Origin of the sequence: Burkholderia sp. MS455 (assembly GCF_016899445.1) — a bacterium.
Taxonomy (GTDB): Bacteria; Pseudomonadota; Gammaproteobacteria; order Burkholderiales; family Burkholderiaceae; genus Burkholderia; species Burkholderia pyrrocinia_C.
Map to the genome: position 1 here is coordinate 281,598 of NZ_CP041778.1, position 56,732 is coordinate 338,329.

Consider the following 56,732-nt stretch of genomic DNA (forward strand, 5'->3'; position numbering starts at 1 on the left):
TCGCGCGCAGCCAGAACCCGCGCGCGCTGTTCATCTCGTGCTCGGACAGCCGGCTCGTGCCCGAGCTCGTCACGCAGCGCGAACCGGGCGATCTGTTCGTGATCCGAAACGCCGGAAATATCGTGCCGTCGTACGGCCCCGAGCCGGGCGGCGTGTCGGCCTCGGTCGAATACGCGGTGGCCGCGCTGCGCGTGACCGACGTCGTGATCTGCGGGCATTCCGATTGCGGTGCGATGACCGCGATCGCGACCTGCCAGTGCATGGACCACATGCCGGCCGTCGGTCACTGGCTGCGCTACGCCGATTCGGCGCGCGTCGTGAACGAGGCGCGCATGCATCGCAGCGAACGCGAGCGGATCGACTCGATGGTGCGCGAGAACGTCGTCGCGCAACTCGCGAACCTGAAGACACACCCTGCCGTGCGACTCGCGCTGGAAGAAGGGCGTCTTGCGCTGCACGGCTGGGTCTACGACATCGAATCCGGCTGCATCGACGCCCACGACGGCGCGACCGGCCGGTTCGTCTCCCTGGCGGACCATCCCGACGTCCGCGCCACACCCGCGACGCTTCCCGTCGCGGCCTGAACCGTTCCTACCCAACCACGAGGTATTGCCATGATTCAGTCACAGCACAGTCAGACCGCCCGCCACGCGCTTGCGGAGACCGTCGTTCTCGCGAAGGCGCGCAAGAACCTGTCGTTCGCGCAGCTCACCGAAGGCACGGGCCTCAGCGAAGCGTTCGTCACGGCCGCGCTGCTCGGCCAGCACGCGCTGCCGGCTGGCGCCGCGCGCGTCGTTGCCGACAAGCTCGGCCTCGACGACGACGCGGTGCTGTTGCTGCAGACGATCCCGCTGCGCGGCAGCATCGACGATCGCGTGCCGACCGACCCGACCATTTACCGCTTCTACGAAATGCTGCAGGTGTACGGCACGACGCTGAAGGCGCTCGTCCACGAGAAGTTCGGCGACGGCATCATCAGCGCGATCAATTTCCGGCTCGACGTGAAGAAGGTCGACGATCCCGAAGGCGGTTCGCGCGCGGTGATCACGCTCGACGGCAAGTACCTGCCGACCAAGCCGTTCTGACTGTTCAGACGCCGGCGCGGCGTCGCGGACCGGCGGCGCCGCGCAGGTTCGCCCGACGTGAGTTGGCCATCGGCCGGCGCACGTTCCCGCCATTCCGTTTCAATGAGGACACAGTCATGGATTTTGTGAAACGCACGATCGATCTCGCGATGAAGAACGTGGAAGAGGGCGGACGCCCGTTCGCGACGGTGATCGTCCGCGACGGCGAGATCGTCGCGGAGAGCCCGAACCTCGTCGCGCAGACCAGCGACCCGACCGCGCATGCCGAGATTCTCGCGGTGCGCGATGCGTGCCGCAAGCTCGGCACCGAACACCTGACCGACTGCGAGATCTACATCCTCGCGAGCCCGTGCCCGATGTGCCTCGGATCGCTGTACTACTGCAGCCCGAAGCGCGTGATCTACATCACGACGCGCGAGGACTACGCGCCGTTCTACCGCGACGACCGCAAGTACTTCGAGCTCGACACGTTTTATGCCGAATATGCGAAGCCGATCGGCGAGCGGCGGCTGCCGATGGTGCAGCAGAAGCACGGCGACGCGATCGGCGTCTACCGGCGCTGGCAGGAACTGAACGCGAAGTGACGTGATCCGCGCGACGCACAGGTCGCACGGCGTAGCCGCCTCGGCTGCGCGTTTTCCCCATCCTTCGGTTCGCCCGGCGGCTTTCGTGCCGCCGGGTATGTCGTGCGCGAGCGGCGCAGCGTGATCGACATGAAGGCGGCGTTCGCGGTGGCGTGCGCCGACGCAACGCGACAACGTGCAACAAAGCGGCGGGCGCGCGATGCGCCCGCCGTTTGTGCTTTTGCAGCGGCTGCGCCGGTTGCACTCGATTCGGCCGCATGCCGGCGCGCGGGCGACGCGCTATAGTCGTGCGACGCCCGCAGGGTGCTGCACGCCCGGCGGCCTTTTCACGCACGCGTTCGCCCGATGACAGCCCATTCCGACGTCACCCTTCAATTGACCGACACCGAGCAGCCGGCCGCACGAGACTTCATCAGCCGCAAGCTCGGCGAATTCAACCACGCGATGACGGGGCGCGCCGATGCGGCCGCGCTCGACGTCTACGTGACCGATCCCGCGACCGGCGAGGTATTGGGCGGCCTCACCGGCCGGACTTCGCTCGGCCTGTTCTTCATCGATCTGTTCTACCTGCCCGAATCGCTGCGCGGCGGTGGATTCGGCAGCCGGCTGCTGCGCGAGGCCGAAGCGGAAGCGAAACGGCGCGGGTGCGCACGCGCGGTGCTGTACACGATCTCGTTCCAGGCGCCGGACTTCTACCGGAAGCAGGGTTACGAGACCTTCGGCGAAGTGCCGTGCAAGCCGGAAGGGACCGCACGCGTGTTCATGGTCAAGACGCTTTGAGCGCATTGTCGCGGCCACCGGCCTGTTCCTGACATCCGCCGACATCGTGAGCGGGTGGCGGAAAGCGCAATGCCCATCCCGCTCTTTGCCAATTACTTCAGGCTGGTCATTTCTCGCTCTCACATGTGATCCAGCGGGAATCGCATTTCGAATCTCTTGGCAAGCGAGCATCTTGGCTGGCCAGTAACCGGAAACGAGGTTGAACGCTCCGGTCGATTTTCGGCGTACGGCTCAGGAGCAATCGTTTACGTGGTCGTAGGGGGCTGATCGCGTCGCCTCCCGGAGCAACCGTTCAACGAAGACGGTGGCCGACGAGGCTTGATCGACCGCTTCGGGGCGGTAAGCGACATCCACGGGAATTCGAGATGAACCAAAAAAATAGTACCGGATTGAATGGGTCTTGCGGCAGCCCCATGATAATCGTAACATGGCCGTGTGATTTATCATGTCCATGTGATTCTCGCGCCCAAGTGATTTCTCATGGCCACGTGAGTATGAGATGAAGCCACTTTCAAGCGAATTGCCCGAACACCTCGCGCTCAACGCCTTCCACAACCTGTTCGAGGAAGCCGATGGCTGGAGCGTAATGGAAACTACGGAGCCTGATCACGTCGGGGACATCATCGTTGCCAACGATCAAGGCCCGTCGTACCTCGCGGTTCTCAAGGCGTTCAATGAGGGGCGCGCCGATCGTGTCACGGCATTCTTTGCTCAGGCACTCCTCGAGGCACGCACGCACGCGGAGCGGCAGGGGATGCGGCCCGCCGTCCTGATCTGGGTCGGTAGCGTTTCGCCGTCTCTCATTAACCGCTTGGTGGAATTCCACACGGCGTACGGCAATCGTGAACCATTCGCCGTGCTCTCGCCGGACGGGACTCGATATGTCCAATTCCCCGGCTTGGATATTTCTGAGCGTTCGAACCAACGGAATCGCTCCTACAGCAGCGGTCATAGCACCCAGCCGCGCCTGACATTCTCGGACCTTACCCAGTGGATGCTCAAACTTCTGCTGGCGACAGATATCAAGGGCGAAGGCCTGATCGGTGCCGAGCGCAAGCATTACGCCACCGCGACCGATCTCGCGCGCACGGCCGGCACCTCGGTCATGACGGCCACGCGGCTGATCCACGCCTTGAAGCGGGAAGGGTTCATTGAAACCAAGCCGTTCCTGAAGATCGTGCAGCGGGGAAAGCTCGCGAAACGATGGAAGAGTGAATACCAGAGGCCGCCGTTGGCGCTGCCCATGAAGTTCCTTTTGCCGGGAGCGCCCGATACACAGCTGCATAAGCTGCTCAAGAATGACCGCGGTGTTCTAGGCCTTTTTGCCGCAGCCGACGCGCTTGGTTTCGGACATGTGAAAGGTGTACCGCCGACGATCTGGGTTCATGACCTGATGGAGGCGGAGCACTGGCGACCGCTGCGCCGAGCCAAGGAGGGGGAGCGCCCTGATCTTGTCTTGCAGCAGACCGGTTTTCCCCAATCGTTGGACCGTGGCGTTGTTTACCGCGACGGTCTGCGGGTCACGGACATCATTCAAACCTGGCTCGATGTTTCGGCTCATCCGGCGCGAGGTGCGGAACAGGCTGCCGAACTGGAGCATGGCGTTCTTGCCGGCGTGGTTGGAGAAAACGTGTGAGCGAACTCGTCGAATTCAGTCATCTCGCGATGACTTTGGAACCGTGGCGCTCGAAGATCGTATTCGTCGGGGGCTGGGCTTTTCGGCTCTATCGATATGAACCGCGAGCCTATGAGCCCGAACACGAGCCGGTCTTCACCCAGGACGCCGACGTGGCATACGCGGAACACGACGCGCTCGAGGGAAGTATCTTGGCGGCCCTGGAGGGCGCAGGCTTCAAGGCGGAACCGACTCGCGGAGGTGATTTCCGGCCTCCAGCGACGCGCTACACACTCGGCGGGAACGCCAACGGGTTCTACGCCGAATTCCTGACTCCGCAGACCGGCAGCCCGAGGCGGCGCATCAAGGGCACCACGGAAACCGAACCTGATGCGACCGAGGCCAAAGCAGGTGTGGTCGCACAAAAACTGCGGCATCTTGAGGTACTGCTGTACGAGCCGTGGTTAGTGACGATTCCCGCGGAGGAGTCGGGCCTCGGCGAAGCGGTGCCGGACCTGCGCATCCCGAACCCCGTGAGTTTCATGGTCCAGAAGCTTCTGATCCGTGGCGATCGAGCCGTAGAAAAGCGGCCTCAGGACGTGCTCTACATCTACGATGCCATGTACACCTTCAGTGGCGCGATTGAAGACGACTTGGTCCGAATATGGAAGAACCTCGAGGGTACTCTGTCGGATAAGCAACAAAGGTCTGTTCGTGCCGGGGTCGACGAGTTATTTGCCGACGTGAACGACACCATCCGCGCCGCGGCCGAGATCGCGAAACCTGGTCGGCACATCGAACCGCAAGATATGCTCCGGCTGTGTCAGGACGGATTCCAAGCGCTTTTCGGCGGCGCCGTCTAGGCCTACCACCGCCCTGATCGCCGTTCCCGGTTGTGCGCGGAGGACATGTTATCTACCCGACGACTTCAGCTGATGAAGGGGCAGTCGTCGCGAAGATCAAATGAGCGCATTGTCGCGGCCACCGGCCTGTTCCTGACATCCGCCGACATCGCAAGCGGGTGGCGGCAAGCGCAATGCCCATCCCGCTCGCGAATCACCGCCCAGGCGTCGCGCGTTCGACGATCATGTCGTAGAGCGCCCGCGCCGCGGGCGACAGTTGTGCGCTCTTGCGCGTCACGAGCACGAGCGTGCGCGATACCGACGGTTCGACGAGCTCGATCGTGCGGATCATCGGATACGCGTTCTTCTGGATTGCGAGCTTCGGCACCACGGCTGCACCGAGCCCTTCGGCGACGAGCCCGAGCGCGGTCGAGCTGCGCTGCACTTCGTAGAACGAATGCAGCGACACGCCGCTGGTCTTCAGCGCGCCTTCGAGCAGCCCGCGATTGCCGCTCACTTCACCGGCGAAGATCAGCGGATGCGGTTGCAGTGCCGCCCAGCGGATGCGCCGCCGCTTCGCGAGCGGATGATCGTCGCGGCAGACAAGCACATACGGGTCGTGCGTGAGCGGCACGCTGACGAGTTCGGGGTGCTGGTCGCCGGCGATGCTGATGCCGAATTCGGCTTCGCGCCGCAGCACGGCCTGCAGCACCGACGCCGATGCGTGATCGAGGATCTTCACGCGATCGTGCGGCCGGTGACCGGAGAACGCGCGCAGGATGCGCGGCAGGTATTGCACGCCGACCGTCGGCACGCACGCGATCGTGACGTCGCCGCGCTGGCTCAGGCCCGTCTCGCGGATTTCGGTCAGCGCATCGGAAAGTTCGTTCAGCAGCCGCCGCGCCTGCGGCAGGAAGCGCAGGCCGATCTCGGTCAGCGTGGTGCGGCGCGTCGTGCGTTCGACCAGCGCGACGCCGAGAAACGACTCGAGCTTGCGCAGCCGCTGCGTGATTGCCGTTTGCGTCACGTGCAGCGTGTCGGCCGCTTGCCTGAAGCTGCCGCCGTCGGCGATCGCGACGAAAGCCTGTACACCGAGCGTATCGATCTTCATCAGAAATTTGAATCAATAACGATATTAAATTCATTTTACTGAAGCGCTGCGCCAGTCGCAGAATGCGCTGCATCGGCGGCCGCATGCATCCCGCACCCGAATTCGGCGACGCCGACCATGCCGACAAGGAGAACCATCGTGACGACCCCACTCGATCAATACGCGAGCCAGTACGTGCAATTCGAGGACGAACGTACGCGGCCGGTGCGCGACCTGCTGGCCGCCGTGCCGCGCACGCCGATCCGCACGGCGATCGACATCGGCTGCGGGCCCGGCAATTCGACGGAAGCGCTGATCGCACGCGCACCCGACGCGACGATCCACGGGATCGACGCGTCGGCGGACATGATCGAAGCCGCACGCAAGCGCCTGCCGGCACTACGTTTCGATATCGCCGATGTAGCCGCGTGGGACGATCCGGGTGGCTATGACCTGATCCTGTCGAACGCGGTGCTGCAATGGGTGCCCGCGCACGACACGCTGTTTCCGATGCTCGTCCGCCGGCTCGCGCCGGGCGGCCATCTCGCGGTACAGATGCCCGACAATCTCGACGAACCCGCGCACCGACTGATGCGCGAGGTCGCCGCGGCCGGGCCGTGGGCCGACAAGCTGAAAGGCGCGGCGCGCACCGAACGGTTCGACGCGCGTTACTACTACGCGCTGCTGTCGCCGCTGTGTTCGCGCGTGGACGTGTGGCGCACGACCTACTACCACCCGCTGCGCGGGGGCGCGGACGCGGTCGTCGAATGGTTCAAGGGCAGTGCGCTGCGGCCGTTCCTCGCGGCGCTCGATGACGGCGAACAGCGGGCGTTCCTCGCGCGTTATCGCGAGGCGCTCGCCGGTCCGAGCGGCTATCCGGCACTTGCCGACGGCACGGTGCTGCTGCCGTTCCCGCGCCTGTTCATCGTGGCGACGCGCAAGTGATGCGGCAATGACGCTGGCGACGGGCCGGTGGCCGGCAAGATTCACGCGCATGTCGTCGTGGCGGCAGGATGGAGGCGTCCCGGATTGCTCATATCAAATCGGCGTCGCTCGATTGCTCGCCAACCCTAAGTGTGTCGTCCCGCGGTTCGACTATGCTGAATTGACGGCAGCCCGGGCTTTGCGCCTCGACGCTGCGAACGGCGATGACGGGAGGGCACGATGACCGAGCAAAGCAACGTTCAACTGGTGCAACAGGCGTACGCGGCGTTCGGCAGGGCCGATATCGACGGCATCCTGCAGACGCTCTCCGAAAGCGTCGACTGGTTCATACCGGGGCCGATCGGCATGATTCCGTTCGCCGGCAGAAGACATGGGCCTCAGGAGGTCGCGGCGTTCTTCGGGGTGCTTGCATCGACGCAGACCGCGGAACGGTTCGAGCCGCTCGAGTTCATCGCCAGCGGCAACCGGGTCGTCGTGCTCGGCACACAACGCTGGTATGTCCATTCGACCGGGCGCACGTACGAGGACGAGTGGGTGCATCTGTTCACGATCGAAAACGGAAAGATCACGGCGTTTGTCGAGTATCACGATACCGAGGCGGAAGCGGCGGCACATCGGCAGTGACGGCGTTGCTCGCGCGCCGGCTGCCCGGGAATCCGGTGCGAATATTCCAGCCGCCCGCGCGAAGATTTTGAAGTCGCACCGTTGACATCGACGGATCTCGATGCGAGTGGCGCCGGCACATCGACGCGGCGCAACCGAAGGCGGCCGCGCAGTCAGTGTGCGGTTGCGGGCGGCACGGCGCCGTCGTGCGATCCGGCGGAAGGGAATGCGGTGGTGGCCGAACCCCACGCGGCGAGCTCGCGTTTCGTGCGCACGCCGAGCTTCGCGAACGCGCGCTTCACGTACGACTCGGCCGACGCGACGCGCACGCCGAGAATCCCGGCGGTTTCCGGTACGGTCTTGCCGGAGATCAGGTGCTTGCAGGTTTCGTATTCGCGCTTCGACAGCTTCACGCCGTCGGCCGCGATCCGCGCATCGAACTGCGCGAGCGGATGGACTTCGGGCGTCGGATGCGCGACGCGCCGCACGGCGGTGGTCGACGCATGCAGTTCGAGCAGCGGGAACAGCACGTCGCTGATGCTGCGGAAGCGGTTCATCTCGGCGAGCGTGAACGGCGGCCGGTCGCGGCCGCGCTCCAGCGCGATCGAATGCTGCGAATAGCGCGTGCCGCGCGCAAGCACGCATTCGTGCCCGATATGCACGTCGTCGAACAGCCGCTGGCGGAATTCGCCGGGCGGGATCGCCGCGATGTCGCGCACGACGAGCATCGTGCCCGTCTTGCCGCGCAGCCCCGCGAACAGCGGGTCGCTGTCGAGAAAGCGCTCGTAGTAGAGCGTCATCACGTCCGAGATGTCCGACGTCGCGGTGCCGATGCCGCTGCTGCCGATCCATTCGCATCGGTAGCCGGTGGGCATCGTGCGGTCGACGCGCGAGCGTTCGACGTGCGCGACGTCGAGCGGCACCACGTCGTTCAGCAGTTGCGTGAGGCGCGGCACGAAATGCGGCGTGCCGACCGTCTCGATCAACTCGCCCAGCGCCTTGAACGACACGTTGAATCGGTCATTGTCGCGGTGGAAGGGGTTCACGTTCGGCAGCATGCGGTTCCCCGGTGAGAGGCGGCGGGATTGTAGCGATTGCGGTGAAAAACGTCATTAAGGGGAAACACCGGCGGGCGTCCTGTCGGCCTGCCCGTCTGCGTCAAACATCGCTTTTCCCCCTGGGGGAAGATATACCGGGGCAGTGTAAATGAGTCACTGCTGTCTCTGCTTTTTTCAATCGAGAGACGAAAGATTCAGATGGTCAACATACGAAGCCGTTCCCGTCCCGGCGCGGCCGGATCATTTCGACGTCGGTGATGCACGGGCTGCCGAACGCGGTGCGCCGACGATGCCGGCCGGCTGCTGCATGCGAATTACTTGCTCGACGTGGCCGGCAATCCGCACGACCTCGCGCTCGACGGGTTTCAGCCGTTCCGACACGCAGGGCGAATGGCGTTGTGGCGAACGTTAGAGCCGTGATGCGAAGTGCGTCGACATTCGAACAGGCATCCCTATTAATGGGACGTTGCGCGTTCAATATGTGGGAAAGCCGCGCGAGGCGGGCAGGCCGGATGCGGTGCGTGTCAGCCGCCCGCGGGCATGGCGTCCTTCGCGCTGATCCAGCCCGTCACGGCGCCTACGCGCGGATTGCGATAGACGACCTTCAGCCACTTGAAGTCGGCAGTCGCGTCGACCAGTTCGAGCGTATCGCCCGCGACGACGTAGCGCCGCGTCGGCGCATCGTTCATGGCCTCGTGCAGCGGCACGCGCGCCGCGCGCACCTTGAACGTGACCTTGCCACCGCCGTAGGCCTGCGGGCGGCGCGACACGCGCTTACCGTGCTCGTCGTAGGTCAGCAGCATCGACGACGGGCCCGAATCGCCGTCGAGCAGGTCGCGCAGGTCGTCCGGCGTCGCTTCGCTGGACTGGTACAGATACATCCTGCCGCCGGCGTCGAAGCGGTACGCGTCGGTGTACCAGTTCGGGCCGCCGCGGCACGAGCTGTAAAGCGTGCGTTCCTTCGGCTTCGCTTCGACGTTGATCAGGCCGTCGCAGTTGCCGTGAGGCATGTCGCTCGCCGGCATTTGCAGCGGCTCGAACTGCTGGCGCGCGGCGTCATACAGGTAGATGCCGTAGTTTTCGTTGACCATGCCGAGCAGCGCGTGCGCCGCGAGATCGCGGTGGCCGTCGAAGTTGTAGTCGTCCGATGCGAGGCGGTAGCGGCCTTCCTCGTCGGTGGCGGTGACGTCGAGCATCTGGGTTTTCCCGCCCGGCAGGAAGCGGACCGTGATGTGCGCGCTGTCGGCGCGCTCGACGCGCGCCGTGACGGTGTCGTCGACCTTGAACGCGAGCAGCGGTTTGGCCGCGTGTGCGGCGGCCGGCATCGTTGCGCACGCAACGAGCAGCAGAGCGGCGACGCGCGGAAACGGTCGGAATCGCAGGGATCGCGTCATGAGCGGGTGTCGGAAAGAAGGTCGAGAATGGGCGTGCATGCGACCGGTTAGCCGCCCGCGCTTTCGTCGCGATAACCGCTCTTGCCGACGAAGATCTCCTTCAGCGCCGCACGCAGCGCAACCGGATCATATTGGCCTGGCGCGAGATGGATCACGTAACGCGTTTGACCGTCGAGACGCGCGGCGATGCCCGGTTCGATCTCGACATCGACCGAGTCGTCCGTCAGGCGCACCGACAGATCCTTGACGCGCAGGTTGATCTGGTCGCGCACCATCACTTCGATCAGCGTGTCGTCCGGAAAGCGCGACAGCGCGAAGCAATAATCCTGCTCCGCGTCGTGACAGTAGATGCTGGCGAAGCTTTCGTCGTCGTCGAGGTCGGACGTTGCCGCGCCGACGGTAGCGTGAAGGTCCATGAACGTAGGTTCCTGCGTAATAGGTTATCGGGGGGAGCGGCTTGCAGTTTCGATCGCAGCCGCGGCTTCGGGCGTCGCGCCGGTATCGCACGACGCATCGGCATCGCGCGCCTTCAGCCACAGCCCGAATTCGCGCATCACTTCGACGACTGGCCGCAGCCGGTCGCCGTCCGCGGTCAGATCGTACTCGACGCGCACCGGCACTTCAGGATAGACGGTCCGCCGCACGAGGCCCGCGTCTTCGAGCGCGCGCAGGTCGAGCGTCAGCATGCGCTGCGAGATGCCAGGCATGTCGCGGCGCAGGTCGCTGAAGCGCCGCGGCCCGTCGAGCAGATACGACACCAGCAGCAGCCGCCAGCGGCCGCCGAGCAGGCGCATCGCTTCTTCAACGGAACATCCAGTCGCACTCGTTTTCATCCTGCTGAACCCTGGTCGGTAAATTTTTTGTGACTACGGCACAAACGACTGCCGTCTTCCCGGCCGTGCGTCGATGCGAGATATTAGCGTCCGCGTCGCGGCGAATCGATACACGGACAACGAAACGAAGGAAACGCATGAAGCTCTATCACGCTCCCGGAAGCTGTTCGCAGGCGATCCGCATCGTGCTGCACGAAGGCGACATCGACGCGCAGATCGTCAACGTCGACGCGCGCAAGCATGTCGTCGAAGGCGGACGCAACTACTATGACGTGACCGAACTCGGCTACGTGCCGCTGCTCGAACTCGACGACGGCACGATGCTGCGCGAAGGGCCGGTGATCGCGCAGTATCTCGCGGATCTGCGCCCGGAAGCCGCGCTCGCGCCCGCGTACGGCACGCTCGCGCGCTACCGGCTGATGGAATGGCTCAACTTCCTCGGCACCGAGATCCACAAGGGTTTCATCCCGCTGCTGTACGCGGTGCAGGCGGGGAAGTACGTAGAGCCGGCGCGGCAGAAGCTCGACAGCCGCTTTGCATGGATCGACCGTCAGCTCGACGGCAAGACGTTCGTTACGGGCGACACGTTCACCGTCGCCGATGCGTACCTGTTCGCGCTGACGGGCTGGGGCAAGGCCGACTGGATGCGTTCGGTGTACAACGCGGATATCGACCTGAGCCGGTATGCGCATCTGCGCGCGTGGTACGAGCGCGTTCGCGAGCGGCCGGCGGTGCAGGCCGTGCTGGCGGCGGACGGCCTGTCGCGGTAGCGCGCAGAGACGGTCGCGGATACGGTGCGTCATCCCGCCGCACCGCGACCGTTCCTTCATATCGACGCGCCGCCACGCAGCAAAAATGCCGCGCTATAATCGCCGCCATGAAACTGCTTCGGACCTTCATCCTGCTGCTGCTTTGCGCGGTGCTGCCCATCAGCGGGCTGGCAGCGAGCGGCCTGACCGGTGAATGTCCGATGCAGCACACGATGTCGATGGAAGCGGATACCGGCATGAAGATGTCCGCCGACATGAGCGATTGCGATTCGATGAAGTCGCCCGCCGCCGACAGCGCGAAAGCGAAGGCCAAAGCCAAGGGCATGGCCTGCAAGGTGACGGCCCAATGCCAGTTCGGCAGTCTCTATCACCCTGCCGCCCGCGTCGACGTCACCCGTCCCGCTGCATTCGCCAGCACGATCGTCTTCCACTACACGCAGTCCGTCCCGGTCCGCGACCCGAGCGGGTTGTGGCGCCCTCCACGCATTAGCTGATCCCGTCCGACCGGTTCACCGCCCAGGCGGTGAGGTTCGTCCTGTGCTCAGGACGTGGAATCCCTTTGGGTTCCGACGTTGGGGTTAGACCATGTCATTCGATTTCGGCACGCCGCGCATGCGGCGTGCGTGTCGGCGCGCGCCCGTGCTGTGGGCCGCGCTGCTGGCGGCGGGCGCCGTTCACGCGCAGCAGTCGCCTTTCACGCTGGACGCCGCGCTGCAGTCCGCCACCGATCATTCCGCTTCGATGCAGGCCGCGCAGGCCTCGGTGCACGCGAGTTCGGAAGCAGCCGCCAAGGCCGGCCAGTTGCCGGACCCGATGCTCAAGGCCGGCATCGACAACCTGCCGGTCAACGGCGGGCAACGCTTCACCGTCGGCCAGGACTTCATGACGATGCGTCGCATCGGCATCGAGCAGGAATGGGTGTCCGGCGACAAGCGGCGGCTGCGCTCGGCGCTGGCCGACGAGCAGGTCGGCCGCGAACGCGCGGGCTATCTCGTGCAGCTCGCCGCCGTGCGCCGGCAGACCGCGACGGCCTGGCTCGACGCCGTCTACGCAAAGCAGGCGCTCGCGCTTCAGCAGGCGCTGCTCGCGCACATGAACCATGAACTCGACGCGACGCAGGCGTCGTATCGTGGCGCGAAGGCGAGTGTGGGCGATGTCGTGCAGGCCCGCGCGATGCTCGCGCAAACGCAGGATCAGGTGCTCAAGGCGCAGCAGGCGTATCGCTCCGCACTCATCGCGCTTGCCCGCTGGACGGCCACGCCGGTTGCGGACGTGACGGGCACACCGCCCGCGCCCGAATCCTTCGTGTCTTCGCTGCCGCCTGACGAACTGCGTCTGTCGCAACCGGCGCTCGTCGCCGCCGCAGGCGACATCGCGGTCGCCGAAGCCGACACCGCGGTCGCGAACAGCGAGCGCAGCCCGAACTGGACGTGGGAGATCGCGTACCAGCAGCGCGGCGGCGCGTATTCGAACATGGTGTCGATCGGTGTCTCGATCCCACTGCCGCTCAACCGCAAGAACCGCCAGAACCGCGACGTCGCCGAGAAGGCCGCGCTCGCGACGAAGGCGCGGCTGATGTACGAGGACACGTTGCGTCAGGTGCAGGCCGATATCCGCACGCAGTCCGAAACGCTGGCGAGCGGCCGCGAACGCATCGCGAACCTGAGCGCGGCGCTACTGCCTGCCGCCGATCAGCGCGTGCAGCTCGCCAGCGCCGCCTACCGGGCCGGCACGGGTTCGCTTGCCGACACGTTCGCCGCGCGGCGCGCGCAACTGGAAGCGCAGTTGCAGGTGCTCGATCTCAGGCGCGACGTGTCGCAGACCTGGGCGCAGCTCGAATATCAGGTCGTGCCGGCGACGCTGGCCGCCGCGCAGTGAAGGAGAACCTCATGACGAAGCAATCACTGGCGCGCGCGGCGCTGTTGACGTTTGCCGCCGCGGCGCTGCTCGGCGCCGGCTATTTCGCGGGCGTCCGCCATGCGGCGGTCGGAACGGGGGCGGTCGCAGCGCCCGCTGTCGAACCAGCCGGCGAGACCGATCCAAAGGCGGGACGCAAGGTGCTGTACTGGCACGACCCGATGGTGCCGAACCAGCACTTCGACAAGCCGGGCAAATCGCCGTTCATGGACATGCAGTTGCAGCCCGTCTATGCGGACGAAGGCGGAGGTTCGTCGGGAATCCGGATCGATCCGGGACTGCAGCAGAACCTCGGCATTCGCTATGCGACCGTCCGACGCCAGCAGACAGCAGCCGGATTCGACGCGGTTGGCACCACGCAGTTCGACGAATCGCGCGCGGACGTTGTCCAGTCGCGCGTCACCGGCTACATCGACCGTCTCTATGCGCGCGCGCCGATGCAGCGCATCGCGAAGGGCGCGCCGGTCGCGTCGCTGTTCGTGCCGGACTGGCTCGCGCCGCAGGAGGAATATCTCGCGCTCAAGCGCGGCGGGATGGACGGCAGCCTGCTCGATGCGTCGCGTGCACGCATGCGGGCGCTGTCGATTCCCGACGGCATGATCGCGAACCTCGATCGCACCGGCCGCGCGCAGACGCACATCGTGCTGAGCGCGCCGGAAACCGGTGTCGTCAGCGAGTTGAACGTGCGGGACGGCGCGATGGTCGCGCCCGGGCAGACGCTCGCGAAGATCGCCGGGCTGTCGACGCTGTGGCTCATCGTCGAGGTGCCGGAAGCGCTCGCGCTGAACGTGCGGCCGGGGATGTCGGTCGACGCGACGTTCGCGGGCGATCCGGCGCGGCACTTCACCGGGCGCATCCGAGAAGTGCTGCCCGGCATCAGCACGGGCAGCCGCACGCTGCAGGCGCGCGTGGAGATCGACAACGCAGCGCTGAAGCTCACGCCAGGCATGCTGATGCGCGTGCGCGTCGCCGCGAAGGAGTCGGTGTCGCGCCTGCTCGTGCCGTCCGAAGCGGTGATCGCGACCGGCAAGCGTACGATCGTCATCGTGAAGAACGGCGACGGCAGGCTTCAGCCGGTGTCGGTGACGGTGGGCAACGACGCGGGCGGCGACACGGAAGTGCTCGACGGGTTGAACGAAGGCGATACGGTCGTCGCATCGGGGCAGTTCCTGATCGATTCCGAGGCCAGCCTGAAAAGCGTGCTGCCGAAGCTGGAGCGGGCCGCGGGAGCAAGCACGCCGGCATCGTCCGTAGCGGCAGCGGCGCCGATCTACGAAACCACCGGCAAGGTCGAGAAGGTCACGGCCGACGACATCACGTTCTCGCATCAGCCGGTTCCGGCGCTCGGCTGGGGCGCGATGACGATGGCGTTCGGCAAGCCGTCGGCACGGGCGTTCCCGGACGTGAAGCCGGGCCAGACCGTGCGCTTCGCGTTCACGCAGACCGACGGCGGCTACCGGCTGACGAAGGTCGAGCCGCAAGGAGGTGGGCAATGATCGCGCGCATCATTCGCTGGTCCGTCCGCAACCGATTTCTCGTGCTGCTGGCCACCATGTTGATCGCCGCATGGGGCGTTCATTCGCTGCGGCAGACGCCGCTCGATGCGTTGCCCGACCTGTCGGACACACAGGTGATCGTGAAGGCGTCGTATCCGGGCAAGGCGCCGCAGGTCGTCGAGGATCAGGTCACCTATCCGCTGACGACGACGCTGCTCGGCGTGCCCGGCGCGAAAACCGTCCGCGCGTACTCGTCGTTCGGCGACGCATTCGTCTACGTGCTGTTCGACGACCGCACCGATCCGTACTGGGCGCGTTCGCGCGTGCTCGAATACCTGAGCCAGGTGCAGAGCCGGCTGCCGGCGGGCGCGACCGTGTCGCTCGGGCCGGATGCGACCGGCGTCGGCTGGGTGTACGAGTACGCGCTCGTCGACCGCACCGGCCATCACGATCTCGGGCAACTGCGCGCGCTCAACGACTGGTTCCTGAAGTTCGAGCTGAAGGCGGTGCCGGACGTATCGGAAGTCGCGAGCATCGGCGGCATGGTGCGCCAGTATCAGGTCGTGCTCGATCCCGACAAGCTGCGCGCGTACGGGATCACGCAGGCGGCGGTGGCGGACGCGCTTCGCCAGGCCAATCAGGAGTCCGGCGGATCGGTCGTCGAGCTGGCCGAGTCGGAGTACATGGTGCGTTCGTCCGGCTACCTGCGCACGCTCGACGATTTCCGGCACGTCGTGCTGCGCACCGACGACGCGGGCACACCGGTGCTGCTCGGCGACGTCGCGCGGATCCAGGTCGGCCCGGCGATGCGGCGCGGGATCGCGGAGCTGAACGGGCAGGGCGAGGTGACGGGCGGCGTGATCGTGATGCGCTCGGGCAAGAACGCACTCACGACGATCGACGCGGTGAAGGCGAAGCTCGCCGACCTGAAGCGTTCGCTGCCGCCCGGCGTCGAGATCGTCACGACCTACGATCGCTCGCAACTGATCGAGCGTGCGGTGGGCAACCTGAAGGACAAGCTGATCGAGGAATTCGTGATCGTCGGCATCGTCTGCGCGGTGTTCCTGTTCCATCTGCGCAGCGCGTTCGTCGCGATCCTGTCGCTGCCGCTCGGCGTGCTGGCCGCGTTCATCGTGATGCGCTACCAGGGCGTGAACGCGAACCTGATGTCGCTCGGCGGGATCGCGATCGCGATCGGCGCGATGATCGATGCGGCGATCGTGATGATCGAGAACGCGCACAAGCATCTGGAAGCATACGACCACGCGCATCCCGGCGAGCCGATCACGACCGCGCGCCGTTGGGAACTCGTCGCGGCGTCGGCGGCGGAAGTCGGGCCGGCACTGTTCTTCTCGCTGCTGATCATCACGCTGTCGTTCATTCCGGTGTTTTCGCTGGAAGGGCAGGAGGGCAAGCTGTTCGCGCCGCTTGCGTTCACGAAGACCTACACGATCGCCGCGGCCGCCGGGCTGTCGGTCACGCTGGTGCCCGTGCTGATGGGCTATCTCGTGCGCGGCCGCATTCCGCACGAGCACGCGAACCCGATCAACCGCGTGCTGATCCGCCTCTACCGCCCGCTGCTCGAAGCGACGCTGCGGCGCCCGTGGTTCGCGATCGGCGTCGCCATCGTCGCGCTCGTGCTGACGGCCGTGCCGTTGTCGCGGCTCGGCGGCGAATTCATGCCGCCGCTCGACGAAGGCGACCTGCTGTACATGCCGACTGCGCTGCCGGGCATCTCGGCCGACAAGGCGAGCGAGCTGCTGCAGCAGACCGACCGGCTGATCAAGACCGTGCCCGAGGTCGACACCGTGTTCGGCAAATCGGGACGCGCGGATACCGCGACCGACCCGGCGCCGCTCGAGATGTTCGAGACGACGATCCGCTTCAAGCCGCGCAGCGCATGGCGGCCCGGCATGACGCCGGAGAAGCTCGTCGACGAACTCGATCGCACGGTGAAGGTGCCGGGCCTGTCGAACGTCTGGGTGCCGCCGATCCGCAACCGGCTCGACATGCTGTCCACCGGCATCAAGACGCCAGTCGGCGTGAAGATCTCCGGGCCGGACCTGACGGGGATCGACGCGATCGCGACGCAGGTCGAGGCAGCTGTGAAGCACGTGCCGGGCGTCACGTCCGCGCTCGCGGAGCGGCTGAACGGCGGCCGCTACATCGACGTCGACATCGACCGGCTCGCCGCCGCGCGCTACGGGCTGTCGGTCGCCGATATCCAGTCGGTCGTGTCGTCGGCGGTCGGCGGCGAGGACGTCGGCGAAGTGATCGCGGGGCGCGAGCGTTTCCCGATCAACATCCGCTATCCGCGCGAGATTCGCGATTCGCTCGAGAACCTGCGGCAACTGCCGGTCGTCACGGCACGCGGCGCGCAAATCCGCCTCGGCGACGTCGCGCGCATCGCGATCGCCGATGGTCCGCCGATGATCCGCAGCGAAAACGCGCGGCTGTCCGGCTACGTGTATGTCGACCTTCGCGGCACGGATCTGAGCACGGCGGTTCGCGCGATGCAGCAGGCCGTCGCGCAACAGGTCGCATTGCCGCCCGGCTATTCGATCGCGTGGTCCGGGCAGTTCGAGTATCTCGAACGCGCGGCGGCGACGCTGCGCACCGTCGTGCCGGTGACGCTCGTCGTGATCTTTCTGCTGCTGTTCCTCACGTTCGGCTCGGCGGCCGATGCGCTGCTGCTGATGTCGACGGTGCCGTTCGCGCTGGTCGGCGGCTTCTGGCTCGTGTGGGGGCTCGGCCATGCGGTGTCCGTTGCGACGTCGGTCGGTTTTATCGCGCTCGCGGGCGTGGCCGCCGAATTCGGCGTCGTGATGCTGCTGTACCTGAAAGGCGCGCTGACGCGCCGGCTCGACGCCGGCGAACCGCTGACCGATGCGCTGCTGCTCGATGCGATTCGCGAAGGCGCGGTGCTGCGCGTGCGGCCCAAGGCGATGACGGTTGCCGTCGTGCTCGCCGGCCTCGTGCCGATCATGGTCGGGCACGGCGCCGGCTCCGAAGTCATGCAGCGCATCGCCGCGCCGATGGTCGGCGGCATGGTCACCGCGCCGCTGCTGTCGATGTTCGTCATTCCCGCCGCGTGGCTTCTGCTTCAGCGCCGCCGTGTGCGACGCGCGAGCGATGCGCGGCATTCCGATGCAGTTCCTCACGGCATGAACGTGCCATCCACCCAAACCGGAGAATCACGATGAAGAAACTGATTGCTACCACCGCTGCCGTTCTCGCGATCGGCGCTCTTGCAACGCCGGCCTTTGCCGCCGGCGACATGTCGGGCATGGACATGTCCGGCATGAAGATGTCGTCCGATGGCTCGGCCGAGTCGAATGCCGCGCTGACCGATGCCGAAGTGAAGAAGGTCGATGCCGCGACCGGCAAGGTCACGCTGAAGCACGGCGCGCTCGACAACGTCGGGATGCCGCCGATGACGATGGCGTTCAAGGCGAAGGACGCGGCCATGCTCGCGCAGGTGCATGCGGGCGACAAGGTCAAGGTCCGGATCGAGAACGTCAACGGCACGATGACGATCGTCAAGCTGGTGAAGGCATCCTGATCGTCCGGATGCGGGTGTTGCTTTCGCCCGCATCCGTGCAACGATGCACACCGTGCCGGCGCGGCGGACGTTGCCGCGTCCGTGCGTGTGCGCGTATCGGGCAATGCGCCCGATTCCGGCGTCAGCGCGCCAGCGTCAGGAACAGATACACCACATAACCCGCGCCGTTCGCCAGCAACGCCCAGATCGCGAGCCCGCGCGGCCGGGCATTGACGCGCAGCCACGCCGCCGCCGCGAGCGTAATGATCACGCCGGTCAGCACTTCGAGGCGCGGCTCCCACGGCGTCAGCATGATGCCGATCGCCGGCAGCAACGTGCCCTGGAACACCATCGCGCCGGTGATGTTGCCGAACGCGAGCGTATCCTTCTTGCGGCGGATCCACAGCACGCTGTTGACCTTTTCCGGCAATTCCGTGGCAATCGGCACGATGATCAGCGACAGCAGCAGCGCCGATATGCCGAGCACGTGCGACACGCCCTCCACGCCGTGAATGAAGCCCTTCGCACCGCCGACCAGCAGCGCGACGCCGAGCAGCAACTGCAGCGCGATGGTCGCCAGGTTGGTCGGCAGGCCCGTGCGCGCCAGGAACATCGTGTGCGGCGCCTCGGTGCCGTGCCCGGCATCGACGAGCTGGTTCGACGCGCGGAACGTCATCACGACGTACATCGCGTAGATGCCGACCAGCATCGCGGAAAGCAGCGCGCGCACGGCCCAGTTGTGATGCGGGACGAACATCGCCGCGGTCGCCAGCGAGAACGCGGCCAGGAAGTAGTTCATGTCGCGCACGAAACCGGTGCGTTCGGGCGCGATCGTGCCGCGCAGCCCGCGCGAGCGGATCACGGCGAGCGTCATCAGGAAGGTAGTGAGCGTCGCGAGCATCAGCGGCGCGCCGAGAATCGCGCCGACGCCGATTTCCTCGTTCACCGCCTGGTTCGCCGTGCCGCCGGCCAGCGCGAGCAGCGGCACCATCGTTTCGGGCAGCGCGGTGCCGACGGCCGCGAACAGCGAACCGGTCACGCCTTCGGAAATCTTCAGGCGTTCGCCGAGATGTTCGAGCGCATTGGTGAAGAGTTCGGCGGCCACGAGGATCACGAGCAGCATGAATGCCAGTTCGACGAACATGAACGTCATGCGGCACCTCCGCAGGCTGGTGCGTAGCGGGCGATGGGGCGTGGGGGAACGGCTGGGAGGAACATGGGAACTCCGTGGTCGGACGCTGACGAACCATGGCACATCCGCCGACGTCCGACCAGGAACGACGCGATGCGCCCATGGTCTCGCCAAACCGAATCGGCTGAACGCGCCACGGCCGAAAGCCGAGTGTGTTGACGCGTTCGCTTTCCGGGGACGGAAAGCAGGCTACTCCCCAAAGACGGAGGGCAGTCTAGCGGAGCGGATTTCTTTCGACAAGCCTTCGTTTCGAAAAAATGCTTCTTCGCGGATTGCCGTGGATGTCGCTGTCCGACCTCGAGCCGCCCTTCATGCCAACTATCGTGTATGACCGTTACCTGATCGTGAACGGCCGTTGACACGCCTCCTGGTCCTTGGCGCATTGATTGGTCGCCCTGAATGTGCAGGAATCCACCAGGCGCTGATCGTCTCTTGTCCGCTCCCTCGCGCCCCCGTTCCGGCGTCCGGCGTTTTTCTTCGGTGACGCCCGCGCGTGCTTTCATCACATATCGGCAGCCAGCATTTTGGCAAGTTCTGCAAGGGACTGCTCCAGAATCGACTGCTAATCGCGATCGATCTCGGGCCGTTATCTGCAAGTATTCCGTCGAAGCTGCACTCTGCAGAGTGCAGCTTCGCACCTTCCCCTACCCGTTGGTCAATCTGCAAGGTCGGTAAGCACATGAAGCTGTCATTTGCGCAGAAACTCTGGTTGCCACTCATCCTGAGCCTGCTGTGTCTCGCCGGAATATCGATCTACAACGCTTACCAGACTCGAGAAATGCGGCTGGAGGAGCGCAAGGCAGACCTGAAACATGCAGCGGAGATCGCGCTGAGCGTGGTCAAGACCTTTGGCGATCAGGCTGCCGCCGGCGCCATGCCGGTAGCGGAAGCCCAGAAGCGGGCCTTGGACAGCGTCCGGAATATGCGGTACGGCGAAGACGGTTATTTCGTGATCCTCGATTCGCAGCCGACGGCACTGATGAACCCTGCAAAACCGGAACTGGAAGGCAAGGACGTCGGCGATTTCAAGGATCCGAACGGCGTCTACTTCTTCAGGGACACGGTCGCCGTCATCAAGCACGCCGGTCGGGGTTTTACCGCGTATTCCTTTCCGAAACTGGGGAGAACCGAAGCCTCTCCGAAAATCGTCTACAACGTGACCTATCAGCCGTGGGACTGGATTCTCATGACGGGACTTTATGTCGACGACCTCGATGCTGTGTTCCGCTCGACGCTGTACCAGAGCCTCGGGATTCTGGTGATACTGGCCGGCGCCCTGTCGGTTGTCGTGTTGCGGCTCAACCGCGGCATCTTGCGCTCACTGGGCGGTGAGCCGTCCTATGCCGCCGAGATTGCAAACCGTATCGCCGGCAACGATCTGACCGCCGTGGTGAAGACCGCGCCGGGCGACCACTCGAGCCTGCTTTTTTCGATGAAGTGCATGCAGGAGCAGCTCACGCAGACGATCGGTACGATCAAGGTTTCGGCCGACTCGATCGCTACCGCCACGCACCAGATTGCGGCGGGCAACCAGGACCTGTCGCAGCGCACCGAAGAGCAGGCCGCCTCGCTCGAGGAAACGGCGGCCAGCATGGAGCAATTGACCTCTACCGTCACCCGGAATGCCGACAATGCCAGTCAGGCCAGCCAACTCGCCGCGCAGGCTGCCCAGGTGGCGGAGCAGGGCGGCACCGTCGTGTCACGCGTGGTGGAAACCATGGATGGCATCAACGCCAGCTCGGACAAGATCGCCAACATTGTCGGTATCATCGAGAGCATCGCGTTCCAGACCAATATCCTCGCGCTGAATGCGGCTGTCGAAGCGGCGCGGGCGGGTGAGCAGGGACGGGGGTTCGCGGTGGTCGCCTCGGAAGTACGCTCGCTGGCACAACGCTCCTCGGCGGCGTCCAAGGAAATCAAGGAGCTGATCCACGATTCCGTGGAGCGCGTGCAGGCAGGTGCCGGCCATGTACGGGAAGCGGGGGCGAAGATGCGCGAGATTACGTACGAGATCAGGCGCGTGACGGACATCATGGGGGAAATCACAGCCGCATCGCAGGAACAGAGCAAGGGTATCGGCCAGGTCAACCAGGCCGTCACGCAGATGGACGAAGTCACGCAGCAGAACGCGGCGCTGGTCGAACAGGCGGCGGCCGCCGCCAGCTCGCTCGAGTCGCAGGCGGACGATCTGAAAGCGTCCGTTTCAATGTTCAGACTGAACGCCTCGCGCGACGCCGAAGTCAGCCGCCCCGTCACGCAAACGCACACGACTGCGGCTCCGACTCCGACTCCGACGCGCGCCCGGACCCCGGCAAGGTCAGCCCCGGATCGGCTCGCACCGCAGCCCGTTCTGGCAGCGCAAACCGCCGCGGCTGGAGAATGGGACAGCTTTTAGGCGGCCATCCGCGTCACGAGTGACTGACAGGCAGAGCAAACCGCGCGGGTCGGCGCCGGCTCGGACGGTTATCATGCGTCTTCGTGAGCGTTGAAGATGCCGGAGACGACGCCAGTCATCAGCGCAACGAACTCCCCGGATGCGACGGATACCCGCTTGGCATCCGCGAGACCTCAACTCAAAGGGAATCGTTCAAGATTGAATACAAGAGCACCGTTGCCCGGCCCCGCCGACGATCAACCGACGTCGGACAGCAAAGCCGCCACACCGGAATACGTCTACCTCGGGCGGCAGCCGATTCTGGACCGCAGCGGAGTATTGAACGCATTCGAACTGCTGTTCCGCTCCGGGACAGCCAATTTCGCCCGAATCACGGATGACGCTGCTGCCACTGCGCAGGTCATCGAGAGACTCATCGGCGATATCGGCCTCAACACTGCACTGGGCGATCGCACCGGCTATGTGAACGTCGACCGGACGGTGCTGATGTCCGACATCGTCCGGTTGTTGCCGCGTGAACGCTTCGTACTCGAAATCCTCGAAACCGTGACGTTCGACGAGGCGCTCTGCAGGCGCTGTAACGAACTGCGGCGCGCGGGCTACCGGCTCGCGCTGGATGACGTTTCTCGGGTTTCCCCGCGCCTGTTCGAGTTTCTGCCTTACGTCGATATCGTCAAGATCGATTTTCTCGCATGCCCGCGCGAACACCTTGCCGAGCTGATCGACGCCGTCAGGCAGCACGGGAAGGTTTCGATCGCCGAGAAAGTCGAGACACCGGAGGACCATGGTGCCGCCATGCGCGCCGGCTTCGAACTGTTTCAGGGCTACTACTTTGCGAAGCCGCAGGTGCTGACATCGCGGCGCATCAAGCCATCGCGCGACGCGCTGCTGCGGCTGCTCGTGCTTCTGGGCGGCGAACCGGAGATTGTCGAACTCGAAGCCGAACTCAAGCGGATTCCGAACCTCGTCATTCAACTTCTGATGCTGCTCAATTCGAGCGCGGTCGGGCTTAGCCAGGCAGTTTCATCGCTGCGTGAGGCGATCATGCTGGTCGGCACGCGGCAAATCGCGCGCTGGGCACAGTTGCTCCTGTTTGCGGATGAACGTCTGGACGCGCTGCGCTCCGATCCGCTGGCGCAGCTGTGCGGCACGCGTGCGCGATTCATGGAACTTGCCGCTGGCCGGCTGCGGCCCGATGACGATCGGTTTGCCGAGACCGCGTTCATTGCGGGCGTGTTCTCACTGGTTCATGTGCTGTTCGGCAGCACGATCGAGGACGTCGTGACTACGACGCCGATTCACGCCGATATCCGGCGGGCACTGCTCGAACGGCATGGCGAGCTGGGTCTGCTATTGAACGCCAGTGAGGCAGCCGAATCGGGGGAGTTCAACGCAATCCGCGCAGCGTGCAATGAATTGCCGATCTTCACCCCCAACGACCTGACCATGCTCTGGCTTGCTGCCGCTGCCTGGTACGACGATCAGGTGCGTGGGCTACCCGCACACCGCCCGTAGCGAGCCTCGCAATAAGGGGGGGCGATGGCCGCGCCGTCGATCTCACCCTGCCCGCAGCCGCTCGACTTGCCGCCGCGCAACCCGGATGTCGTCGTGGCACTCAACTCTTGTCCGAATCTGCCGTTAACTCAGGGCGGCTGCCCCTGAGAGGGCGGTGCGCCGGCATGTGGATTCGCCGGACAAGGGGGCGTCGACCGTGGTCTCGGGGCCAAAGTGCCGCGCGCGTCGCCGCGATGCCTCAAGCGATGGGTCAATTCCCCGTTTGCGAGTTCGATGAGTACGCAACCATTCGAGGCAAGTGAGATCGTATCTTGCCTGCCGCCGCGGGCGAGCCCGAAGGTTGCCGGATCGACGTGCGCCGGCGAGGATTTTTCGTCTTGGTTAGAGAATGTATCCGAACAGCTACGATGTTCCGATTGCGCGCCTCGTTGCGCGTCAGATTCTGTCCTGCGCGCCTGCCACGCCGGTGCGGGAGGTCGCGCGACGCATGTTCGCCGAACGTTGCAGCTCGATCGTCGTGATGCAGGATGAACAGGTCGTCGGGATCTGGACCGAGCATGATGCACTGTCGGCCGGCGACGATCCGCGCGAACTCGATAGGCCGGTCTGCGAGGTGATGAGTCGTCCGGTACTGACGCTCGAGGCCGATACGCCGCTGGGTGAAGCCGCGATGAAGTTCAAGCAGTCGGGCGTGCGGCACTTCGTGGTGGTCCGGGATGGCGCCGCGATCGGCGTGCTGACGCAGACCGACGTCGTCGTGAACCAGGGGCCGGAATTTTTCCTGCACCTGAAGCCGATCGAATCGATCTGCGTCCATCCGCCCGTTGTGGTGCCCGAGCAGGTCGCACTGCACGAAGTCATCGCGCGGATGCGCGCGCAACGGCTCGATGCGATCCTCGTCGGCTACGACGACGGCGAGCATGGCATCCTGACCGAACGGGACATCGTCCGGCTCCTGGCGGACGGCGGGGCCCAAGGTGTGGTCGGGGCCTATGCGAGCAAGCCGCTGCAGATGCTGACCGCCAAGCAGAGCCTGTATGCGGCGCAGCGCTTCATGACCGAGCACAATATGCGGCATGTCGGCATCCAGGACGAGGATGGCAGGCTGACCGGGCTGCTCTGTTTCGCGGACGTGCTGCAGAGCATCGAGCACGAATACGCGAACGAGCTGCGCAGCGCCTTGCGCGAGCGCGACGAAGCGCTGGGTCTCGCGCGCTTCAACCTGCGCATGGCGGACCGGGTGTTCGAATCGGCACTCGAAGGCATCATGGTGACCGACCGGCACGCGAAGATCGAGCGCGTCAACCAGGCCTTCACGCGCCTGACCGGGTACACCGAGGACGAAGTGATCGGGCGCAACCCGGGCCTGCTGAGTTCCGGGCGCCAGACGCCCGATTTCTACAAGCAGCTGTGGCATTCGCTGACGACCGATGGCCACTGGCAAGGCGAAATCTGGAATCGCCGCAAGACCGGCGAGCTGTTTCTCGAATACCTGACGATCACCAGCATTCGCGACAGCGAAGGCGAGATCTCCCACTACGCGGCGATCTTTTCCGACATCACGCAGCGGCGCCAGGCGGAGGAGCGGCTGGGCTATCTCGCCACGCACGACGTGCTCACCAATCTCGCGAACCGGATGCTGTTCGAGGAGCGGCTCGCGCACGCGATCGTCCACGCGAAGCGGCTCGGTCGCAAGGTCGCGGTGATGTACCTCGATCTCGACCGCTTCAAGCTGGTCAACGATACGCTCGGCCACAACGCCGGCGACGAGGTGCTGAAGATGGTCGCGGAGCGCATCGTCGCGAAAGTGCGCGCGAACGACACGGTGGCGCGCATGGGCGGTGACGAATTCGCGCTCGTGCTCGAGGAGGTCGACGATGTCCGCGACGTCGGGCGAGTTGCGCGCAAGCTGCTGGACGAAGTGGGGCGGGCGATCGATATCGGTGATCGCGAGATCTTCGTGACGCCGAGCATCGGCATCAGCATCTATCCGGACGACGGCACCGAGGCGGAAGACTTGATCCTGCTCGCGGACCAGGCGATGTACGGCGCGAAGAGCCGCGGCAGGAACGTGTTCCAGTTCTTCGAGAGCAAGATGACGTCGTCGGCGATCGAGCAGCTGGAGACGCTCGGCGAGTTGCACCGCGCGCTCGAGCAGAATGAATTCCGCCTGTTCTACCAGCCGCAATACGATCTGGCCAGCGGCCGGATCGTCGGCGTGGAGGCGCTGCTGCGCTGGTTGCATCCACGCAGGGGCCTGGTGCCGCCGGGCGATTTCATCGGGCTGGCGGAGCGGTCCGCGCTGATCGTCCCGATCGGCAGGTGGGTGCTGCACGAAGCCTGCCGGCAGGCGCGCCGCTGGCTCGACGAGGGCTTCGAGTTCGGGCGTGTGTCGGTGAACGTGTCGGCACGGCAGTGCTTTACCGACCACTTCCTCAGCGACCTGACGACCATTCTCAGCGAAACCGCATTGCCGGCCGAATGCCTGCAGCTCGAGTTGCTCGAAAGCATGGCGATGAACACTCGCGAGGAAATGGGCATCCTGCTGCGCGAACTGGCGACGCGGGGGATCAGCCTGGCGATCGACGATTTCGGTACGGGCTATTCGTCGCTGGTGTATCTGAAGGATCTGCCCGTCGATACGCTGAAGATCGATCAGTCGTTCCTCGCGGACTGCGGTTCGGGCAGCACGGACGACGCGATCGTGCGAGCGATCGTTGCGATGGGGCGCGCGCTGGGGCTCGATGTCGTGATGGAGGGCGTCGAGACGGCAAAGCAGCTGGCCTTCCTGCAGGAGATCGGTTGCCACCAGGGACAGGGCTTCCTGTTCGCACGGCCGCAGCCCGCCGACCAGCTGGCCGGCATCTCGTCGCGCCGCGGCGCTGAATTGCTGGCAGAGTGAGCCGGTCGCGGGGCGTGCCGCGGCGCGTAATCGATCGAAGTCGTTACCGCTCCAATGACACTTCAGCTGGTGGGTGACGGGCAAATGACGTTTTTCCGTCATTTCCGCCTGCATGGCACGATTTGAGGGATGTCCGTAAAATACGCCTTCTCAGGGTATTCGGCCAACGACTCCGTCATGCATCGAATCGGTTTTTTTGTTTGCAGTGGCTACGACGCTCTCGATCTTGGAGGGCCACTGTCGGCTTTTAATCAGGTGGCCACAGCCGCCGGCCATACTCCGTACGATCTTCATGTCATCTCGGAGTCTGGAGGCCCGGTACGTGGCAATACCGGCCTTTCGATCGAGACCAAGCCGGTCGGAAGGCGCATGTTTGACACCGTCGTTTTCGTGGGCGGCGATATCAGCCCGATGCAGACACCGGGGAACATCGCCGCTGCCAGGAAATTGTGCGCCAGGGCGTCGCGGGTGGCGAGCGTGTGTACGGGAGCGTTTCTGCTTGCGGAAACCGGCTTGCTGGACGGTTTGAGAGCAACCACGCACTGGCGGTACGCGGCGCTGTTGCAGTCCAGCTTCCCTCGCGCCCGGGTCGAGGGCGACAGCATCTATATCGTAGACGGCCGCATCTGGACGTCGGCAGGCATTGCCTCCGGAATTGACCTGGCGCTCGGCTTGATCGAAAGAGATATGGGTGCGGAAGTCGCGCGCGCTGTTTCCAGGCTTCTGGTTGTTCCGTACCGTCGACCGGGCGGGCAGTCCCAATTCTCCGCCATGTCGCAAATGGAGCCTGAATCGGATCGTATCCGCATCGCGCTGAACTTCGCGAGAGAGCATCTGGCCGAAGCGCTACCAGTGGAACGACTCGCCGATGCGGCAAGATTGAGTCCGAGGCAGTTCGGACGAGCGTTTCGTCGGGAAACCGGCGAAACCCCTGCCAAGGCGGTCGAACGTTTGCGCGTCGAAGCTGCGAGGCTGCGCCTGCAGGACGGTAGTGAACCCATCGAACAAATTGCTCTGGCCGTGGGATTCACTGATCCGGAACGCATGCGGAGGGCCTTTATCAAACTGTATGGCCACCCTCCGCAGGCGATCCGACGCGAGAGCAGATTGAACAGTGCGCGCTGATCGAGCGCCGGGCTATTGGCGCTCGCGGTACGTGACTGCCTGGATCGCGGGGCGCTCAATGGCCATCGGACTTCCGGGCAGCGTAATCATTCCAGATGTCGCGATGCAATTTCCAAGCGCCGCCCTCCTTCAGAAAGAGGAGGATCTGCTTACCGCGGTATTTGAGGTTTCCAACAGGGTCGCGGATTTCCGCATCCGAAACCTCCGTCACGGTCCGGTCGTTACCGTAGAACTCATAATTGCTGAACGATACGGTGTCGGGTTTTGCCCCGGCATACCCGTTGGCGAAGTGCGCGGCAATCGCGCTGCCCCCCGTCACCCTGTCGCCGCCGGGCGGCAGGAGTGCGCCGTCTTTCGTATACAGACGGCCTATCGCGTCATAGTCCCCTCGCGCAAAGGCATCCGCCCATCGCGCGTTCTCGGCTTTGATGGCCGCTTCGGTTTGAGGTTGCGGGCCGCCGGCAATGGCTGGCGCCGCAAACGCGAAAAAGGTGGAGCAGGCTGCAAGGGCTGCAGTAAAACGACGAATCTGTTGCATTTCAGGATTTCCGATCAGGGTTTGAATCGAAGGGCCTGCGCCAGCTTGGGCAGGTGAGGCAAGCGATGTCGGCCGCGGCTTCATCGAAACGCGTGCAAGTCCTCGCAGACATTGACCGCGTGCATCTCAGCGAACGCCAGGGATTCGTGCGAGCCCCCTGGATGCACCAGGCAGTTCCTTGTCGACCATCGCGATGAGTTCCGGCCGTGCGTCTCTGGGATGACCGGAATGGAACGGCGGAGCGGGATCGTATTCGATCACGAGTTGCGTGAATTCGGCGGCCTGCCGACCGCGCAGCTTCTCTGCGACGCGAAGTGCGAAATCGATGCCCGCCGTCACGCCGCCGCCGCTCATGAAGCGGCCGTTGTCGTCTTCCACGAACCGATCCGGCACGGGGATCGCGCCATATTCGGACAGCTTGTTGACGAAGGCCCAATGGCAGGCGCTTCGCTTGCCCTTGAGAATGCCCGTCGCAGCAAGCACCAGCGATCCGTTGCAAACCGACGTTACATGTTTGGCGCTTTCCGCCAGACGCCGGATCTGCGCTTGATACTCGGGCCGCATCGGCGCCGTCAAATCGGACCCGCCGGGCACCAGAATCAGGTCCGTCTTTTCGATATCGGCCAGTCGTTCGGTCTTGCCATACACGACCCCGAATTCGAGGGTCACGTTGCCCCCATTGAGGCTCGCATAGCGAACGTTCGTGTTCGGCAGCCGGTGGAAAATTTCGCTGGGGCCGGCGAAGTCGAGAAGCGTCCCGCCGTCGTAATTGACAATCAAAATGTTGAGCGGGTCATCCGGAGCAAGTTCTCCGTTGCTAGCGGCCCGCGCGAGAGCAGGCGTGGTGTGGCCAAGCAGGGCTCCGCCACCCAGCACGGCGCCCAGCGTGGCGATGCTGCCGAGCTTGAGAATATCGCGGCGCGAGCGGCCTGCTCCGGTGAGTGCCTTTCCGTAGGCATTCTTTTCGCTACTGTCGGTCAAGATCATTTCTCCTTGCGCTTCGGCCCCTCCGTGCGCAACAGGGTTGGAGCCGGATTGAAAACCACCACGACACGCATGCGGGTGGACGTGTGATCAAGGTGTGGACGAGCCGGAAGAACGTGCAGGGCTCTTGAATCGGAAAGCGCAGGCTTAAAGCTGCGAGGCGCCGCCATCGACAACCAGCTCGCTGCCGACAACGTAGGAGGATTCGTCGCTGGCGAGATAGAGCGCCGCGTAGGCAATGTCCTCTGCCTTTCCCAGATGGCCGACCGGTATGGTCTTCGCGAACTCGCTTTTGAAGTTGCGGACATCCTCGTCCGACATCCCCCACTTGCTGAGCAGGGGCGTGTCCGTGCCGCCAGGCGCGATCGCGTTGAACCGGATCTTGCGATCGAGAAACTCGTAGGACCAGCTACGGGCAAGCGATCGCACGGCGGCCTTCGCTGCCGCGGTCAACGAGATGCCATGCTTGCCGGTCTGGGCGACGAACGACGTGTTGAGGATGACTGAGGAACCCTCTCGCAAGTCCGGCAGCACCGCTTGAAGCGTGAACACCACGCCCTTGACGTTGATGTCCATGATCTCGCTGTAGAGGTGGTCGTCGATGTCGTTGACCGCGGACGGGAAAGTCCAACCAGCGTTGGCGAACACGACATCCAGCCCGCCGAACTGCTCTTTTACCTCTGCGGCAATCGCTCGCATGTCCTCGATCGAACGTACATCGCCCTTGAGAACCAACGCATTCTCGCCAAGCTCGGCCTTCACGCGCTCGAACACTGCATCGTCGCGACCGGTAACCGCAACTCGGGCGCCTTCTGCAATGAAAAGCCTGGCGGTCGCGAGACCGATGCCGCTGGTACCGCCCGTAATCAAAGCTGACTTGTCCTTGAGCCTCATCTTCGGTTCCTTTCTTTGCTCGAGATTGGTCAAACCGGACGCACAACGCGCAATCGCGCTTGTGCTCGTGTTCCGGCTTGATTCCTGTGCAAATTATGGAACCCGACTCGAATGGCTCAAAGGTCGTATAACCCTCAAAATGCGTCATTCAATTCAACCTGATGACGAACCCCCACCTTGGGGTGTTTACTGGCGGCCGTGCGCAACAATGCCGGGCCCGGCGGCTGATCCGAAAACCAAGCGAAGCCTCTGACTCTCTATTAACGTCGACGCGTCCGTGTGCCGTGCGTCACCGGCCCGCAGTAGTATCGGGGGTGTCCCGTGTCAGGATTCCCGAATCGAGAGCGACCCATGCAGACCGAATCGTCGACCGGCATTCTTCGTCAAATTCCGCGCAGCGTCTGGGTGCTGGGCTGCGTCAGCCTGTTGATGGACGTATCGTCGGAGATCATCCACAGCCTGTTGCCGATGTTCCTGATGGCGGGGCTCGGCGCGAGCGCGACCGCGATCGGTGTCATCGAGGGGATCGCCGAGGCGACGGCGCCGGTCGTCAAGGTGTTCTCCGGCACGTTGAGCGACTATCTGCGCAACCGCAAGTGGCTGGCGGTTGCCGGATACGGGCTCGGCGCGCTCAGCAAGCCGCTGTTCGCCATCGCGCCGACGATCGGCGTCGTGGTGACGGCGCGGATCGTCGACCGGATCGGCAAGGGAATCCGTGGTGCTCCGCGCGACGCGCTCGTGGCCGACGTCACGCCGGTCCACCTGCGTGGCGCCGCGTACGGACTGCGACAGGCGCTAGACACGGTGGGTGCATTTCTCGGGCCGCTGCTGGCCGTTGCCATCATGCTGATGTGGCGCGACGACTTCCGCCTAGCCTTCTGGCTGGCCGTGATCCCGGGCATGCTGGCCGTGGCGCTGCTCGCGTTCGGTATCGAGGAGCCGGCGCGCGCACCGGGCGACAAGCGCGTCAACCCGATCCGCCGCGACGTCGTGAAGCAGCTCGGCGCGCGCTACTGGTGGGTCGTCGCCGTCGGTGCCGTGTTCGCGCTGGCCCGCTTCAGCGAGGCTTTCCTGGTGCTGCGAGCGATGGGCAGCGGTGTACCCGTCGCGCTCGTTCCGCTCGTGATGGTGGCGATGAACGTCGTGTACGCGTTGTCGGCCTATCCGTTCGGCAAGCTCGCCGACACGACGAGCCACACGAAGCTGATGGTGGCCGGACTCGTCATGCTGATCGCAGCCGATCTCGTGCTCGCGCACGGCACGCACTGGGGAACCGTACTCGTCGGCGTGGCGCTGTGGGGGCTCCATATGGGGATGACGCAAGGGTTGCTCGCCACGATGGTCGCGCAAGCCGCGCCGTCCGAATTGAGAGGCACGGCGTTCGGCGTTTTCAATCTGCTCAGCGGCGTCGTGATGCTCGTATCGAGCGTCGTCGCCGGCATCCTGTGGGACAGCGTGGGCGCCGCGGCCACGTTCTACGCGGGGGCGGTGTTCAGCGCGGCGACCATCGTGCTGCTCGTGCGCCTGCGCGGATCGTTCGGCGCCGCGCAAGCGCGGTGATTGCGAGCCGGCAGCGAACGGCCAAACTAACTATCGCTGCCGCGCGGAAAGTAAAGCGCGAACGTCGTGCGTCCGTCGCTGCTTGCGACCTCGACCTTGCCGCGATGCAGTTCCATGATCGACTTGACGATCGCGAGCCCGAGCCCCGCGTTCCGCGCCGCACCGTGCCGCGACGAATCGATGCGGTAGAAGCGCTCGAAGATCCGGTCGACCTGTTCGGGCGGAATCGCGGCACCGCGATTCGTGACCTCGACGACCGCGTAACCGGCCTGCACGGAAACGGCCAGCTCGATCGTCGACGCGGCTTGCGCATGTTCGAGCGCGTTCGACGCGAGGTTGCTGACCGCACGCCGGAATAGCGTTGCGTCAGCAACGACCGGCGCATTGCCGCGCACGTCGATGCGCACGCCGGCCTCGTCGGCCAGTGCCTGGAAATACGACGCGAGCCTGCGCAGTTCGCTGCCCGCGTCGAGTTCTGCGGTTTTCAGGTGCTGCCGCGCATTGTCGGTGCGCGCGAGAAACAGCATGTTCTCGATCATCCGCTGCAGCCGTTCGCATTCCTCGATATTCGAATCGATCAGCGCTTCGTATTCTTCGGTCGTGCGTGCGCGCGACAGCGTGATCTGCGACGAGCTGATCACGTTGGCGAGCGGCGTGCGCATGTCGTGCGCGAGATCGGACGAGAACTGCGACAGCCGCACGAACGCGCGTTCGAGACGGTCGAGCATCCGGTTGACCGAGGTCGCGAGCTCGCGCAGCTCGACCGGGCCGCCGCGCGCGTCGAGGCGCGCGTTCAGGTTGTGCGCCTCGATGAGCGACGTCTGCCGGCCGAGGCTCTCGACCGGGCGCAGGCCGCGCGACGCGACCGCATAACCGAGCGCGCCGACCAGCAGCGCGCCGACGGCCGCCGCGAGCCAGATGTCGACGCGATAGCTTTCGAGCAGTGACTGGCGATCCGTCGCCGTGCGTGCGAGCGCGACCTGGATCGCCTCGCCGGACGGCAGCGTGGCGCGTGCATGGACGCAGCGCGACGCACCGATGCCGGGCGGCGAGCAGGTGAACGGGTCGCCGGGTTTACCGGTTCCGCTGGCCGCATGCGGCACCGCGATCACCGAGGCCAGCGTGTTGCCGGCTTCGTCGGTGTGCTCGACGAGCGGACGGTTCTGCCCGTCGTAGATGCCGAGATAGACGCCAGGATGCGACAGCAGCACCTCGTGGAACACGGCCGGATCGGCGCGCAGCGCGGCCGTCGAACCGCTCGCGTGCGCGAGCTGCAGGAACTGGTTGAGCTTGCCGGAGATCTCGATGTCGTCGCGCCGCGTCAGTTCGGCGGACAGCGAACGATAGAGGTACGCGCCGGTCAGCGCGAACACGAGCGCGGCGACGACGGCGAACGCGAGCGTCAGGCGCCGCAGCAGCGAATACGAAGCCGGGCTCGCGGTCACGAACGATCCTCGAGCACGTAACCCATGCCGCGGATCGTGTGGATCAGCTTCTTGTCGTAAGCATTGTCGATCTTCGCGCGCAGCCGCTTGATCGCCGCATCGACGACGTTCGTGTCGCTGTCGAAATTCATGTCCCAGATCTGCGACGTGATGAAGGTGCGTGTCAGGACTTCGCCCTCGCGTTCCGCGAGCAGTTGCAGCAGCGCGAATTCCTGCGCGGTCAGGTCGATGCGGTGGTCGGCGCGCCGCACGCGGCGCTTGATCAGGTCGACTTCGAGATCGGCCACATTCAGGATGTCGCGCACGTTGCGCGGCGCGCGGCGCAGCAGCGAGCGGATGCGTGCGAGGAACTCGGCATACGCGAACGGCTTGAGCAGGTAGTCGTCGGCGCCCAGTTCGAGGCCGGCGACCTTGTCCTCGATCGCCTCGCGGGCCGTGAGCAGCAGCACGGGCGTCTGCTTTTGCGCGCGCAGCCGCCGGAGCACTTCGAAGCCGTCCATCTCCGGCAGCATCACGTCGAGCACGACGAGATCGAAATCCTCGTGCAGCGCGAGGAACAGCCCGTCCTTGCCGTTCTCCGCGATGTCGACCGTGTAGCTCGCCTCCATCAGCCCTTTCCGGAGGTACGACGCCATCTTGGGTTCGTCTTCGACTATCAGTATCCGCATGGTGAGGCAGGCTGTCCGTGGTTCCAGCCGGTCAGTGTAACGCCTGAGCTTACGGCGCCGAGCGTGCGCGAAAGATGACCGCCGGATGACGGAAATTTCATGAAGTGCTTACTCGCCGCTTCGCCCGCGTTTCATGAAAATCCTGTCATGTTTCGACCATGTCGTCGTCACGGCGGCGGCGATAAGCTGCAGCCGTGTTGTCCCCGGAGCGCGCCGTCGCGGCGCTGCGCCGGCCGATCCGATCGTTGCCTGCCTGATTCCGTTTCCATGTCGTACTGGCGCAAATTCATCCTCGTCGTGCTGCTGGCGTTGAGCCTGCCGATCCAGTCGTTCGCGACCGTTTCGATGCAGTGCGCGGGCGCTGCGGTGCCGCATGCGGAAGAGGCGCCGCACACGATGTCGACCGAGCAGGGCGCGCGGGGGAACCACGGGGATCACGAAAGCCGCGCGGCGTCGTGTGCCGCCTGTGTGTCCTGCTGCTTCGGCACGGGCATGTCGGGTGTGCGAGCGGTGCCGGCTGCGGCGGACGCCAGCATCGCGATCGCGTCGTATCCGCCTTCGGCCGTCGTCGTGTCGTTCCTGACCGGCGGCATCGAGCGGCCGCCTCGCCGGACTCCCGTCTAGTCCCTGCCCGCGGCCGACCGGCCGCGACCCGCAATCCATTCCGCCGGCTGCACGCCAGCCGCCGGACGACTCACGACGAGACTCATTCATGCGATTGATCACTGCGGCGCTGTTGAGCGCGGCGGCCATCGTGCCGTCGCTCGCGCCTGCGCAACCCCCGCTTCCCGATCCGGCGGACGCCGCCGCGACGGTGCCGGACGTCACCGTGACGTCCGCGTTCGACGGCTACCGGCCGTATCGCGACGACGAAGGCCCGGGCTGGAAGCAGCTGAACCGGGACGTGATGGAGCGGCCCGCGAAGGGGCGCACGACCGGCGCCGCGAAGCCCGGCGACCCGGCGGGCAACGGCGGCGCCCATTCGATGCACGGAGGGGCCGCGCGATGAAGAACCTGTCGATATCGCCGCGAATCGTCGCGGCTGCGGTCGCGCTGGCATTCCTCGCGGGCTGCACGACGTTTTCGAAGGACGGCGGCTTCGGCGCCGTGTCGTCCACCGCGTCGGAACGGATCGGAAAAGACGCCGTCGTCGTCCGCACCGACGCCGACCGCGAAGCCGTCGACCAGCGGACCCGGGAATTGCTCGCGCAGCCGCTGTCGATGGACGATGCGGTGCAGGTCGCGCTGCTGAACAATCGCGGCCTGCAGGCGTCGTACGCGGAGCTCGGGTTGTCGGAGGCCGATCTCGTGCAGGCCGGCCGGCTGCCGAACCCGCGCTTCTCGTTCAGCCGCACGCGCGCCGGCGACGGCGAGCTGAGCCTCGGCCGCACGTTCTCGGCGAACGTGTTCGCGCTGCTGACGATGCCGCTCGCGACGAACATCGAGCGCCGCCGTTTCGAACAGACCAAGCTCGAAACGGCCGACGCGATGCTGAAGGCGGCGGCCGACGCGCGCCGCGCGTATGTCGAGGCCGTCGCCGCCGAGCAGGCCGCGAACTATGCGCAGCAGGTGCGCGATGCCGCGAGCGCGGCTGCCGAACTCGCACAGCGCATGCGGCAGGCCGGCAACTTCAGCCGGCTCGATTACGCGCGCGAACAGGCGTTCCATGCCGACGCGGTCGCGCAGCACGCGAAGGTGCGCCAGCAGGCCGTGGCCGCGCGTGAGAAGCTCACGCGTGCGATGGGGCTGTGGGGCGAGCGCGCGCAGTACGCGCTGCCCGACCGTTTGCCCGACCTGCCGAACGCGCGCCCGGACCTGCCAGATCTCGAACGCTTCGCGATGAGCAACCGCCTCGATATCCAGGCCGCGAAGCTGCAGACGCAGGGCGTCGCGTCGTCGCTCGGCCTCAGCAAGGCCACGCGCTTCGTCAACGCGGTCGATCTCGGCTACGTGAACAACTACGAGACTGGCAAGGGCCACGAGCACGGCTACGAGATCAGCGTCGAGATTCCGCTGTTCGACTGGGGCGGCGCGAAGGTCGCGCGGGCCGAGGCCGTCTACATGCAGTCGGCGAACCGGCTCGCGAAGACGGCCATCGACGCGCGCTCCGAAGTGCGCGAGTCGTACGCGGCATACGTGACGAGCTACGACGTCGCGAAGCACTATCGCGACGAAGTCGTGCCGCTGCGCAAGACGATCTCGGACGAGCTGCTGCTGCGCTACAACGGGATGCTCGCGAGCGTGTTCGAGCTGCTGGCCGATGCGCGCGAGCAGGTCGGCGCGGTGAACGGCTACATCGATTCGCTGAAGGACTACTGGCTTGCCGAAACCGATCTGCAGATGGCCGTCGGCGGCCGGCTGCCGACTTCGGGCCCCGCGCCGCGCGCGGCGGTTTCCGCCGAACCCGAACCCAACGCCGACGCTGCGCCGCAGCCGGCTTCCTCACCCGCGGCGCAACCGGCGCCCGCAATGCATCCTGAAGGTCATTGACATGGTGTCCCGTCGACAATTTCTCAGCGGCTCGGGCGCCGCGCTGCTGGGCGCCGCGATGGTCAGCAAGGCCGGCGCCGCGTCGCTGCCCGAAGCGCCCACGATGGCGAAAACCGCCACGCAGCCGCCGCTCGTGCCGCCCAACGGCCGCCCGTACACGCCCGTCGCGACGCTGAACGGCTGGACGCTGCCGTGGCGGATGAAGAACGGCTGGAAGGAATTCCACCTGACGGCCGAGCCCGTCGTGCGCGAGATGGCGCCCGACATGAACGCGAACCTGTGGGGCTACAACGGCCAGTCGCCGGGCCCGACGATCGAGGCCGTCGAAGGCGACAAGGTCCGCATCTTCGTGACCAACCGGCTGCCCGAGCACACGACGATCCACTGGCACGGGCTGCGGCTGCCGAACGGGATGGACGGCGTCGGCGGCCTCACGCAGCCGCATATCCCGCCAGGCAAGACCTTCGTCTACGAGTTCCAGCTCGAATCGCACGGCACGTTCATGTATCACCCGCACGCCGACGAGATGGTGCAGATGGCGATGGGGATGATGGGCATGTTCATCGTGCACCCGAAGGATCGCGGCACGATGCCGGTCGATCGCGACTTCGTGTTCCTGCTCGCCGCGTACGACATCGATCCCGGCAGCTACACGCCGCGCGTGAACGAGATGACGGATTTCAACATGTGGACCTTCAACTCGCGCGTGTTCCCGGGCATCGACCCGCTGCCGGTGCGCGCAGGCGACCGCGTGCGGATTCGTTTCGGCAACCTGACGATGACGAACCATCCGATCCACCTGCACGGCTACAGCTTCGAGGTCGCGGGCACCGACGGCGGCTGGATTCCGCAGGCGGCGCGCTGGCCGGAAGTGACGGCCGATGTCGCGGTGGGCCAGATGCGCGCGATCGAGTTCACCGCCGATCGCCCTGGCGACTGGGCGTTCCATTGCCACAAGTCGCATCACACGATGAATGCGATGGGCCACCAGGTGCCGAACCTGATCGGCGTGCCGCAGAAGGATCTCGCGAAAAAGATCGGCAAGCTCGTGCCCGACTACATGGCGATGGGCAGCACGGGCGGTGCGATGGGCAACATGGAGATGCCGCTGCCCGACAACACGCTGCCGATGATGACGGGCACGGGCCCGTTCGGGCCGCTGGAGATGGGCGGCATGTTCACGGTGCTCAAGGTGCGGCAGGGGCTCGGCCGCAATGACTATCGCGACCCGGGCTGGTTCCGGCATCCGAAGGGCACCGTCGCATACGAATACACCGGCGAATTGCCGGACGGCTGAGCAGCAGTAGCAGCACGCGGCGGCCGTGCCGATGCGGCCGCCGGTTTCGATTCACTCACTCGGGAGCAAGCATGATGAAGAAGGGACTGGTTTCGATTGCAATGGGTTGCGCGCTGGCGTTTTCCGCCGCGTCGTACGCGGCCGGCGACATGGCCGGCATGGACATGAGCGGCGGCGCGAAGCAGGGCGCCGACGCGAAGCACGGGATGTCGCACGGCGAGATCCGCAAGGTCGACACGGCCGCGGGCAGGCTGACGATCAAGCACGGCCCGCTGGACAACCTCGGGATGGACGCGATGACGATGGTGTTCAAGGTGAAGGACCCTGCAATGCTGTCGCAGGTGAAGGCGGGCGACAAGATCGACTTCGTCGCCGAGGACGTGGGCGGTGCGCTGACCGTCGTCGAGCTGAAGAAGCCGTGACGCCCGGCATGAACATGAAGATCACGACTATCACGCGGCTGGCCGCCTTCGCCGCGGCCGGCGCGATTCTCGCGGCCGCGCCGGTCGCGGCATCGGCACACGGCAAGCTCGAAAGCGCCGCGCCCGCGACGGGCAGCACGGTCGATACGGCGCCCGACGCGTTGCGGCTTACGTTCAACGAAGACCTCGAACCGACCTTCAGTTCGGTGAAGGTGTCGGACGCGAACGGCAACGCCGTTACGCAGGAAAAGGCGAAGGTCGATGCGTCGAACCCGCGCGTGATGACCGTCGCGATGCCGAAGCTCGCGCCGGGCGCGTACACGGTGCAGTGGGCGGTGATGACGGCCGACGCGCATCGCACCAAGGGCACCTATACGTTCAAGGTGAAAGGGTGAACGAGGGCTTCGTCGGCCTGCTGCGGCTCGTATCGGTGGCGATCCAGAATGCCGGGTTCGCGGTGATCGTCGGCGCGCTGCTCGGCAGTCACTGGCTCGCACGCGGCGCGTCGGCGTGGCAGCACGGCATCGGGCGGCGTCTCGTCGCGACGCTGCGCATTGCGTCGGTCGCGTCGCTGCTCGCGAGCATCACCGCATTCTGGGCGCACTGCGCGCTGATGAGCGAAGTGTCGATGCTCGACGCAGGGCCGGCCGTCCGCGCGATGCTCGTGGGCACCGGTTTCGGCCATGCGTGGCTGGCCGGCGCCGTGTTCATGGTTGTCGTCGTGCTGCTGTCGTTCATCAGACATGCGAACGACACGCGCTTTCCGTTCGCGATGTGGGCAGCGCTCGCATGCGTCGCGCTCGCGCGCAGCAACGGCGGTCATCCGGTCGACGCAGGGCTGTTCAGCGTGCCGGTGTGGGTCGACTGGCTGCATCTGCTGGCGATCAGCGCGTGGGTCGGGCTCGTGCTCGTGACGGCGTTCGGCGTGATGCCGCGGCTCGTTGGCATGCCCGCGGGCGAACGCGAGACCGGCGCGTCGTTCGTGCAGTCGCTTTCCGATGCGTCAACCTATGCGTTGATCGTGCTGTTCGCGACCGGCGCGTACAACGGATGGCGCGGCGTCGATACGCCCGCCAACCTGCTCGCATCGACATACGGGCAGATCCTGTTGCTGAAGCTCGCGCTCGTGCTGATCGCGGCGGCGCTCGGTGGACACAACCGCTTCTTCGGGATGCCGAAGCTGCTGGCCGCGCTGAAGGACCCGGCCGCCGCGATGCCGGCCGGCCCGTTGCGCCGGTTCGGCGCGGTGTTGCGGATCGAGGCGGTCGTGCTGGCCGGCGTGCTGATGGTGGCGGCCGTGCTCGTGTCGAGCGCGCTGCCGGGGACGGTCTAGCGCGACGGTGCGTTGACGAAGGTCACTCAGGGGAATCGTCGCGAGCACGGCAGATTTTTTGTCGGACGATTCCCCGCTTTTTATGCGAGATAGCGAAAATTACATCGGCCTGTCTGTCGATTACCAAAAACTGTCATTGAGCGCCGTTAAGCTTTCGCCACCCTCACAACCGGGATTCCCCGTCATGCGCTCGACAATCCGCCTGTTTGCCCCGTTATTGCTTCTGCCCACGCTCGCTGCGCCGGCGATCGCCGCCACCGCCGCGCCCGTCAGCCCGAACTGCGGCGGCAGCGCGACGCCGATTGCCGATATCCAGGGGCCGGGCGCGCCGTCGCCGCTCGCCGGCCAGAACGTGTCGATCGAAGCCGTCGTCACTGCCGATTTCGGCGGCACGGACGGCTTCGGCGGCTTCTTCGTCCAGCAGGCCGACGCGCAGCGCCGCAACCAGCCGGGCGTGTCCGAAGGCCTGTTCGTCTATGCGCCGAAAGTGCGTGCAAAGGCCGGCGATCTCGTGCACGTGACAGGCAAGGTCGAGGAGAAATACGGGCAGACGCAGCTCACGCAGTCGGGTGCGATCGCGGTGTGCGCGAACGGCCAGACTGTCACGCCCGCGACGCTCGCGCTGCCGGTCGACAGCCCGAACGCGTTCGCCGCGTATGAAGGGATGCTCGTGCGCCTGCCGCAGACGCTGAACGTCACCGACAACTACGAGCTCGGCCGCTACGGCAGCGTGTTGCTCAGCAACGGCCGCCTGCGCACGCCGACGAGCGTCGTGCCGCCGGCCCAGGCGCAGACGCAGATCGATGCGAACGCACGCAACCGGCTGGTCCTCGACGACGGTTCGAACAAGCAGAACCCCGCGACCGTGCCGTATCCGGCGCCGGGCCTGTCGGCCGCGAACACGCTGCGCGCCGGCTACACCGTGCGCGACGTCGAAGGCGTGCTCGAAGTGCGTTACGGCGCATGGCGCGTGCAGCCGCTGCCCGGCGCGGCCGTGCCGGCATTCGACGCGCGCACGAACCCTCGCACCAACGCGCCCGCGCGCGATCCGAAATCGAACCTGCGCGTCGCATCGTTCAACGTCCTCAACTACTTCAACGGCAACGGTCTCGGCGGCGGCTTCGACGATCCGAACAACCGCGGTGCGAAGAACTACCAGGAATTCCAGCGTCAGGAAGCGAAGATCGTCAGCGCGCTGAAGGCGCTCGACGCCGACGTGATCGGCCTGATGGAAATCCAGAACAACGGCTACGGCGAACTGAGCGCGGTGCGCCAGCTCGCGGCGAAGCTCGGCAACCACTGGCGCGTCGTCGATCCGGGCACGTCGCGCCTCGGCGGCGATGCGATCGCGGTCGCGATGATCTACGACAGCCGCAAGGTCGAACCGGTCGGCCGCGCGGCCACGCTCGCGATCGACGACAAGAACCGCCAGCCGCTCGCGCAGTCGTTCCGCCGCATCGGCGGCAAGCAGGCGTTGACGATCGCCGTGAACCACCTGAAGTCGAAGAATTGCCCGGACGCCGCGAACGACGATCTCGACCAGGGCGACGGCCAGGGCTGCTGGAACCCGACGCGCACGCGTGCGGCGGCGAAGGTCGCCGACTGGCTCGCCGGCACGCCGACGGGTGTCGCGGGCCAGGGCGTGCTGCTGATCGGCGACTTCAACAGCTACACGCATGAAGATCCGATCCGCACGCTCGAATCGCGCGGCTACCGCAACCTCGTCGCGCGCTGGATCGGCGCGAATGCGTACAGCTACGTGTACAACGGCGAAGCCGGCTATCTCGATCACGCGCTCGCGACGCTGCCGCTCGCGTCGCACGTGAAGGCCGTGCACGAATGGCACATCAACGCAGACGAGCCGCTCGCGCTGCAATACACGATGGCGTACAAGTCGGCCGAGCAGCAGAAGACGTACTACGCACCGGATGCATATCGTTCGTCGGATCACGATCCGGTGCTGATCGATATCGCGCTGCCGGGCGGCGGGCATTGATGGCGGGTTGATTGTTGGTGACGGGCGGCGGCGCGTGTATCGCGCGCCGCCGCCCGCGCCGCGGAAAATCCGGTCGGATATCGGGTAAATAATTCCACTGCAACCGGATTGAATTGGCTGAATCGGTATTTTATGGATGGCGAGGTGCGCATAAGCACCCGGATTGGCAAATGGATGAGGTGAATCAAATCACCGAATCGCACATGCGTGCGGCTACGCTTCTTTAATCGATTGCGGATAATAAAAATGAAAGAAAATTCCTGTCGATATGAAGGCTTTTAGGGCGCTGAATCAATACGGCAAAGGCTTTTGCGTTGTGTACGAAAAGTAAAATATTCGACGAAGCATTGCCGATAAAGCGCGCCTTGCGCGAATAATCCGTCTTGCTTTCAAATGCCAGACACTGGCCGGCCTTCGCATCATTACGGGATTTTTAATATCGGAATGATCTTTGACAACGCGGCGCAGCACCGCCTATTTTGTCGATGTCGTAAATTTCGGTAATCAGAAAAGAAGTCCAAACTGCAGGGGGCGGTTCACGCACGATTCTCGCCGGCAGTTTGCTGTGTCTGTATCACGTTCAGTCTCTTGAAGCAGTCCGATCCCAACCGCCTTTTGCGCGAGTGGCGGGTGTTGCTGCGCGTCTCGCCGGCGAAGGCGGCCTTTGTGAAGCGGTATCCGAACCAAATCAAAGGGCAGAGATGAAACCAGACAGGAGCTGTACCGGCAGCCGCCGTGGCCGCCGTGGCCGTCACGGCCGGTTGGCCGGGCTAGGTGCATTGACCGTCATGACACTGGCGCTCGCGGCGTGCGGCGGCGACGATTCGTCGTCTGTCGGCGCGTCGAGCCTCGCGCAGGCGACTGCCAGCCAGCAGGCCGGCGCGCAACAATCGGCCGGCAGCCAGACGCCTGCGGCCAACCAGCCTTACGTCGATCAGGTCGCGTATTCGATGAATGCGACCGACGGCCTCGCCGCCGCGCAGGTGTCCGAGAAAGCGGCGGTCATGCATTACCAGTGGAAGTCCGGCGGCACGACCATCAACTACACGACGACCACCGGCCACCTGACCGCGCAGGACGCGAACGGCAATGCGGAAGCGTCGATGTCGTATGTCGCGTACACCGCGCCGAGCACGAACGGCAAGCCGCGTCCCGTCACGTTCGTGTATAACGGCGGCCCCGGCTCGTCGTCGATCTGGCTGCGCCTCGGCTCGTTCGCGCCGACCCGCGTCGCCACGCCCGATCCGCTGTTCGGCAGCAACTGGCCGAACTATCCGCTCGTCGACAACGCGGAAAGCCTGATCGACACCACCGACCTCGTGTTCATCGACCCGCCGGGAACCGGGCTGTCGGAAGCCGTATTGCCGAACACCAACCAGAAGTACTGGGGTTCCGATGCGGACGTGAACATCATGCGCGACTTCATCCAGCGCTACCTGAACGTCAACAGCCGCGGCAGCTCGCCGATCTACCTGTACGGCGAATCGTACGGCACGCCGCGTACCGACATGCTGGCGCTTGCGCTCGAATCGGCCGGCGTGCACCTGACGGGCATCGTGCTGCAGTCGGCGATCCTGAACTACTTCGCGGATGCAGTGGAAGCGGTGGCGATCACGCAGTCGACGGAAGGGTTGCTGCTCGAAACCGATACGGTGGCAGGTTATCTACCCGGTTATGCGGCGGTTGCGGCGTACTTCAACCAGGTATCGCCGGCGCCGGTGAACCAGGCTTTGTACGCACTGCAGACGGAACTGTTCACGACGCTGATCTACAACCAGCTGCAGAAGTATTCGCAGTCGTGGGTGTTGAGCCAGCTCGGCATTCCGGATGCGCTTGGCACGCCGGTGTTCCCGAGCGATGCGACGCTCCAGCTGTGGTCGATCCCGTCAAGCCTGACGCAACAGGCGCTGCGCGGCTACTTCAACGCGAATCCGTTCGGCACGAGCCTGCTGCCCGGAACGACGGTCGGCCGCTACGACGGACGCGTATCGTTGCCGAACTCCGATCCGCGTCTGCAGACCGACGGCGACCCGTCCGACATCCTGATCTCGCAGCCGTTCACGAACGCGCTCGCGACGCAGATGCCGGACTACCTCGGCTACACCGCGCCGAATGCGACCTACCTGCCGCTGAACGACAACATCATCGGCGTATGGGACTTCTCGCACGACGGCCAGCCGATGCCCGACACGATCCCCGATCTGCTCGGTGCGCTGCAGCTCAACCCGAAGCTTCGCGTGCTCGCGGAGAATGGCTTCCACGATCTCGCGACGCCGTTCTTCAACACCGAGAAGCAACTCGCGCGGTTGCAGACGGTGAAGGGCCTGAATCCGAAGCTGCAGGTGAACTTCTTTCAGGGCGGTCACATGACTTATCTGGACGATGTCGCGCGTCCGCAGATGAAGCGGGACCTGAAGACGTTCTACAAGGGTGCGCGGATTCCGACGGCGCTGACGCTGCACACGCTGCCGCCGCCCTGGCCGGACGAGAACCCGCCCAGCGTGCCGACCGGCAGCGTGCCGGGCGCGACGGCCGCGACGACGCTGGCGGCGGCCCCTTGAGCGACGGACTCCTTGTCAAAGGAACCCTCTATTCATCCATTGAATGCGAGTGATCATGTCCCTAATCAAATTGATTCGGCGTATGTCTGCGTTGATCGTCCTCGGTGCCGCGATGAGCAGCGCCTACGCATTGCCGCCGCAGGCGGTGGCGCCGGTGAAGCTGCCGCATGGCGGGCGCGGTGTCGACGGTCCGTTCTTTCCTGCCACGCGTGCGGCGCCGGTGTTGCCGTCGACCGGCGCGACGCTGCAGCAGCAGGCGCAGCGGCGTGTCGACGCGAGGCTCGGCGCCAATACGGTGCTGAGCAACGGCGCGGCGGTGACGAAGGCGCAGGCGCTAAGCAGCGGGCTCGGTTTCGTGTCGAAGCACTTCGACGAGATCGATGCGAAGCACACGGGCCGCGTGACGATGAGCGATGTACGGCAGTTCATCCAGCAGCGGCAGGTGCAGGCGCAGCAGGAACAGCAGGACGAGTGATGGCGTGAGCAGGACGGCGGCCGGTGTGGGGTCCGGCATCGGCCGCCGAACCGCGAGAGGCTTTCAGATGGCCTGGCGCGCCGCGTAGCGTCTGGCCGTGGCCGACGGCAACTCGCCGAACATCGCGCGATAGTCCTGCGCGAAACTGCTCAGGTGCCAGAAGCCCCATTTGGTTGCGGCAGACGTCACGGATTCGCCGAGCCGAAGCTCGCGGCGCGCGTGATTCAGTCGAACGGCCCGCAGATACGCAATGGGGTTCAGATTGAGCGCGTCGTGGAACGCATACTGCGCGGTGCGCCGGCTGATGCCGAGTTGCACGCACAGTTCGGCGATCGACAGCGGGCAGGTCGATGCGTCCTGAAGCCGCTCCTGCACCGCGTTGACCAGCGACCAGTACTTCGTCGGGCGTGCGGCTCGCGCGCCGGCCTCCGGCGCGGCCGCCGTCAACACTTCCGAGATCGCATACAGGACGGTGCGCTCCAGCAGTTCGATCCGGTTCTGCGTCGCCACGTCTTCGACGGAGGTGCTTTTCGCCGCGGCGGCCAGCGTTCGGCGCAGCAGATCGCGAAGATTGTCCGCGACGTAGGTGGGCATCGGGATCAGCGGCGCGAGCGTGCGAGCGCGCAGCGACGCGGCGACCGTGCGCATCGCCTGCGTCGACAGCTTGTCGGGCTCGATCTCGACATTCACGAGCACGTGCCGGTCGGGCGAGTAGAACTCGAATTCCGGCAGGCTCGAGAACACGTGCAGGCTGTCGCGCCCGCTTTTCTCGCCGCACATGCGCGCATGCCCTTCCAGTTCCAGCGGCACGGCCACGGCGATCCGGTTCGACGGCACCGCGCCCCGCTGCAGGATGACCTTGTCGAGGTTCTCGACCAGCAGCTTGATGCCGCCCAGCGACACGATCGACGACGAGCCATGAAACAGGCCGCCCGAGATCTGCGTGTAATTCAGGTTCCAGTCTTCGAACGACCGCGCCTGTTCCTCCACGTCGGTGAACGCGCAGAACGCGACCGTTCGCGCGAACAACGGGGCGCCAGAGAAATCGCTCGGGTGGGCAGACGGCGTCATCGGGGGCGGGAAGGGGCGGGCCGGGTCGAATCATTGTAGTCGCTCGGCGAGCCGGTCAAAAAGCGCAGCCTCGTGGAAACCCTCGCTTGCCGAAATCCGATAGTGAAAAGCGTTTCGGCGCCCTACCTTTGGCACGAATGCGACGCAGTTCACCGAACCATGCCGACAACGCACCGTGGTGCCTATCTGGAGAGACGTTGATGGAACTTCCCCGTGGCGGATTCTGGAGAAACTGGGTGGGCAATCAGTCGTGCGTGGCCGCGCATCTGGCGTCGCCGACCAGCGAGGCCGAGATCGCGGAGCTGGTGTGCACCGCGACGCGCCAGGGCAAGCACGTCCGGTGCTCGGGGTCGGGGCACTCGTTCACGCCGATCGTGGCGACGAGCGGCCTGCTGCTGTCGCTCCGGGACTACCAGGGCATCGTCGATGTCGATGAAGCGCGCAAGCGTGTGACGGTGAAGGCCGGCACCAAGCTCAATGCGGTGACGCGTCACCTGAAGGACATCGGCCTGTCGCTCGTCAACCAGGGCGACATCGATTCGCAGGCGATCGCCGGCGCGTTCGCCACCGGCACGCACGGCACGGGGACGACGCTGAGCAACCTGTCGTCGCAGGTCGTCGGGATGCGCATCGTGCGTCCGGACGGCTCGATCATGGAAGTGAGCGACCGGAAGGACCTCGACCTGCTCCATGCGACGCAGGTGAATATCGGCATGTTCGGCGTGGTCTCGGAGATGACGCTGCAGGTGACCGACGCGTTCTGGCTGCACGACCGCGTCTGGCGCGAGGATTTCGAAGCGCTGATGGAGCAATACGACGACCTGGCGGCGAAGCATCGCCATTTCGGCTTCTTCTGGTGCCCGACGTCCGAAAGCCGCCACCTGTACTGCCTGCCCGACACCGCGAAGGTGTCGAATTCGAAGAAGGACTACGACGTGTGCGAGATCAAGGTGATGGATGTCACCGTCGAGCGCACGTTCCATGAAGGCGAGCACGAGAAGATCGCATACAGCTCCGAGGTGTATGCGATCCACTATGTACCGAACTTCCATGAACTCGAATACGCGGTGCCCGCGCAACACGGCAAGGAAGCGCTGCGCCGCGTCCGCGACCTCGTTCTCACGAAGCACCGCGACTGCATTTTCCCGGTCGAGTACCGCTTCACGAAGGGCGATCCGGCATGGATCAGCCCGTTCAACCACCAGGACAGCGTCACCATTTCATGCTCGGGCGGCCCGAACGGTGTCGACTACTGGCCGTTCCTGAAGGACGTCGACGACATCCTGCGCGACTACGACTCGCGTCCGCACTGGGGCAAGCTGCACTTCACGAACCGCGAAGACGTGGATCGCTGGTTCCCCAAGGCCGAAGCATTCCGCGCACTGCGCCGCAGCGTGGACCCCGAAGGCTACTTCCTCAACGATCATCTTCGGACGCTGTTCAGTTGAGCGCACCGATCGAACCAGACAGGAGAACGAAGAATGAGTGTCAAGATTGACGGCCGCCTGGCCGGCAAGGTCGCCATCGTGAGCGGCGGCGCCGGCGGATGCGGCGCGGCTGCGTCCGAACTGTTCGCCGCACAGGGCGCGAAGGTTGCGATCGTCGACCGGGACGGCGGCGCCGCCGAAACGCTCGCATCCCGGCTGCGCGATGCCGGCCTGCAGGCGATCGGCCTCGGCGCCGACGTGTCGAAACAGGCGGAGGTCAGGCAGGCCGTCGATGCGGCGCGGGAGCAGTACGGCAATGCGGACATCCTGTTCAATCACGCCGGGACGCTGATCGTCAAACCGTTCCTCGACATCGAAGAATCGGAATGGGACTGGCTGATGGGCGTGAACGTCAAGAGCATGTTCCTGATGACGAAGGCGGTGCTGCCGCAGATGCTCGAGAAGGGGCGGGGCAGCATCGTGTGTACGTCGTCGATTTCCGCGGTCTGCGCGACGCCGGGCGAAGTGCTTTACGACGCGACCAAGGGGGCGTGCCACATGTTCGCGCGGGCTATTGCCGTCGAGTACCGCGACCGCGGGATTCGTTGCAACGCGCTGGCACCTGGGTTCATCCGTACGCCGCATGGGATGCGCGAACTCAAGGACCTGCAGGCGATGGGGGTCGACGCGACCGAGGCGGCGATCGCGATTCAGCAGGGTCGGCTGTGCGAGCCGTCGGAGGTCGCGGCGGCCGCGCTGTTCCTCGCGTCCGACGAGTCGAGTTTCGTCAACGGCACCCATCTGTTCGTCGACAACTGCTTTTCGGCCGTCTGACTCGATGATGCCGGGCGATATCAGGGCGAGAAGGTGCCGTGCCGTCCGGTGGTGACTGCGCTTTCGATGCGACACGGCATGCGACGCTAATCGTGCCGGCCAACGCGAAAGACGCTGCGCAATTCGTCGTGGTTGTGGACGTTGAGCTTGCGATAGATCTTTCGAACATGATCGACGACGGTGCTGTCGCGCAGCGCGAGGGAGCGCGCGATTGCGGTTTGCGAGTGGCCGAGGACGAGTAGCGAACAGAGCTGCCGTTGTCGTTCCGTCAGACCGAACTCGAAGCCGAGCCGCTCGATTTCCAGTTCGTGCGGGAGGAAATGCTCGATGTAGATCACGATCGCCTGCTCGCAGTGCATCGCGCTCGCGTGCGCAAAGCGATACGCGTTGAATCGGAAGCGGCCGGCTGCATTGCGGCGTTCCATCGTGGCGGGAGCCACCGGGAGGCCGCACCAGATGCGATTGACGTTCGTCAGCAGCGGCGCAAGCCAGTTCGGAAAGCAGTCGCGACGATAGAACGCAAGCGGTTCGCCGGATGCGAGCGCCAGCATTCTTATGCTGTCCTCGCTCTGCAGCAAGACCTTCCCGGTGTTGTCGATGACCATGATCGCCGACTGGCTGCCTTCCGCTTCGCGCGACGGCGGATGTATCGGGCACGAAAGCGCATGCGCGATATGTCGCGCGAAGGGCGCGATGTCCCGATGATTCTTTTCCGAGAACGGGTGGCCGCCGGGTGCGCGGCACAGTTTCAGGCTTCCCCAGCCGCGGGTGCCATCGGTCGCCGTCAGCTCGAGACAATGCCGCATGCCAACCGGCCGCCACAGCTGCGCATACATGGCACTCTTCAGCAGCGCGGCGTCGTAACGGGCGCTGTTTTCGAATCCGCGGCCGCGGCGCATTGCATCGGAGAACGTGACGCCGAGCACTTCCTGTTTTTCGGTGTTGTGGACTTCGGCAAAGTAGGTGGGCAGGACTTGATAGACGGTGTCGTTTTCGCTGTATACGTCCGACACGGCATAGTGCTCGTCGGTATAGAAGAACATGCCCCAGTCGGCGCCCACGATGCGCCGCGTCGCTTCAACCACATGAGGAATGACGAGGCGCGGTTCGATGCCGAACGAACACAGTCGCCGGATGTGGCCCGCTAGCGCGACATACTTGTCGGACATGGTGCGCCCCTGGAGCTACGACGGGCTTGCACGCGACCGCGTCGAACGAGGGCCGCGTGCACCTTGCGCATACGGTGTCCAGTTTAGGTCGGCATGTCGACGAATTCCACAATTGCCCCCTCGTCAGGGGGCGTTAAACCGGCAGGCCGATCCCTATCATTAATCCATTCCTGCCGGTTGCCCCGCCCGGTGCGCGGTGGCTCGAAGCGCGAGATTTGCCCGATCGCGGGCGCGCGCCGCAGGAACGTTCAATTCGCGTTGCGGCACGACGCGCAGGCGAGAGCCTGCGCCAGTTGCCGTGAGGCAATGCTGCGCATTCGCATGCGAATGCGCTGGTCCGGGGGATGTCACAGGAGGACGCGAAGGTCGCTCGATGGAACCTCGAACGTGCGAAGCCGGCCGATGACCGGAGTGACGCAGCAGATTGCTCGCGATTCGCAACGAGCGGTGCATGCCGTCACGGCCGATGTTGTCGCATCGGCGACGTGTGTCGAATCGCGCGGGCGGCCGGACATCGGCTCCATCCCCGCTGTATGAGTCGCAGTGTCTTTTCAGATGAGGTGCCACGATGAAGACGATGTACAAGGCGGCACTGGCCGCCGTTTGCATGCTGGGTGCGGCCGGGCTTGCCCGGGCGGACGGCGGAGCCGACGCGAGTCCCGGCACGCCCTCGGATGCGGCGATCAGCGCCACCGCGGTGGGCTCCATGCCCAGTGCCGGGTCACAGGCGGGCGGCCCTGCGGCGATCACGCGCGCTCAGGTGAAGCAGGAACTGATTCGCGCGCAGAAGTCGGGCGAGCTCGATCGGATGAACCAGTTCTACGGCGGCGGGGAATAGTGGGGGGCGTGACGAACCGGCGCGGCCGCCCGGATCATCGGCGGCCGCGTGGTCGGTGCGCTGGTTGCACGCGAGGACTGTCGTGACTGGCAACGCGACCCTCGCGAAGATCACGGGCATGATCGTCAGTCGAGAGTTCGACGGTCTGAAGGGTTGGATTGCCGAATCAAGGTCGTTCCGCATCGATGTCGAAAAACGCCGACTCGCGGCATGACACCGGCGAGTCGGCGGTTTCAGCGTGTTTCAACGGGCTTCAGACGGACGGATCGACGTTCGCCTCGAGTTCGCGGATGCGCTCGAGGTTGCGCGTGTCCTTCAGCACCGGCGGCCCCGCGAAGGTATTGCGCACCCCGAAGCCGTACCAGATCACCATGAGCGCCGCCACGAAACCGACGAGCACGTAGAGCACCTTTTCATTCGGCGGCTGGATGCCGACATACGCAAGCACACAGGCGCCGACCAGCGCGAGCAACGCACACGGCTTCGACCAGATGCCCAGCTGGAACGGACCTTTTTCGGTCCACGTGCGGCCTTCGGCCAGCATCCCCGAGCCGAGCGGCATCGCATAGGAGATGAACAGGAACACGGCGCTTCCGGCACTCAGCACCGAGAACGCATCGCCATACAACGTGACGACGATCGCAAGCACCGCACACGTCCAGATCGCGGGCCCGGGCGTCCGGTGCGTGTGATTCACGCTGCGCAGCAGTTTCGACGCCGGCAGCCCGCCGTCGCGTGCGAACGCATAAACCATTCGCGACGTCGACATGATCGCGGCGAGCCCGCACACGTAGTTGATGAAGAACATCGCGAGTTCGAGGCAGACGCGCAAGGTCTTCGGAATCGGCGCGAGTATCGCTTCGAAAAAGCCGGTGCCCTGTTTCATGCTGGCGGTCAGGTCGGGCATCACCAGCACGAACGCACACACCATCACGTAGCCGAAGATCGCGGACCAGAACACCGACCCGATGATGCCGCGCGGCACGTTTTTGGCCGCATCGTGGGTCTCTTCCGACGTATGCGCGGAAGCGTCGAAGCCGGTGATGGTGTAGGTCACCAGCAGCAGGCCCGACAGGAACGCGAGCGGCGTGGCCTGCTTCGGCCACGCACCGCCGTCGACACCGGTGAAATTGGTGAAGGTGACCAGCCGGTGCACATCGAACGCGACGGGCGAGTAGTAGAGCAGCGAAACGACCAGCGCAATCGTCACCACGAAAATCAGATAGCCCGACAGGTCGGTGATCCTGCTTGCGATCCTGATGCCGCGTGCGTTCAGGATGGCTTGCGAGAGCGTGATGAACGTGATGAACGCCGTTTGATGCCACCAGGTCAGGCTGTCCGGACTGACGCCGAACATCGGCGCGATCAGCGTCTTGAAGAACGGATCGTAGGTGCCGAAGTTGATCGCGGCGATCACGAAGATGAGGCCGATGAGGTTGAGCCACGCCGTCATCCACCCCCATTTCTTCCCGCCGAGGATCGCCCCCCAGTGATAGAGGCCGCCCGCCGTCGGGAACGCGGATGCGATCTGCGACATCGACACGGCGACGATCAGCGCGAACAGCGATCCCAACGGCCAGCCCAGGCCGATCGATGCGCCGCCGGTGGCGGAAAACGCGAGCTGGAACGCGGTAATGCCGCCCGACAGGATGCAGATCACCGAAAACGACACGGCGAAGTTCGAGAAACCGCTCATACGTCTCGACAGTTCCTGCGCATAGCCCATCTTGTGCAGGAGGCTTACGTCACTGTCGGTGCCTGAATCAGGCGCGAGTTTTGCATCCATGTTCGCTCCGTCACGAATGTCCTGCGTGGCAGGACTGTCATCGCCACCCGGGCCATGTGTGACGGCCCGCTCCTGGAATTCGTCGGCGGCACGCGATGCCGCGGTTGAACGGCAATCGCGTTCCGGTCCGATGCGTGAACGGTATGAAACCAAAACTCCCGGCAATATCGGATTTCGGCAACGTAGTGAAAATCCGGATGCCTGCACCGTTCGGGGGCGTGGCGCGGCGTCACGCCCCCGAACGGTGCGATGCCGGATATACGCGTTATGGCGCGATCACGGTCATCCTGAACGGCCCGCCGTTCGCCGCCGCATGCGCGACCGCTTCGTTCGCATCGTCGAGCGCGAAGACCGTCACGTCGAAATGCGCGAGGTCGAGCAGCCCGCCGCGGACGAGCCCCGTCATCAGTGTCACGGCTTCCGTCGGGCACATCCACTTGCCGCGCAGCGTGATGTCGTTACGCATGAGCCACGGATACGGCAGCTCGAGCCCCGCACCGCCGAGCATGCCTACGCCGCCCATCAGCACCACGCGCCCGTACGGGCGCACCGCCATTACCGCGGCACGCACCGTCGTCGCGGGCACCGACGGCGGCATCAGGTCGATCACGCAGTCGATCGGCCCCGGCGCCGCCTGCTGCATGCGTGCGCGATCCGCGGCTTCGTCGCCGGTCAGCGCGACGGTGCGCACGCGTTCGCCGAAGCGGCGCTCGAGATCCGCGAGCGCGCGCGCATTGCGGCCGGGCGCGACCACGCACCGCGCGCCCATCGCCAGCGCCACCGCGATGCCTGCGCTGCCGAAGTTGCCGGTCGCGCCGCTGACGAGCACGATCTCGCCCGCGCGCAGATTGGACGCGAGCAGCCCGCCGTACGGCACGAGCAGCGTATTGAGCGCGCACCAGCGTGCGGCGTCGGCCGGCGGGATGTCGCCGATGCGCACTGCGTTCTCGGTCGGCACCCGCAGTCGTTCGGCGAACGGGCCGTCGTGGAAATGGCGCTGCAATTGCTTGCCGCCTTCGCCGCGCGCGCTCCAGCCCTGCAGCACGATGTCGGGCATCAGCGCATCGTCGCGCGAACGCACGGTCGGATCGCAGAACACCCAGTCGCCACGTTGCAACTTCGTCGCGTCGGGGCCGGTTTGCCGGACCCGGCCGATTGCGCCGCAGCCGGGCACCATCGGCAGTTCGATCGGGTACTGACGCTCGCCGCTGAACACTTCCCGTGCATAGGACAGCACCGGCGTCGCGACGACATCCACGATGACCTCGCCGGTGCCGAGCACGGGGTCCGGCATCGTTTCGATTGCGAGCGGCATGCCGAGCGACTTCAGAATCGCAGCTTTCATGACTGTTCCGGAGGGTGGGGGACGAGCCGATTCTGGCAGGCTTAGAATCCGCAACAAGGCCCGGCACGAGCCCAGGATTGCCCGATACCACCCTGCACGGAGCGAACCCGATGACCGCCACCACGCGAACCCCGTTCGGCGATTTTCTGCGCTCGCGGCGCAAGAAGCTGCGGCCGGATGCCGTCGGCCTGCACGACGGCCCGCGCCGGCGCACGCCCGGCCTGCGGCGCGAGGAAGTCGCGGAACTGGCGGGTATCGGCGTCGACTGGTATGTGCGGCTCGAGCAGGGGCGCGACGTCAGCCCGTCGGACGCGACGCTCGATGCGCTGGCACGCGCATTGCGACTGGACAAGGCCGAGGCCGCCCATCTGCGCGCGCTCGCGCGGCGCGACCCGTCGCGTGCGTTCGTGCCGGAGAGTGTGCCGCCCGCCATCGCGCGGCTCGTCGCGAATCTTCACCTGCCTGCGTACGTTACCGGGCGGCGCTGGGACATCCTCGCGTGGAATGCCGCGGCAGCCGAGCTGCTCGGCTTCGATCGGCTCGCGGAAGCCGATCGCAACATTCTGGTCTACATGTTCGTCGATCCGCACGCGCACCGCCTCTTCGCCGAGAGTTGGAACGACGAAGCGCACCGGATGATCGCGCTGTTTCGCACGAACCATGATCTCCATGCGAACGATCCGGCGTTCATTGCGCTGGTGGAGCGCCTGCGCGCGAGCAGCGATGAGTTTGCGCAATGGTGGGGTGCGCATGACGTGCGCAGCGGGGCGTCGGGCCAGAAGGTGCTCGTGCATGCGCAACGCGGCACGCAGCGTTATGAATACGCGACGTTCCAGGCGAACGACGATCCCGCGTTGAAGCTGGCGATTTATTCGCCGGTGAGTGGCGACGGGGGCGTCGGCGAATAGGGGCGCGCGAGCGACAGGATTGCCGGCGGGTCATGCAACGGCAGTCGTCGGCCGGGTCGCCGAGGCTTGATGGGTTGCCCGGCGCCACCACCCGGCGACGCATCAACGCATCGGCATCCTTTGCGTGCGAAGGCGGGTGGTGCGACGGCGTGTTCGGGCAGTGTTCCGCGTCAGGCCGTACGCCGGCTCGACAAACGATTCCACAGCATTCCTGACCGGCTCCCGCTTCGGCAATACGCGAGCACCGGCTTCTGCAGCGAATCGACCAACGCACCGAATGCATCGACCTCAGCGTCGCCGATGCGATCGCGCTCGACGGGCAGGTAGCGCGCTTCGAGGCCCAGTTCGCGGGCTGCGGCTGCGATCTCGTCGAACGCAGGCTGATCGTCGCCTTCGCCGTCCGGACGGTTGCAGATGACCGAGCGGAAACCTGCATTCCGGATCGCTTTCAGGTCGGCCGGCGTGATCTGCCGCGAAGCGGAAAACCCGTTCGCAGCCGTCGCGCGACATTGCTCGATCGCTTTCCGGAAACAGGCGATCGCGAAATCGACGTCCTGCTCCGTCGTAAAGCGACCGAAGCTCACGCGCACGGTGCGGCCGGCAGTTTCCGCGTCGAGGCCGATTGCGGTCAGCACGTGGGACGGTGCGCCGCTGGTCGAGTTGCATGCGGATGTAGACGACACGGCGAGCGCTTCGCCGAGCATGAACGGGAAAAAGCCCGGCGCATTCACCGTCAGGCTCAGCGTGTGCGGGATGCGGCGCGCGGCAGCGGCGTTCTGCGTGACGTCGCCGAGCGCGAGCAGCGCGTCCGTCAGGCGTGCGCCGAGCGCCGCGATCCGCGTGGCTTCGCCGCCGAGTTTTTCAGCGGCCAGTTCGCACGCGACGCCCATGCCGACGATCTGATGCGTCGCAAGCGTGCCCGAGCGCAACCCGCGCTCGTGTCCGCCGCCATGAATTTGCGGAGCGATCCGGTCCGCGATGTCGCGGCGTACGAACAGCGCGCCGATGCCCTTGGGGCCGTACACCTTGTGGGCCGACATCGACATCATGTCGATGCCGAGCGCGCGCACGTCGATCGGCGTCTTGCCGAGCGCTTGCGCGGCGTCGACGTGCAGCAGCGCGCCCGCGGCGTGCACGACGCGCGCGATCGCGGCGATGTCGGTCAGCGTGCCGATCTCGTTGTTCACGAGCATCAGCGACACGAGGCCGGTGTCGGGGCCGATCGCCGCGGCGACCGCGTCGGCGGTGATTTCGCCGTCGCGCGTGGGCGTCAGGAAGGTGACCGACATCCCGCGCTTCGACAGGTTCGCCATCGTGTCGAGAATGGCCTTGTGCTCGAGGCGGCTCGTGATCAGGTGGTGCTTGTCGGTCGCGGTGTCCGCATAACCCTTCAACGCGAGGTTGTTCGATTCGGTGGCACCCGACGTCCAGACGATCTCGTCGGCATCCGCGCCGATCAGCGCGGCGACTTGCGCGCGTGCGCGCTCGACCTGCTCACGCGCCAGCCGGCCGGCGGCATGCGAACTCGATGCGGGATTGCCGAAGATGCCGTCGAAGCCGAGGCAGGCCGTCATCGCTTCGATCACGCGGGGATCCGCGGGCGTCGTTGCCGCGTAGTCGAGGTAGTGCAGCGTGGTGGTATCGCTCATGTCCTTCTCTTGGTCTTTCTCTTTCGGAATGGGAGAAATGATACGGGGGACAGGAGGGAAAAAGAATCCAAAATTGCTTGGGAAACCCGCTCGATATGGAATAACGTTTTCCTCCGAGGTGGAATGGGGGAATTGATTTCTTGATGGCCCAGGCCAGGCCGCTCGCGGCTGTCTCGATGTCTATGAGGGATTCCCCCGTGACGCGGTCGTCAGCACTATTCCGCCGCTGCGGCGATTCGCCCGATGCTTCCCCGCAGACACTTCCCACCCCCTCGCGCCCGATTATTTGCATTTCGCGAATGGCGCGTTCGCCGGTTGTTCCATACCCGATCCGCGGCCGTGCACCTATCGTGGTGGCGTCGGCTGGCTGGATTCGATGCGTCGAACCGGAAAGGCAGCCGGCACTTCGTCGCGATTCACATCGCACACCACACGAAAAACATCGGACCTGGCTCATGCGCAGGCGCTGCGGCGCGCGCAGGCGAACCAGCGTCCTCGGAGACGGAAATGAAAGCAAACGAGTGGGATACCTCCTATGAGTGGAAGGCGGTGACGCTGCTGGCGCTCGGCTTCGGGCTGGTCGGCCTCGACCGCTGGCTCATCGCGCCGCTGTTCCCTTCGATCATGAAGGACCTCAACCTGACCGCGCAGGACGTCGGCAACTGCATCGGCGTGCTCGGCCTGTCGTGGGGCGTATTCGCGGCGCTGATGGGCGGCATCTCGGACAAGATCGGCCGCAGGAAGGTGCTCATTCCGGCCATCATCGCGTTTTCGCTGCTGTCGGGTTTTTCGGGGCTCGCGGGCGGCCTGCTCGGGCTGATGGCGATTCGCGGGCTGATGGGCGTCGCGGAGGGCTCGTTCTGCCCGACGAGTTTCGCGGCGACGGCCGACGCGTCGCATCCACGGCGGCGCGGCCTGAATCTCGGCCTGCAACAAAGCGGCTTCGCGCTGTTCGGCCTGGCGCTGTCGCCGATCATCGCCACGCAGTTGCTCGGCTTCGTGTCGTGGCGCTGGGTCTTTGCGCTGGTGGCGATTCCCGGCTTGATCCTCGGCGCGATCATGTTCTTCGTCATCCGTGAGCCGAAGGTCGTGAAGGAGGTCGCGTCGGAACACGCGCCGGCTTCGCTCGGCCACGTGCTCACGAGCCGCAACATCCTCGTCGCGATGGCCGCACTGTGCTGCGCGATGACCGGCGTCTTCGTGCTCGGCGCGCTGCTGCCGCTGTACCTGACGGATTACCTGTCGCTCGGCACGCAGAAGATGGGCCTCGTGGTGTCGGCGATCGGCTTCGGCGGCTTTCTCGGGCAGTTCGGTTTGCCCGGCCTCTCCGACCTGGTCGGCCGCCGCCTCGCGAGCATCG

General features: G+C 65.3%; 51 protein-coding genes and 1 riboswitch (2 of these 52 cut by a window edge). Of the genes, 35 read left to right on the plus strand and 16 right to left on the minus strand.

Annotated features, from left to right (window positions below):
• The 6 genes from FPJ27_RS05725 to FPJ27_RS05750 all read left to right on the plus strand — a co-directional run.
• On the plus strand, positions 1-584 hold the 3' portion of the coding sequence (locus tag FPJ27_RS05725; protein WP_072438270.1) for a carbonic anhydrase. It extends 76 nt beyond the left edge of the window; only the last 584 of its 660 coding nucleotides appear in the window; its start codon lies off the left edge, out of view; the stop codon is at positions 582-584.
• A 30-nt stretch (positions 585-614) separates the two neighbouring features.
• A complete protein-coding gene (gene cynS, locus FPJ27_RS05730; protein WP_072438272.1) occupies positions 615-1,085 on the plus strand; it encodes a cyanase in 471 nt (156 codons plus the stop codon).
• 116 nt (positions 1,086-1,201) lie between these two features.
• Entirely contained in the window at positions 1,202-1,669 is a 468-nt protein-coding gene (locus tag FPJ27_RS05735; RefSeq protein ID WP_034181908.1) for a nucleoside deaminase, read from the plus strand.
• Between the two features lie 345 nt (positions 1,670-2,014).
• Positions 2,015-2,449: a GNAT family N-acetyltransferase gene (locus FPJ27_RS05740; RefSeq protein WP_204422287.1), complete on the plus strand. Its 435-nt coding sequence runs from the start codon at positions 2,015-2,017 to the stop codon at positions 2,447-2,449.
• Positions 2,450-2,948: 499 nt separating this feature from the next.
• Positions 2,949-4,085 (plus strand): helix-turn-helix domain-containing protein, encoded by a 1,137-nt coding sequence (locus FPJ27_RS05745; protein ID WP_204422288.1) that lies wholly within the window; start codon positions 2,949-2,951, stop codon positions 4,083-4,085.
• On the plus strand, positions 4,082-4,927 hold the full coding sequence (locus FPJ27_RS05750; RefSeq protein WP_204422289.1) for a GSU2403 family nucleotidyltransferase fold protein: 846 nt from the start codon (positions 4,082-4,084) through the stop codon (positions 4,925-4,927). The genes FPJ27_RS05745 and FPJ27_RS05750 overlap by 4 nt, the downstream gene beginning before the upstream one ends.
• A 193-nt stretch (positions 4,928-5,120) precedes the next feature.
• Here FPJ27_RS05750 and FPJ27_RS05755 read toward each other — a convergent pair whose 3' ends face one another.
• The gene (locus FPJ27_RS05755; RefSeq protein WP_072438283.1) at positions 5,121-6,017 is read right to left on the minus strand and encodes a LysR family transcriptional regulator; all 897 of its coding nucleotides are present in this window, start codon (positions 6,015-6,017) and stop codon (positions 5,121-5,123) included.
• 138 nt (positions 6,018-6,155) lie between these two features.
• On the opposite strand from FPJ27_RS05755, the gene tam reads away from it, so the two are divergent.
• On the plus strand, positions 6,156-6,941 hold the full coding sequence (gene tam / locus FPJ27_RS05760; protein WP_204422290.1) for a trans-aconitate 2-methyltransferase: 786 nt from the start codon (positions 6,156-6,158) through the stop codon (positions 6,939-6,941).
• A gap of 219 nt (positions 6,942-7,160) precedes the next feature.
• Positions 7,161-7,565 (plus strand): nuclear transport factor 2 family protein, encoded by a 405-nt coding sequence (locus FPJ27_RS05765; RefSeq protein ID WP_204422291.1) that lies wholly within the window; start codon positions 7,161-7,163, stop codon positions 7,563-7,565.
• Between the two features lie 152 nt (positions 7,566-7,717).
• Here FPJ27_RS05765 and FPJ27_RS05770 read toward each other — a convergent pair whose 3' ends face one another.
• The 4 genes from FPJ27_RS05770 to FPJ27_RS05785 form a co-directional block, all read right to left on the minus strand.
• A complete protein-coding gene (locus tag FPJ27_RS05770) occupies positions 7,718-8,602 on the minus strand; it encodes a helix-turn-helix transcriptional regulator (protein WP_204422292.1) in 885 nt (294 codons plus the stop codon).
• 524 nt (positions 8,603-9,126) lie between these two features.
• On the minus strand, positions 9,127-9,996 hold the full coding sequence (locus FPJ27_RS05775) for a hypothetical protein (protein ID WP_204422293.1): 870 nt from the start codon (positions 9,994-9,996) through the stop codon (positions 9,127-9,129).
• A gap of 47 nt (positions 9,997-10,043) precedes the next feature.
• On the minus strand, positions 10,044-10,412 hold the full coding sequence (locus FPJ27_RS05780; RefSeq protein WP_204422294.1) for a hypothetical protein: 369 nt from the start codon (positions 10,410-10,412) through the stop codon (positions 10,044-10,046).
• Positions 10,413-10,436: 24 nt separating this feature from the next.
• On the minus strand, positions 10,437-10,829 hold the full coding sequence (locus FPJ27_RS05785; RefSeq protein WP_072438298.1) for a helix-turn-helix domain-containing protein: 393 nt from the start codon (positions 10,827-10,829) through the stop codon (positions 10,437-10,439).
• 137 nt (positions 10,830-10,966) lie between these two features.
• Between FPJ27_RS05785 and FPJ27_RS05790 the strand changes: the two genes are divergently transcribed.
• The 6 genes from FPJ27_RS05790 to FPJ27_RS05815 all read left to right on the plus strand — a co-directional run bounded on the left by FPJ27_RS05790 (position 10,967) and on the right by FPJ27_RS05815 (position 18,574).
• On the plus strand, positions 10,967-11,599 hold the full coding sequence (locus FPJ27_RS05790; RefSeq protein WP_034181918.1) for a glutathione S-transferase C-terminal domain-containing protein: 633 nt from the start codon (positions 10,967-10,969) through the stop codon (positions 11,597-11,599).
• A gap of 107 nt (positions 11,600-11,706) precedes the next feature.
• Positions 11,707-12,093, plus strand: coding sequence for a hypothetical protein (locus FPJ27_RS05795; RefSeq protein WP_175960385.1), 387 nt, complete (start codon positions 11,707-11,709; stop codon positions 12,091-12,093).
• 91 nt (positions 12,094-12,184) lie between these two features.
• Positions 12,185-13,477, plus strand: a complete 1,293-nt coding sequence (locus tag FPJ27_RS05800; RefSeq protein ID WP_204422295.1) for a TolC family protein — start codon at positions 12,185-12,187, stop codon at positions 13,475-13,477.
• 11 nt (positions 13,478-13,488) lie between these two features.
• Positions 13,489-15,012, plus strand: a complete 1,524-nt coding sequence (locus FPJ27_RS05805; RefSeq protein WP_204422296.1) for an efflux RND transporter periplasmic adaptor subunit — start codon at positions 13,489-13,491, stop codon at positions 15,010-15,012.
• Positions 15,009-18,215 carry an efflux RND transporter permease subunit gene (locus FPJ27_RS05810; protein WP_204422297.1) on the plus strand — a complete coding sequence of 1,069 codons (3,207 nt, stop codon included), beginning with the start codon at positions 15,009-15,011 and terminating at the stop codon, positions 18,213-18,215. The genes FPJ27_RS05805 and FPJ27_RS05810 overlap by 4 nt, the downstream gene beginning before the upstream one ends.
• Positions 18,206-18,574 carry a copper-binding protein gene (locus FPJ27_RS05815; protein ID WP_204423068.1) on the plus strand — a complete coding sequence of 123 codons (369 nt, stop codon included), beginning with the start codon at positions 18,206-18,208 and terminating at the stop codon, positions 18,572-18,574. Before FPJ27_RS05810 ends, FPJ27_RS05815 begins: the two co-directional genes overlap by 10 nt.
• Before the next feature lie 121 nt (positions 18,575-18,695).
• Here the strand turns inward: FPJ27_RS05815 and FPJ27_RS05820 are convergent, their stop codons facing one another.
• Positions 18,696-19,706: a sodium:calcium antiporter gene (locus FPJ27_RS05820; protein WP_072438308.1), complete on the minus strand. Its 1,011-nt coding sequence runs from the start codon at positions 19,704-19,706 to the stop codon at positions 18,696-18,698.
• Between the two features lie 73 nt (positions 19,707-19,779).
• Positions 19,780-19,955: riboswitch (yybP-ykoY riboswitch) on the minus strand.
• 469 nt (positions 19,956-20,424) lie between these two features.
• On the opposite strand from FPJ27_RS05820, the gene FPJ27_RS05825 reads away from it, so the two are divergent.
• The 4 genes from FPJ27_RS05825 to FPJ27_RS05840 all read left to right on the plus strand — a co-directional run bounded on the left by FPJ27_RS05825 (position 20,425) and on the right by FPJ27_RS05840 (position 27,682).
• Complete coding sequence (locus tag FPJ27_RS05825) at positions 20,425-22,140, plus strand: methyl-accepting chemotaxis protein (RefSeq protein ID WP_204422298.1); 1,716 nt, start codon at positions 20,425-20,427, stop codon at positions 22,138-22,140.
• Positions 22,141-22,356: 216 nt separating this feature from the next.
• On the plus strand, positions 22,357-23,655 hold the full coding sequence (locus FPJ27_RS05830) for an EAL domain-containing protein (RefSeq protein WP_239483238.1): 1,299 nt from the start codon (positions 22,357-22,359) through the stop codon (positions 23,653-23,655).
• A gap of 388 nt (positions 23,656-24,043) precedes the next feature.
• Positions 24,044-26,557: an EAL domain-containing protein gene (locus FPJ27_RS05835; protein ID WP_204422300.1), complete on the plus strand. Its 2,514-nt coding sequence runs from the start codon at positions 24,044-24,046 to the stop codon at positions 26,555-26,557.
• A 177-nt stretch (positions 26,558-26,734) separates the two neighbouring features.
• Positions 26,735-27,682 carry a GlxA family transcriptional regulator gene (locus FPJ27_RS05840; RefSeq protein WP_204423070.1) on the plus strand — a complete coding sequence of 316 codons (948 nt, stop codon included), beginning with the start codon at positions 26,735-26,737 and terminating at the stop codon, positions 27,680-27,682.
• Between the two features lie 55 nt (positions 27,683-27,737).
• On the opposite strand, the gene FPJ27_RS05845 is transcribed toward FPJ27_RS05840, so the two are convergent.
• The 3 genes from FPJ27_RS05845 to FPJ27_RS05855 all read right to left on the minus strand — a co-directional run bounded on the left by FPJ27_RS05845 (position 27,738) and on the right by FPJ27_RS05855 (position 30,098).
• Positions 27,738-28,220 carry a DUF4440 domain-containing protein gene (locus tag FPJ27_RS05845; protein WP_204422301.1) on the minus strand — a complete coding sequence of 161 codons (483 nt, stop codon included), beginning with the start codon at positions 28,218-28,220 and terminating at the stop codon, positions 27,738-27,740.
• Between the two features lie 126 nt (positions 28,221-28,346).
• On the minus strand, positions 28,347-29,201 hold the full coding sequence (locus tag FPJ27_RS05850; RefSeq protein ID WP_204422302.1) for a DJ-1/PfpI family protein: 855 nt from the start codon (positions 29,199-29,201) through the stop codon (positions 28,347-28,349).
• A 150-nt stretch (positions 29,202-29,351) separates the two neighbouring features.
• Positions 29,352-30,098, minus strand: a complete 747-nt coding sequence (locus tag FPJ27_RS05855) for an SDR family oxidoreductase (RefSeq protein WP_204422303.1) — start codon at positions 30,096-30,098, stop codon at positions 29,352-29,354.
• A gap of 351 nt (positions 30,099-30,449) precedes the next feature.
• On the opposite strand from FPJ27_RS05855, the gene FPJ27_RS05860 reads away from it, so the two are divergent.
• A complete protein-coding gene (locus tag FPJ27_RS05860) occupies positions 30,450-31,658 on the plus strand; it encodes an MFS transporter (RefSeq protein ID WP_204422304.1) in 1,209 nt (402 codons plus the stop codon).
• A 26-nt stretch (positions 31,659-31,684) separates the two neighbouring features.
• Here the strand turns inward: FPJ27_RS05860 and FPJ27_RS05865 are convergent, their stop codons facing one another.
• Positions 31,685-33,103 carry a heavy metal sensor histidine kinase gene (locus tag FPJ27_RS05865; protein ID WP_204422305.1) on the minus strand — a complete coding sequence of 473 codons (1,419 nt, stop codon included), beginning with the start codon at positions 33,101-33,103 and terminating at the stop codon, positions 31,685-31,687.
• Positions 33,100-33,771, minus strand: coding sequence for a heavy metal response regulator transcription factor (locus FPJ27_RS05870; RefSeq protein ID WP_072438330.1), 672 nt, complete (start codon positions 33,769-33,771; stop codon positions 33,100-33,102). Before FPJ27_RS05870 ends, FPJ27_RS05865 begins: the two co-directional genes overlap by 4 nt.
• A 267-nt stretch (positions 33,772-34,038) precedes the next feature.
• Between FPJ27_RS05870 and FPJ27_RS05875 the strand changes: the two genes are divergently transcribed.
• The 10 genes from FPJ27_RS05875 to FPJ27_RS05920 all read left to right on the plus strand — a co-directional run bounded on the left by FPJ27_RS05875 (position 34,039) and on the right by FPJ27_RS05920 (position 44,345).
• Positions 34,039-34,395, plus strand: a complete 357-nt coding sequence (locus FPJ27_RS05875; protein WP_072438332.1) for a hypothetical protein — start codon at positions 34,039-34,041, stop codon at positions 34,393-34,395.
• Positions 34,396-34,483: 88 nt separating this feature from the next.
• On the plus strand, positions 34,484-34,780 hold the full coding sequence (locus FPJ27_RS05880; protein ID WP_072438334.1) for a hypothetical protein: 297 nt from the start codon (positions 34,484-34,486) through the stop codon (positions 34,778-34,780).
• A complete protein-coding gene (locus FPJ27_RS05885) occupies positions 34,777-36,261 on the plus strand; it encodes a TolC family protein (protein ID WP_204422306.1) in 1,485 nt (494 codons plus the stop codon). Before FPJ27_RS05880 ends, FPJ27_RS05885 begins: the two co-directional genes overlap by 4 nt.
• 1 nt (position 36,262) lies before the next feature.
• Positions 36,263-37,558, plus strand: a complete 1,296-nt coding sequence (locus tag FPJ27_RS05890) for a copper oxidase (protein ID WP_204422307.1) — start codon at positions 36,263-36,265, stop codon at positions 37,556-37,558.
• Positions 37,559-37,632: 74 nt separating this feature from the next.
• On the plus strand, positions 37,633-37,980 hold the full coding sequence (locus tag FPJ27_RS05895; RefSeq protein ID WP_204423072.1) for a copper-binding protein: 348 nt from the start codon (positions 37,633-37,635) through the stop codon (positions 37,978-37,980).
• A 14-nt stretch (positions 37,981-37,994) separates the two neighbouring features.
• Positions 37,995-38,375, plus strand: a complete 381-nt coding sequence (gene copC, locus FPJ27_RS05900; RefSeq protein ID WP_204422308.1) for a copper homeostasis periplasmic binding protein CopC — start codon at positions 37,995-37,997, stop codon at positions 38,373-38,375.
• Positions 38,372-39,313 carry a CopD family protein gene (locus FPJ27_RS05905; RefSeq protein WP_204422309.1) on the plus strand — a complete coding sequence of 314 codons (942 nt, stop codon included), beginning with the start codon at positions 38,372-38,374 and terminating at the stop codon, positions 39,311-39,313. Before copC ends, FPJ27_RS05905 begins: the two co-directional genes overlap by 4 nt.
• 184 nt (positions 39,314-39,497) lie before the next feature.
• A complete protein-coding gene (locus FPJ27_RS05910; protein ID WP_204422310.1) occupies positions 39,498-41,309 on the plus strand; it encodes an ExeM/NucH family extracellular endonuclease in 1,812 nt (603 codons plus the stop codon).
• Positions 41,310-42,010: 701 nt separating this feature from the next.
• On the plus strand, positions 42,011-43,870 hold the full coding sequence (locus tag FPJ27_RS05915; RefSeq protein ID WP_204422311.1) for a peptidase S10: 1,860 nt from the start codon (positions 42,011-42,013) through the stop codon (positions 43,868-43,870).
• A gap of 82 nt (positions 43,871-43,952) precedes the next feature.
• Positions 43,953-44,345 carry a 2-oxoglutarate dehydrogenase gene (locus FPJ27_RS05920; RefSeq protein ID WP_239483240.1) on the plus strand — a complete coding sequence of 131 codons (393 nt, stop codon included), beginning with the start codon at positions 43,953-43,955 and terminating at the stop codon, positions 44,343-44,345.
• 63 nt (positions 44,346-44,408) lie between these two features.
• On the opposite strand, the gene FPJ27_RS05925 is transcribed toward FPJ27_RS05920, so the two are convergent.
• Complete coding sequence (locus FPJ27_RS05925; RefSeq protein WP_239483241.1) at positions 44,409-45,374, minus strand: helix-turn-helix domain-containing protein; 966 nt, start codon at positions 45,372-45,374, stop codon at positions 44,409-44,411.
• Between the two features lie 242 nt (positions 45,375-45,616).
• Between FPJ27_RS05925 and FPJ27_RS05930 the strand changes: the two genes are divergently transcribed.
• Both FPJ27_RS05930 and FPJ27_RS05935 read left to right on the plus strand, forming a co-directional pair.
• Positions 45,617-46,864 carry a D-arabinono-1,4-lactone oxidase gene (locus FPJ27_RS05930; RefSeq protein ID WP_204422313.1) on the plus strand — a complete coding sequence of 416 codons (1,248 nt, stop codon included), beginning with the start codon at positions 45,617-45,619 and terminating at the stop codon, positions 46,862-46,864.
• A gap of 33 nt (positions 46,865-46,897) precedes the next feature.
• Positions 46,898-47,677, plus strand: coding sequence for an SDR family oxidoreductase (locus tag FPJ27_RS05935; protein WP_204422314.1), 780 nt, complete (start codon positions 46,898-46,900; stop codon positions 47,675-47,677).
• 86 nt (positions 47,678-47,763) lie between these two features.
• Here the strand turns inward: FPJ27_RS05935 and FPJ27_RS05940 are convergent, their stop codons facing one another.
• A complete protein-coding gene (locus tag FPJ27_RS05940; RefSeq protein ID WP_175917378.1) occupies positions 47,764-48,846 on the minus strand; it encodes a LuxR C-terminal-related transcriptional regulator in 1,083 nt (360 codons plus the stop codon).
• 568 nt (positions 48,847-49,414) lie between these two features.
• On the opposite strand from FPJ27_RS05940, the gene FPJ27_RS05945 reads away from it, so the two are divergent.
• Entirely contained in the window at positions 49,415-49,684 is a 270-nt protein-coding gene (locus FPJ27_RS05945) for a DUF4148 domain-containing protein (RefSeq protein WP_072438356.1), read from the plus strand.
• Positions 49,685-49,766: 82 nt separating this feature from the next.
• Positions 49,767-49,898, plus strand: coding sequence for a hypothetical protein (locus tag FPJ27_RS36795; RefSeq protein WP_256260585.1), 132 nt, complete (start codon positions 49,767-49,769; stop codon positions 49,896-49,898).
• 39 nt (positions 49,899-49,937) lie between these two features.
• Here the strand turns inward: FPJ27_RS36795 and FPJ27_RS05950 are convergent, their stop codons facing one another.
• Positions 49,938-51,470: an amino acid permease gene (locus FPJ27_RS05950; RefSeq protein ID WP_204422315.1), complete on the minus strand. Its 1,533-nt coding sequence runs from the start codon at positions 51,468-51,470 to the stop codon at positions 49,938-49,940.
• Between the two features lie 265 nt (positions 51,471-51,735).
• Complete coding sequence (locus FPJ27_RS05955) at positions 51,736-52,815, minus strand: zinc-binding dehydrogenase (protein WP_204422316.1); 1,080 nt, start codon at positions 52,813-52,815, stop codon at positions 51,736-51,738.
• A gap of 110 nt (positions 52,816-52,925) precedes the next feature.
• Between FPJ27_RS05955 and FPJ27_RS05960 the strand changes: the two genes are divergently transcribed.
• The gene (locus tag FPJ27_RS05960) at positions 52,926-53,723 is read left to right on the plus strand and encodes a helix-turn-helix transcriptional regulator (protein ID WP_204422317.1); all 798 of its coding nucleotides are present in this window, start codon (positions 52,926-52,928) and stop codon (positions 53,721-53,723) included.
• 170 nt (positions 53,724-53,893) lie between these two features.
• Here FPJ27_RS05960 and FPJ27_RS05965 read toward each other — a convergent pair whose 3' ends face one another.
• Positions 53,894-55,372, minus strand: a complete 1,479-nt coding sequence (locus FPJ27_RS05965) for an aminotransferase class V-fold PLP-dependent enzyme (protein ID WP_204422318.1) — start codon at positions 55,370-55,372, stop codon at positions 53,894-53,896.
• A gap of 507 nt (positions 55,373-55,879) precedes the next feature.
• Between FPJ27_RS05965 and FPJ27_RS05970 the strand changes: the two genes are divergently transcribed.
• A protein-coding gene (locus FPJ27_RS05970; protein ID WP_204422319.1) for an MFS transporter crosses the window boundary here: on the plus strand, positions 55,880-56,732 show its 5' portion. 401 nt of this gene lie beyond the right edge of the window; only the first 853 of its 1,254 coding nucleotides appear in the window; the start codon lies at positions 55,880-55,882; the stop codon falls past the right edge of the window.

What these genes read in the sequence shown, in the direction of transcription:
- cynS (WP_072438272.1), top strand. Translation starts at nt 615, where the DNA reads ATGATTCAGTCACAGCACAGTCAGACCGCCCGCCACGCGCTTGCGGAG.
- FPJ27_RS05735 (WP_034181908.1), top strand. Translation starts at nt 1,202, where the DNA reads ATGGATTTTGTGAAACGCACGATCGATCTCGCGATGAAGAACGTGGAA.
- FPJ27_RS05740 (WP_204422287.1), top strand. Translation starts at nt 2,015, where the DNA reads ATGACAGCCCATTCCGACGTCACCCTTCAATTGACCGACACCGAGCAG.
- FPJ27_RS05745 (WP_204422288.1), top strand. Translation starts at nt 2,949, where the DNA reads ATGAAGCCACTTTCAAGCGAATTGCCCGAACACCTCGCGCTCAACGCC.
- FPJ27_RS05755 (WP_072438283.1), bottom strand. Translation starts at nt 6,017, where the DNA reads ATGAAGATCGATACGCTCGGTGTACAGGCTTTCGTCGCGATCGCCGAC.
- FPJ27_RS05765 (WP_204422291.1), top strand. Translation starts at nt 7,161, where the DNA reads ATGACCGAGCAAAGCAACGTTCAACTGGTGCAACAGGCGTACGCGGCG.
- FPJ27_RS05770 (WP_204422292.1), bottom strand. Translation starts at nt 8,602, where the DNA reads ATGCTGCCGAACGTGAACCCCTTCCACCGCGACAATGACCGATTCAAC.
- FPJ27_RS05775 (WP_204422293.1), bottom strand. Translation starts at nt 9,996, where the DNA reads ATGACGCGATCCCTGCGATTCCGACCGTTTCCGCGCGTCGCCGCTCTG.
- FPJ27_RS05780 (WP_204422294.1), bottom strand. Translation starts at nt 10,412, where the DNA reads ATGGACCTTCACGCTACCGTCGGCGCGGCAACGTCCGACCTCGACGAC.
- FPJ27_RS05785 (WP_072438298.1), bottom strand. Translation starts at nt 10,829, where the DNA reads ATGAAAACGAGTGCGACTGGATGTTCCGTTGAAGAAGCGATGCGCCTG.
- FPJ27_RS05790 (WP_034181918.1), top strand. Translation starts at nt 10,967, where the DNA reads ATGAAGCTCTATCACGCTCCCGGAAGCTGTTCGCAGGCGATCCGCATC.
- FPJ27_RS05795 (WP_175960385.1), top strand. Translation starts at nt 11,707, where the DNA reads ATGAAACTGCTTCGGACCTTCATCCTGCTGCTGCTTTGCGCGGTGCTG.
- FPJ27_RS05800 (WP_204422295.1), top strand. Translation starts at nt 12,185, where the DNA reads ATGTCATTCGATTTCGGCACGCCGCGCATGCGGCGTGCGTGTCGGCGC.
- FPJ27_RS05805 (WP_204422296.1), top strand. Translation starts at nt 13,489, where the DNA reads ATGACGAAGCAATCACTGGCGCGCGCGGCGCTGTTGACGTTTGCCGCC.
- FPJ27_RS05810 (WP_204422297.1), top strand. Translation starts at nt 15,009, where the DNA reads ATGATCGCGCGCATCATTCGCTGGTCCGTCCGCAACCGATTTCTCGTG.
- FPJ27_RS05820 (WP_072438308.1), bottom strand. Translation starts at nt 19,706, where the DNA reads ATGACGTTCATGTTCGTCGAACTGGCATTCATGCTGCTCGTGATCCTC.
- FPJ27_RS05825 (WP_204422298.1), top strand. Translation starts at nt 20,425, where the DNA reads ATGAAGCTGTCATTTGCGCAGAAACTCTGGTTGCCACTCATCCTGAGC.
- FPJ27_RS05835 (WP_204422300.1), top strand. Translation starts at nt 24,044, where the DNA reads ATGTATCCGAACAGCTACGATGTTCCGATTGCGCGCCTCGTTGCGCGT.
- FPJ27_RS05840 (WP_204423070.1), top strand. Translation starts at nt 26,735, where the DNA reads ATGCATCGAATCGGTTTTTTTGTTTGCAGTGGCTACGACGCTCTCGAT.
- FPJ27_RS05845 (WP_204422301.1), bottom strand. Translation starts at nt 28,220, where the DNA reads ATGCAACAGATTCGTCGTTTTACTGCAGCCCTTGCAGCCTGCTCCACC.
- FPJ27_RS05855 (WP_204422303.1), bottom strand. Translation starts at nt 30,098, where the DNA reads ATGAGGCTCAAGGACAAGTCAGCTTTGATTACGGGCGGTACCAGCGGC.
- FPJ27_RS05860 (WP_204422304.1), top strand. Translation starts at nt 30,450, where the DNA reads ATGCAGACCGAATCGTCGACCGGCATTCTTCGTCAAATTCCGCGCAGC.
- FPJ27_RS05870 (WP_072438330.1), bottom strand. Translation starts at nt 33,771, where the DNA reads ATGCGGATACTGATAGTCGAAGACGAACCCAAGATGGCGTCGTACCTC.
- FPJ27_RS05875 (WP_072438332.1), top strand. Translation starts at nt 34,039, where the DNA reads ATGTCGTACTGGCGCAAATTCATCCTCGTCGTGCTGCTGGCGTTGAGC.
- FPJ27_RS05880 (WP_072438334.1), top strand. Translation starts at nt 34,484, where the DNA reads ATGCGATTGATCACTGCGGCGCTGTTGAGCGCGGCGGCCATCGTGCCG.
- FPJ27_RS05885 (WP_204422306.1), top strand. Translation starts at nt 34,777, where the DNA reads ATGAAGAACCTGTCGATATCGCCGCGAATCGTCGCGGCTGCGGTCGCG.
- FPJ27_RS05890 (WP_204422307.1), top strand. Translation starts at nt 36,263, where the DNA reads ATGGTGTCCCGTCGACAATTTCTCAGCGGCTCGGGCGCCGCGCTGCTG.
- FPJ27_RS05895 (WP_204423072.1), top strand. Translation starts at nt 37,633, where the DNA reads ATGAAGAAGGGACTGGTTTCGATTGCAATGGGTTGCGCGCTGGCGTTT.
- copC (WP_204422308.1), top strand. Translation starts at nt 37,995, where the DNA reads ATGAAGATCACGACTATCACGCGGCTGGCCGCCTTCGCCGCGGCCGGC.
- FPJ27_RS05910 (WP_204422310.1), top strand. Translation starts at nt 39,498, where the DNA reads ATGCGCTCGACAATCCGCCTGTTTGCCCCGTTATTGCTTCTGCCCACG.
- FPJ27_RS05915 (WP_204422311.1), top strand. Translation starts at nt 42,011, where the DNA reads ATGAAACCAGACAGGAGCTGTACCGGCAGCCGCCGTGGCCGCCGTGGC.
- FPJ27_RS05920 (WP_239483240.1), top strand. Translation starts at nt 43,953, where the DNA reads ATGTCTGCGTTGATCGTCCTCGGTGCCGCGATGAGCAGCGCCTACGCA.
- FPJ27_RS05930 (WP_204422313.1), top strand. Translation starts at nt 45,617, where the DNA reads ATGGAACTTCCCCGTGGCGGATTCTGGAGAAACTGGGTGGGCAATCAG.
- FPJ27_RS05935 (WP_204422314.1), top strand. Translation starts at nt 46,898, where the DNA reads ATGAGTGTCAAGATTGACGGCCGCCTGGCCGGCAAGGTCGCCATCGTG.
- FPJ27_RS05940 (WP_175917378.1), bottom strand. Translation starts at nt 48,846, where the DNA reads ATGTCCGACAAGTATGTCGCGCTAGCGGGCCACATCCGGCGACTGTGT.
- FPJ27_RS05945 (WP_072438356.1), top strand. Translation starts at nt 49,415, where the DNA reads ATGAAGACGATGTACAAGGCGGCACTGGCCGCCGTTTGCATGCTGGGT.
- FPJ27_RS05950 (WP_204422315.1), bottom strand. Translation starts at nt 51,470, where the DNA reads ATGGATGCAAAACTCGCGCCTGATTCAGGCACCGACAGTGACGTAAGC.
- FPJ27_RS05955 (WP_204422316.1), bottom strand. Translation starts at nt 52,815, where the DNA reads ATGAAAGCTGCGATTCTGAAGTCGCTCGGCATGCCGCTCGCAATCGAA.
- FPJ27_RS05960 (WP_204422317.1), top strand. Translation starts at nt 52,926, where the DNA reads ATGACCGCCACCACGCGAACCCCGTTCGGCGATTTTCTGCGCTCGCGG.
- FPJ27_RS05965 (WP_204422318.1), bottom strand. Translation starts at nt 55,372, where the DNA reads ATGAGCGATACCACCACGCTGCACTACCTCGACTACGCGGCAACGACG.